47 protein-coding genes and 1 riboswitch (1 of these 48 running past the window's edge) are annotated in these 57,671 nt (G+C 56.3%); of the genes, 21 read left to right on the forward strand and 26 right to left on the reverse strand.

Features of this window, described 5'->3' with window-relative positions; genetic code table 11:
* Positions 1-204: 204 nt before the first annotated feature.
* The 5 genes from AQ981_RS14085 to aceK all read left to right on the forward strand — a co-directional run bounded on the left by AQ981_RS14085 (position 205) and on the right by aceK (position 6,681).
* On the forward strand, positions 205-609 hold the full coding sequence (locus AQ981_RS14085; protein WP_058912386.1) for a YjaA family stress response protein: 405 nt from the start codon (positions 205-207) through the stop codon (positions 607-609).
* Between the two features lie 126 nt (positions 610-735).
* Positions 736-1,665, forward strand: coding sequence for a homoserine O-acetyltransferase MetA (gene metA, locus AQ981_RS14090; protein ID WP_058912387.1), 930 nt, complete (start codon positions 736-738; stop codon positions 1,663-1,665).
* Positions 1,666-1,914: 249 nt separating this feature from the next.
* Positions 1,915-3,513 carry a malate synthase A gene (gene aceB / locus AQ981_RS14095; protein ID WP_058912388.1) on the forward strand — a complete coding sequence of 533 codons (1,599 nt, stop codon included), beginning with the start codon at positions 1,915-1,917 and terminating at the stop codon, positions 3,511-3,513.
* Positions 3,514-3,543: 30 nt separating this feature from the next.
* Positions 3,544-4,851, forward strand: coding sequence for an isocitrate lyase (aceA, locus tag AQ981_RS14100; protein ID WP_058912389.1), 1,308 nt, complete (start codon positions 3,544-3,546; stop codon positions 4,849-4,851).
* Positions 4,852-4,938: 87 nt separating this feature from the next.
* A complete protein-coding gene (gene aceK / locus AQ981_RS14105; protein WP_058912390.1) occupies positions 4,939-6,681 on the forward strand; it encodes a bifunctional isocitrate dehydrogenase kinase/phosphatase in 1,743 nt (580 codons plus the stop codon).
* A gap of 1 nt (position 6,682) precedes the next feature.
* On the opposite strand, the gene AQ981_RS14110 is transcribed toward aceK, so the two are convergent.
* From AQ981_RS14110 to iclR, 3 genes are all read right to left on the reverse strand, one after another.
* Positions 6,683-7,615 (reverse strand): phosphatidate cytidylyltransferase, encoded by a 933-nt coding sequence (locus AQ981_RS14110; protein WP_058912391.1) that lies wholly within the window; start codon positions 7,613-7,615, stop codon positions 6,683-6,685.
* Positions 7,612-8,253 carry a lysophospholipid acyltransferase family protein gene (locus AQ981_RS14115; RefSeq protein ID WP_058912392.1) on the reverse strand — a complete coding sequence of 214 codons (642 nt, stop codon included), beginning with the start codon at positions 8,251-8,253 and terminating at the stop codon, positions 7,612-7,614. The genes AQ981_RS14110 and AQ981_RS14115 overlap by 4 nt, the downstream gene beginning before the upstream one ends.
* 128 nt (positions 8,254-8,381) lie before the next feature.
* On the reverse strand, positions 8,382-9,215 hold the full coding sequence (gene iclR, locus AQ981_RS14120) for a glyoxylate bypass operon transcriptional repressor IclR (protein ID WP_058912393.1): 834 nt from the start codon (positions 9,213-9,215) through the stop codon (positions 8,382-8,384).
* A 344-nt stretch (positions 9,216-9,559) separates the two neighbouring features.
* On the opposite strand from iclR, the gene metH reads away from it, so the two are divergent.
* Positions 9,560-13,243, forward strand: coding sequence for a methionine synthase (metH, locus tag AQ981_RS14125; protein WP_058912394.1), 3,684 nt, complete (start codon positions 9,560-9,562; stop codon positions 13,241-13,243).
* Positions 13,244-13,629: 386 nt separating this feature from the next.
* The gene (locus tag AQ981_RS14130; protein WP_058912395.1) at positions 13,630-15,270 is read left to right on the forward strand and encodes a Na/Pi cotransporter family protein; all 1,641 of its coding nucleotides are present in this window, start codon (positions 13,630-13,632) and stop codon (positions 15,268-15,270) included.
* Positions 15,271-15,284: 14 nt separating this feature from the next.
* Here the strand turns inward: AQ981_RS14130 and AQ981_RS14135 are convergent, their stop codons facing one another.
* The 15 genes from AQ981_RS14135 to lysC form a co-directional block, all read right to left on the reverse strand.
* Entirely contained in the window at positions 15,285-15,983 is a 699-nt protein-coding gene (locus AQ981_RS14135; protein ID WP_058912396.1) for a helix-turn-helix transcriptional regulator, read from the reverse strand.
* 108 nt (positions 15,984-16,091) lie between these two features.
* The gene (locus tag AQ981_RS14140; protein ID WP_058912397.1) at positions 16,092-16,463 is read right to left on the reverse strand and encodes a VOC family protein; all 372 of its coding nucleotides are present in this window, start codon (positions 16,461-16,463) and stop codon (positions 16,092-16,094) included.
* Between the two features lie 123 nt (positions 16,464-16,586).
* Positions 16,587-17,399 (reverse strand): shikimate 5-dehydrogenase, encoded by an 813-nt coding sequence (locus AQ981_RS14145; RefSeq protein WP_058912398.1) that lies wholly within the window; start codon positions 17,397-17,399, stop codon positions 16,587-16,589.
* A 144-nt stretch (positions 17,400-17,543) separates the two neighbouring features.
* Entirely contained in the window at positions 17,544-18,782 is a 1,239-nt protein-coding gene (gene sorE / locus AQ981_RS14150; RefSeq protein ID WP_058912399.1) for an L-sorbose 1-phosphate reductase, read from the reverse strand.
* Between the two features lie 72 nt (positions 18,783-18,854).
* Positions 18,855-19,679: a PTS system mannose/fructose/sorbose family transporter subunit IID gene (locus AQ981_RS14155; protein WP_058912622.1), complete on the reverse strand. Its 825-nt coding sequence runs from the start codon at positions 19,677-19,679 to the stop codon at positions 18,855-18,857.
* Positions 19,680-19,690: 11 nt separating this feature from the next.
* Positions 19,691-20,488, reverse strand: coding sequence for a PTS mannose/fructose/sorbose transporter subunit IIC (locus tag AQ981_RS14160; RefSeq protein ID WP_058912400.1), 798 nt, complete (start codon positions 20,486-20,488; stop codon positions 19,691-19,693).
* A gap of 78 nt (positions 20,489-20,566) precedes the next feature.
* The gene (locus AQ981_RS14165; RefSeq protein WP_058912401.1) at positions 20,567-21,058 is read right to left on the reverse strand and encodes a PTS sugar transporter subunit IIB; all 492 of its coding nucleotides are present in this window, start codon (positions 21,056-21,058) and stop codon (positions 20,567-20,569) included.
* Complete coding sequence (locus tag AQ981_RS14170; RefSeq protein WP_058912402.1) at positions 21,058-21,474, reverse strand: mannose/fructose/sorbose PTS transporter subunit IIA; 417 nt, start codon at positions 21,472-21,474, stop codon at positions 21,058-21,060. The genes AQ981_RS14165 and AQ981_RS14170 overlap by 1 nt, the downstream gene beginning before the upstream one ends.
* A gap of 9 nt (positions 21,475-21,483) precedes the next feature.
* On the reverse strand, positions 21,484-22,290 hold the full coding sequence (locus tag AQ981_RS14175) for an SDR family oxidoreductase (protein WP_058912403.1): 807 nt from the start codon (positions 22,288-22,290) through the stop codon (positions 21,484-21,486).
* Between the two features lie 76 nt (positions 22,291-22,366).
* A complete protein-coding gene (locus tag AQ981_RS14180) occupies positions 22,367-23,314 on the reverse strand; it encodes a sugar-binding transcriptional regulator (protein WP_058912404.1) in 948 nt (315 codons plus the stop codon).
* Between the two features lie 355 nt (positions 23,315-23,669).
* On the reverse strand, positions 23,670-24,626 hold the full coding sequence (gene panS, locus AQ981_RS14185; protein ID WP_058912405.1) for a ketopantoate/pantoate/pantothenate transporter PanS: 957 nt from the start codon (positions 24,624-24,626) through the stop codon (positions 23,670-23,672).
* A gap of 112 nt (positions 24,627-24,738) precedes the next feature.
* Positions 24,739-26,112: a quorum sensing histidine kinase QseC gene (gene qseC, locus AQ981_RS14190; protein ID WP_058912406.1), complete on the reverse strand. Its 1,374-nt coding sequence runs from the start codon at positions 26,110-26,112 to the stop codon at positions 24,739-24,741.
* Positions 26,105-26,770 (reverse strand): response regulator, encoded by a 666-nt coding sequence (locus AQ981_RS14195; RefSeq protein WP_058912407.1) that lies wholly within the window; start codon positions 26,768-26,770, stop codon positions 26,105-26,107. The genes qseC and AQ981_RS14195 overlap by 8 nt, the downstream gene beginning before the upstream one ends.
* A 149-nt stretch (positions 26,771-26,919) precedes the next feature.
* Positions 26,920-29,742, reverse strand: a complete 2,823-nt coding sequence (locus tag AQ981_RS14200) for a hypothetical protein (RefSeq protein WP_058912408.1) — start codon at positions 29,740-29,742, stop codon at positions 26,920-26,922.
* A 261-nt stretch (positions 29,743-30,003) separates the two neighbouring features.
* Positions 30,004-31,353 (reverse strand): lysine-sensitive aspartokinase 3, encoded by a 1,350-nt coding sequence (gene lysC / locus AQ981_RS14205; protein WP_058912409.1) that lies wholly within the window; start codon positions 31,351-31,353, stop codon positions 30,004-30,006.
* A gap of 107 nt (positions 31,354-31,460) precedes the next feature.
* Positions 31,461-31,658, reverse strand: a riboswitch (Lysine riboswitch).
* Between the two features lie 317 nt (positions 31,659-31,975).
* Here lysC and pgi point away from each other — a divergent pair.
* Complete coding sequence (gene pgi, locus AQ981_RS14210; protein ID WP_058912410.1) at positions 31,976-33,625, forward strand: glucose-6-phosphate isomerase; 1,650 nt, start codon at positions 31,976-31,978, stop codon at positions 33,623-33,625.
* 62 nt (positions 33,626-33,687) lie between these two features.
* Here the strand turns inward: pgi and xylE are convergent, their stop codons facing one another.
* Positions 33,688-35,175 carry a D-xylose transporter XylE gene (xylE, locus tag AQ981_RS14215; RefSeq protein WP_058912411.1) on the reverse strand — a complete coding sequence of 496 codons (1,488 nt, stop codon included), beginning with the start codon at positions 35,173-35,175 and terminating at the stop codon, positions 33,688-33,690.
* A gap of 430 nt (positions 35,176-35,605) precedes the next feature.
* Here xylE and psiE point away from each other — a divergent pair, with 430 nt between their 5' ends.
* Positions 35,606-36,019, forward strand: a complete 414-nt coding sequence (gene psiE, locus AQ981_RS14220) for a phosphate-starvation-inducible protein PsiE (RefSeq protein ID WP_058912412.1) — start codon at positions 35,606-35,608, stop codon at positions 36,017-36,019.
* 50 nt (positions 36,020-36,069) lie between these two features.
* Here psiE and lysM read toward each other — a convergent pair whose 3' ends face one another.
* The 4 genes from lysM to malE form a co-directional block, all read right to left on the reverse strand.
* A complete protein-coding gene (lysM, locus tag AQ981_RS14225) occupies positions 36,070-36,522 on the reverse strand; it encodes a peptidoglycan-binding protein LysM (protein ID WP_058912413.1) in 453 nt (150 codons plus the stop codon).
* Between the two features lie 424 nt (positions 36,523-36,946).
* Positions 36,947-37,837: a maltose ABC transporter permease MalG gene (gene malG, locus AQ981_RS14230; protein ID WP_058912414.1), complete on the reverse strand. Its 891-nt coding sequence runs from the start codon at positions 37,835-37,837 to the stop codon at positions 36,947-36,949.
* Between the two features lie 127 nt (positions 37,838-37,964).
* Complete coding sequence (malF, locus tag AQ981_RS14235; protein WP_058912415.1) at positions 37,965-39,509, reverse strand: maltose ABC transporter permease MalF; 1,545 nt, start codon at positions 39,507-39,509, stop codon at positions 37,965-37,967.
* Between the two features lie 70 nt (positions 39,510-39,579).
* Positions 39,580-40,770 (reverse strand): maltose/maltodextrin ABC transporter substrate-binding protein MalE, encoded by a 1,191-nt coding sequence (gene malE, locus AQ981_RS14240; RefSeq protein ID WP_058912416.1) that lies wholly within the window; start codon positions 40,768-40,770, stop codon positions 39,580-39,582.
* A gap of 378 nt (positions 40,771-41,148) precedes the next feature.
* Between malE and malK the strand changes: the two genes are divergently transcribed.
* The 5 genes from malK (at position 41,149) to ubiA (ending at position 46,386) form a co-directional block, all read left to right on the forward strand.
* Positions 41,149-42,258 (forward strand): maltose/maltodextrin ABC transporter ATP-binding protein MalK, encoded by a 1,110-nt coding sequence (gene malK, locus AQ981_RS14245; protein WP_058912417.1) that lies wholly within the window; start codon positions 41,149-41,151, stop codon positions 42,256-42,258.
* Between the two features lie 43 nt (positions 42,259-42,301).
* On the forward strand, positions 42,302-43,588 hold the full coding sequence (locus AQ981_RS14250) for a maltoporin (RefSeq protein ID WP_058912418.1): 1,287 nt from the start codon (positions 42,302-42,304) through the stop codon (positions 43,586-43,588).
* A gap of 134 nt (positions 43,589-43,722) precedes the next feature.
* The gene (gene malM / locus AQ981_RS14255) at positions 43,723-44,664 is read left to right on the forward strand and encodes a maltose operon protein MalM (protein WP_058912419.1); all 942 of its coding nucleotides are present in this window, start codon (positions 43,723-43,725) and stop codon (positions 44,662-44,664) included.
* Between the two features lie 333 nt (positions 44,665-44,997).
* The gene (gene ubiC / locus AQ981_RS14260; protein WP_058912420.1) at positions 44,998-45,501 is read left to right on the forward strand and encodes a chorismate lyase; all 504 of its coding nucleotides are present in this window, start codon (positions 44,998-45,000) and stop codon (positions 45,499-45,501) included.
* A gap of 12 nt (positions 45,502-45,513) precedes the next feature.
* A complete protein-coding gene (gene ubiA, locus AQ981_RS14265; RefSeq protein WP_058912421.1) occupies positions 45,514-46,386 on the forward strand; it encodes a 4-hydroxybenzoate octaprenyltransferase in 873 nt (290 codons plus the stop codon).
* A gap of 144 nt (positions 46,387-46,530) precedes the next feature.
* Here ubiA and plsB read toward each other — a convergent pair whose 3' ends face one another.
* Complete coding sequence (gene plsB, locus AQ981_RS14270) at positions 46,531-48,954, reverse strand: glycerol-3-phosphate 1-O-acyltransferase PlsB (protein WP_058912422.1); 2,424 nt, start codon at positions 48,952-48,954, stop codon at positions 46,531-46,533.
* 226 nt (positions 48,955-49,180) lie between these two features.
* Here plsB and AQ981_RS14275 point away from each other — a divergent pair, with 226 nt between their 5' ends.
* The 4 genes from AQ981_RS14275 to AQ981_RS14290 all read left to right on the forward strand — a co-directional run bounded on the left by AQ981_RS14275 (position 49,181) and on the right by AQ981_RS14290 (position 52,095).
* A complete protein-coding gene (locus AQ981_RS14275) occupies positions 49,181-49,549 on the forward strand; it encodes a diacylglycerol kinase (protein ID WP_058912423.1) in 369 nt (122 codons plus the stop codon).
* A gap of 108 nt (positions 49,550-49,657) precedes the next feature.
* Complete coding sequence (gene lexA, locus AQ981_RS14280) at positions 49,658-50,266, forward strand: transcriptional repressor LexA (protein WP_058912424.1); 609 nt, start codon at positions 49,658-49,660, stop codon at positions 50,264-50,266.
* 122 nt (positions 50,267-50,388) lie between these two features.
* Positions 50,389-51,708 carry an MATE family efflux transporter DinF gene (gene dinF, locus AQ981_RS14285; RefSeq protein WP_058912425.1) on the forward strand — a complete coding sequence of 440 codons (1,320 nt, stop codon included), beginning with the start codon at positions 50,389-50,391 and terminating at the stop codon, positions 51,706-51,708.
* Between the two features lie 177 nt (positions 51,709-51,885).
* Entirely contained in the window at positions 51,886-52,095 is a 210-nt protein-coding gene (locus tag AQ981_RS14290; RefSeq protein ID WP_058912623.1) for a CsbD family protein, read from the forward strand.
* Positions 52,096-52,171: 76 nt separating this feature from the next.
* Here the strand turns inward: AQ981_RS14290 and zur are convergent, their stop codons facing one another.
* Positions 52,172-52,687 carry a zinc uptake transcriptional repressor Zur gene (gene zur, locus AQ981_RS14295; RefSeq protein WP_058912426.1) on the reverse strand — a complete coding sequence of 172 codons (516 nt, stop codon included), beginning with the start codon at positions 52,685-52,687 and terminating at the stop codon, positions 52,172-52,174.
* A 1,029-nt stretch (positions 52,688-53,716) separates the two neighbouring features.
* Here zur and dusA point away from each other — a divergent pair.
* Positions 53,717-54,754 carry a tRNA dihydrouridine(20/20a) synthase DusA gene (gene dusA / locus AQ981_RS14300; protein ID WP_058912427.1) on the forward strand — a complete coding sequence of 346 codons (1,038 nt, stop codon included), beginning with the start codon at positions 53,717-53,719 and terminating at the stop codon, positions 54,752-54,754.
* A 143-nt stretch (positions 54,755-54,897) separates the two neighbouring features.
* A complete protein-coding gene (pspG, locus tag AQ981_RS14305; protein ID WP_058912428.1) occupies positions 54,898-55,140 on the forward strand; it encodes an envelope stress response protein PspG in 243 nt (80 codons plus the stop codon).
* 216 nt (positions 55,141-55,356) lie between these two features.
* Here the strand turns inward: pspG and AQ981_RS14310 are convergent, their stop codons facing one another.
* On the reverse strand, positions 55,357-56,340 hold the full coding sequence (locus AQ981_RS14310) for a quinone oxidoreductase (RefSeq protein WP_058912429.1): 984 nt from the start codon (positions 56,338-56,340) through the stop codon (positions 55,357-55,359).
* A gap of 84 nt (positions 56,341-56,424) precedes the next feature.
* On the opposite strand from AQ981_RS14310, the gene dnaB reads away from it, so the two are divergent.
* A protein-coding gene (gene dnaB / locus AQ981_RS14315) for a replicative DNA helicase (protein ID WP_058912430.1) crosses the window boundary here: on the forward strand, positions 56,425-57,671 show its 5' portion. 166 nt of this gene lie beyond the right edge of the window; the window shows 1,247 of its 1,413 coding nt (coding positions 1-1,247); the start codon lies at positions 56,425-56,427; its stop codon lies off the right edge, out of view.

Genomic DNA, 57,671 nt, shown 5'->3' on the forward strand with positions numbered 1-57,671 from the left:
ACAGGGAGGAACTGTTCCCGGGACTCTCCCTGTCACCCCGGGTTAGACCCGTCGCTGCCCGGATATCCCGGTATGCATGGCGTTCCTGCAAGCCAAAAAACCTTCCTGTAATTTTTTTATCACCAACCGCAAGAAAAACTGTAATCTGGCACCATCAAAGGATGTTTAACCACATCAAAAATTGTCAGTCAGGGAAGAATGAGTATGGCAATGTTCTATATCCAGATTCGCAGGAACCACATCACGGTACGTGACCTCGCCACCAGGCGAGAGGTTTCTGCAACCGCAAATTTCAGTAATTCTCGCCTGTTAGTCGCCGAGTTCTTTATTGCCGAAAAAGCCATTTATGATGCCAGCGCCCCGCTACGCGACTGGCGCAATCGCCGTTGGGGGCACCGGCTGAGCTGGCTTTCAGGCCGTGCTGACGTGGTGGTTCATGCTCTGGAGATGAATGAAGGCGGTCTCTCCCAGGTGGAGGACCGTGTTTTGCAGGAGATCACCGTGGCATCATTTGGCATGGCGAGGGTTCTGGTGATTGACGACCCTGATGTCCTGACCGATCTTCAGGTAACGCAAAGAATTAAGCACAGCAAGGCATCGCGCAGTTAAGCTCCCTTTGCTTGCATGAAACATTTTCACCTTCTGCATGCAGACTCGACATCCTGAGTTAACCTGGGTATCTTCAGGTGTCTGGATGTCTAAACGTTTAAACGTATGCAGTGAGGATATAAGGTTATGCCAATTCGGGTGCCGGATGAGTTACCAGCCGTTAATTTCTTGCGTGAGGAAAATGTCTTTGTCATGACATCGACGCGCGCCAGCGTTCAGGAAATCCGTCCGCTCAAAGTGCTTATCCTGAATCTGATGCCGAAGAAGATTGAGACGGAAAATCAGTTTCTGCGTCTACTCTCCAACTCGCCGCTGCAGGTGGATATCCAGTTACTGCGGATCGATAGCCGCGAGTCGCGCAATACGCCTGCCGAGCACCTCAACAATTTCTACTGTAATTTTGAAGATATTCAGCACGATAATTTTGACGGGCTGATTGTTACCGGCGCGCCTCTCGGCCTGGTGGAATTTAACGATGTCGCTTACTGGCCGCAGATTGAATGCGTCATTGAGTGGGCGAAAGAGCACGTAACGTCGACGCTGTTTGTCTGCTGGGCGGTCCAGGCTGCGCTGAACATTTTGTACGGCATACCCAAGCAGACTCGTCAGGATAAACTCTCCGGGGTTTTTGAGCATCACCTTACCCGTCCACATGCGTTGTTGACCCGCGGCTTTGACGATGCTTTCCTGGCTCCGCATTCCCGTTATGCCGATTTTCCGGCGGCGCTGATCCGCGACTACACCGATTTGGAAATTCTGGCGGAATCGGAGGGGGGAGATGCCTACCTGTTCGCCAGCCCGGATAAACGTATCGCCTTTGTCACCGGGCACCCGGAGTATGACGCTGGTACCCTGGCGAATGAATATTTCCGCGATGCCGACGCCGGACTGAACCCGCAGATCCCGGATAACTATTTCCCGGGTAACGATCCGCAGAACACGCCGCGGGCGACCTGGCGCAGTCACGGTAATTTGCTGTTTACCAACTGGCTGAACTATTACGTCTATCAGATAACGCCTTACGATCTGAGTCATATGAACCCCACTCTCGATTAAGCGTTTCAGCATCCCATCTCAGGCACTTTCGGGTGCCTTTTTTATTTCCGAAACCACATCCTCTTTGCGGAATTCAATTAAATCATTATTAATCAATGAGATAAAAAATAATTAAATCAAAAATGGAAATTGTTTTTGATTTTTGAAAATGATCTATTAGTCTTAATTTCACTGGTCGAAAAACACGCAGCGTTTTTCACTGCCGGTTTGCGGGGCATTTTGCCGGGATCAAGTGAGAGGATCATTACAATGACACAACAGGCTATTAGCGCTGAGCTGGCATTCAGTCAGCCTTTCGGGGACCAGGAGAGGCAGGTTTTAACACCGCACGCCGTGGAGTTTTTATCCGAACTGGTGACGCGTTTTACACCGCAGCGCAATAAACTGCTGGCAGCGCGGATTGGGCAGCAGAACGCGATTGATGGCGGAGCGTTGCCGGATTTTATTATGGAAACTGCTTCCATTAGAGAAAAAGAGTGGAAGATCCGCGGTATTCCGCAAGATTTGCAGGATCGGCGGGTAGAGATTACCGGGCCGGTAGAGCGCAAAATGGTGATCAACGCATTGAACGCCAATGTGAAAGTGTTTATGGCGGACTTCGAAGATTCTCTGGCGCCCAGTTGGGAAAAAGTGATCGATGGGCAGATCAATCTGCGCGACGCCGTGAACGGCACTATCGCCTGGACCAATGAAGCCGGGAAAATTTATCAGTTAAAACCCAATCCTGCCGTACTGGTTTGCCGGGTGCGGGGTCTGCATCTGCCGGAAAAACACGTGACCTGGCGCGATGAGGCGATACCGGGCAGCCTGTTCGACTTTGCGCTGTACTTTTTCCATAACTACCAGGCGTTGCTGGCAAAGGGTAGCGGTCCGTATTTCTATCTGCCGAAAACCCAGTCATGGCAGGAGGCTGCCTGGTGGAGCGAAGTCTTCAGCTTTGCGGAAGATCGCTTCTCGCTGCCGCGCGGCACCATTAAAGCGACGCTGTTGATTGAAACACTGCCGGCGGTGTTCCAGATGGATGAAATCCTCCACGCCATGCGTGACCACATTGTCGGTCTCAACTGCGGCCGCTGGGATTACATCTTCAGTTACATCAAGACGCTGAAGAACCACCCGGATCGTGTTCTGCCGGATCGTCAGGTAGTCACCATGAACCAGCCGTTTCTCAGCGCCTATTCCCGGCTGCTGATCAAAACCTGTCACCGTCGCGGCGCCTTTGCGATGGGCGGTATGGCGGCGTTTATTCCCAGTAAAGACGAGGCGTTGAACCGCCAGGTGCTCGACAAAGTGCGGGCAGATAAGGAGCTGGAGGCGTCCAACGGCCATGACGGCACCTGGATTGCTCATCCGGGTCTCGCGGACACGGTGATGGAGGTATTTAACGCCGCCCTCGGCTCCCGGCAAAACCAACTGGATGTCAGCCGCGCCGATGACGCTCCGGTCACCGCTCAGCAGTTGCTGGAGCCTTGTCCGGGCGAGCGTAGCGAACAGGGAATGCGCGCCAATATCCGGGTCGCGGTTCAGTACATTGAAGCCTGGATTTCCGGTAATGGCTGTGTGCCGATTTACGGCCTGATGGAGGATGCCGCGACGGCGGAGATCTCCCGTACCTCCATCTGGCAATGGATTCATCACCAGAAAACCCTCAGCGACGGCAGGCCGGTGACGAAGGCGCTGTTCCGCGAGATGTTGGGGCAGGAAATGCAGGTGATTCGTCAGGAACTGGGCGAAGAGCGTTTCACTCAGGGGCGCTTTGACGACGCAGCCTGCCTGATGGAGCAGATCACCACCTCCGACGATCTGATCGACTTCTTAACGCTGCCGGGCTACCGCCTGCTGGCGTAATTCATAACATTTTAAAATGGAGCATCTGCAATGACTGGTACCCGTACTCAACAAATTCAACAACTGGAACAAGAGTGGAAACAGCCGCGCTGGGAAGGTATCAGCCGCCCGTACAGCGCGCAGGATGTGGTGAAACTGCGCGGCTCGGTCAACCCGGAATGTACCCTGGCGCAGCTCGGCGCCGCCAGAATGTGGAAACTGCTGCATGGTGAGTCGAAGAAAGGCTATGTGAACAGCCTCGGCGCGCTGACCGGCGGTCAGGCGCTGCAACAGGCGAAGGCGGGAATTGAAGCGGTGTATTTGTCCGGCTGGCAGGTGGCGGCGGACGCTAACCTGGCGTCCAGCATGTATCCGGATCAATCGCTGTACCCGGCCAACTCGGTGCCATCGGTGGTGGAGCGGATTAACAACACTTTCCGGCGCGCCGATCAGATCCAGTGGGCGGCGGGCATTGATCGTGACGATCCACGCTTTATTGATTACTTCCTGCCGATTGTCGCCGATGCGGAAGCCGGTTTTGGCGGCGTGCTTAACGCCTTTGAACTGATGAAAGCGATGATTGAAGCCGGCGCCGCGGCGGTGCACTTTGAAGACCAACTGGCCTCCGTGAAGAAGTGCGGGCATATGGGCGGTAAAGTCCTGGTGCCGACTCAGGAAGCGGTGCAGAAACTGGTGGCAGCGCGTCTGGCGGCGGATGTGATGGGGGTTCCGACTCTGCTTATCGCCCGTACTGACGCTGACGCGGCAGATCTGATCACTTCCGACTGCGATGAGTACGACCGCGAGTTTATTACCGGCGAACGCACCAGCGAAGGCTTTTTCCGTACCCACGCCGGTATTGAGCAGGCGATTAGCCGCGGACTGGCCTATGCGCCCTATGCGGATCTGGTGTGGTGTGAAACCTCGACGCCGGATCTGGAACTGGCCAGACAGTTTGCTGAAGCCATCCACGCCCGTTTCCCGGGCAAGCTGCTGGCCTACAACTGCTCGCCGTCGTTCAACTGGCAGAAGAATCTGGACGATAAAACCATCGCCAGCTTCCAGCAGCAACTGTCGGATATGGGGTACAAATTCCAGTTCATCACCCTGGCGGGTATCCACAGCATGTGGTTCAACATGTTCGACTTGGCCCACGCTTACGCCCGAGGCGAGGGGATGAAACACTATGTCGAAAAAGTGCAGCAGCCGGAATTTGTCGCCGGCAAAGAGGGTTACACCTTTGTGTCGCACCAGCAGGAAGTGGGCACCGGTTATTTCGATAACGTCACCACCATCATTCAGGGGGGCGCCTCTTCGGTAACGGCGTTGACGGGTTCGACGGAAGAAGCGCAGTTCTGAATCTGACGCTGCGTAATATAAGGGCAGATATGGCGACGTATCTGCCCTTCATTTTCGAACGGCAATTTTCCCGGATGAGGAGAGCATATGTCGCGGGGTCTGGAACTGCTTATCGCGCAAACCATTCTGCAGGGCTTTGACGCCCAGTATGGACGCTTTCTGGAGGTCACATCCGGCGCCCAGCAGCGCTTTGAACAGGCGGACTGGCACGCCGTTCAGCAGGCGATGAAACAGCGCATCCATCTGTACGATCATCATGTCGGCCTGGTCGTGGAACAGTTGCGCTGTATTACCGAAGGGAAAAGCACCGACGCGACGTTTCTGCTGCGGGTGAAACAGCACTATACCGAATTGCTGCCGGACTATCCGCGCTTTGAAATTGCCGAAAGTTTTTTTAACTCTGTCTACTGTCGTCTGTTCGACCATCGCTCGCTGACGCCCGAGCGGTTATTTATTTTCAGCTCCCAGCCGGAGCGGCGTTTCCGGTTGATTCCCCGGCCGCTGGCCAAAGATTTCTGGCCGGATAGCGGTTGGCGCGGCCTGCTTACCGCGCTACTGAGCGATCTGCCGCTGCGCCTGCCCTGGGAGGATGTGGCGCGGGATGTCGACTATATTCTGGCGCACCTCGGGGAAAATTTTACCGAATCCGCCCTGAGTCAGGCGCATCTGCAGGTGGCTAATGAGCTGTTTTATCGCAATAAAGCGGCATGGCTGGTAGGTAAACTGCGCTTTGCCGATCGTGTGGTGCCTTTCCTGTTGCCGATTCACCGTAGCGAAGAGGGGAAACTGTTTGTTGATACCTGCCTGACCGGCAGCGCGGAGGCCAGTATCGTTTTCGGGTTTGCCCGCTCTTATTTTATGGTTTATGCGCCGCTGCCGGCGGCAATGGTGGAGTGGCTGCGGGAAATTCTCCCCGGAAAAACCACCGCTGAATTGTATATGGCTATTGGTTGCCAGAAGCACGGTAAGACGGAAAGCTACCGGGAATATCTGCAGTACATTACCCATGCCGACGAACAATTTATTGAAGCGCCGGGGATTCGCGGCATGGTAATGCTGGTATTTACCATGCCGGGATTCGACCGGGTGTTTAAGGTCATTAAAGATCGCTTTGCGCCGCAAAAAGAGATGAGCGCCGCCCATGTCCGGGCGTGCTACCAGTTAGTCAAAGAGCACGATCGCGTCGGGCGAATGGCGGATACCCAGGAGTTCGAAAATTTTGTGCTGGAAAAACGCCAGATCAGTCCGGCGCTGATGGAACTGCTGTGGCAGGAGGTGCCGGAGAAACTCACCGATCTGGGCGATCGGCTGGTGATCAGTCATTTGTATATTGAACGGCGTATGGTGCCGCTCAATCTGTGGCTGGCTCAGGTGGAAGGGCAGCAGCTCAGAGACGCGGTGGAAGAGTATGGCAACGCCATTCGTCAACTGGCGGCGGCCAATATTTTCCCCGGCGACATGCTGTTTAAAAACTTTGGCGTGACGCGCCACGGACGAGTGGTGTTTTATGACTATGACGAAATTTGCTATATGACCGAGGTTAATTTCCGCGACATCCCGCCGCCGCGCTTTCCGGAAGATGAACTGAGCGCCGAGCCGTGGTACAGCGTCGCGCCCGGGGATGTGTTCCCGGAAGAATTTCGCCACTGGCTGTGCGCCGATCCGCGTATCGGACCACTGTTTGACGAAATGCATGGCGATCTGTTCCGGGCTGACTACTGGCGGTCGCTGCAGTCACGCATTCGCGAAGGGCATGTGGAGGACGTTTTTGCTTACCGGCGGCGGCAGCGCTTTTGCCAGCGCTACGCGCCGCTGCGTAAAGTGGGCTGAGTCAGCAGTAGAAATAGCGGATCACGTGGAAAAACACCGGCGAAGCGAAACACAGCGAGTCGATGCGGTCCATCATGCCGCCATGTCCTGACAGCATGGCGCCGAAGTCCTTCACCCCCCGGTCGCGTTTAATGGCGGACATACACAGGCCGCCGGCAAAGCCGAGCAGGGTGATCAACAGGGAAATGGCAAAAGCCTGCCAGGGGTTAAACGGGGTGATCCAGAAGAGTCCCATCCCCACCAGGCTGGCGCTGAGAATTCCGCCGACAAAGCCTTCCACCGTTTTGTTGGGGCTAAGTTTCGGCACAATCGCGCGTCGCCCCCACAGTTTGCCGAAGACATACTGCAGGACATCGGATATCTGCACCACAATCATTACAAACAGCACCAGCTTAAGGTTTTCGCCTTCATAGCCAGGAATTGGCAGCATCAGCAGGGCCGGAATATGGCTGACGCAATAGACTGCCAGCATCAGGCTCCACTGAATTTTGGCGCTGCGCTCCAGAAAGTGGGTGGTATCTCCGGCGATGGCGATGCGCGTTGGGATAAACAAAAACGCGTAAACCGGAATAAAAATGGTAAAGACACCATACCACTCCATGCCTACCAGCAGGTATTGCAGCGGCAGGATGATAAAGAAACACCAGAACAGCGCTTCATGATCGCCGCGTCGGGTGGGGGTCAGGGTGATGCATTCGCGGAACGCATAGAAGGACATCAGGGCGAAAAGTATTACCGAACCCGTCTGGCCGATCAGTAATGCCATAACGGAAATGGTGCACATCAACCACCAGGCGCGAATGCGGGCGTTGAGATTGGTGATGGTGTCGTTGTGGCGAAAATGGGCCAGTACGGCGCCGATGATACTGGCCACCACCAGCAGGCCGAACAGCCCGGACAGCAATATCCTGAGGTCATGATCGAGGCTTATCATGATGAGAGGTTCTCCAGCGCCGTCCTGGCGCGCAATAAAAAGTCCTTTTTCGTCTCATCCTCGTCAGGATGTGCGACGGATTCCCCAAAGGTGGCGCGGCAGATAACCGGTACCACCAGTCTTGAGCCTTTAGGCAGTACCCGATTGAGATTTTCCAGCCACACCGGGGTCAGGACGGCGGTCGGGCAGCGCTGCGCCAGGTGATACAGGCCGCTTTTGAACTCCCCCGGCGTTTCACCGTCTCCCCGGGTGCCTTCCGGGAAGAAAATCAGCGATTCGCCGCGCTCCAGCGCCCCGGCCAGCGGTTCCAGCGGATCGCGTGGCGCATCGTCCCGGGACTTTCCGTGACGTTCCACCAGTACGGCGTTAAAAATGCTGGAGGCCAGGTAACGACGCAGCGGAGTCTTTAGCCAGTAGTCGGCGGCGGCGACCGGATGGACCCGGCGGCGAATTTCCGGCGGCAGGCTGGCCCAAATCACCAGCCCGTCCAGATGGCTGCTGTGGTTGGCGTAATAGATGGTCGGCTGATGGGGGAGCGGCGGCGCCAGCCAGGTGGCGCGGATGCCGGTCAACAGGCGGCACACTGTGACCAGCAGCCACTGGATGCAGACCCGGTCGGGACGGAGATAGCGGCTCATCGCATACCTCCGCAGAAGTCACGCGAACCCGTGGTCCGCGCCAGGATATCCTTTTCCATGTGCAACGCTCGTTAAAATGACAGGTTATTGGTTACTCAACAGGCAGTATACAAAGTCTGCGCCCAAAGTTAACGCCCTCCTCCATAAGCGAGGGTGATTTCTTTGGCGGCTTTAATCACCAGCGCGCCAAGCTCGGTGACCCGATCGTCCGTGATGCGTGAAATCGGGCCGGAAATCGAGATAGCCGCAAAAGGTTCGTGGTATTCGTTATAAATGCAGGCGGCGACACAGCGCAGTCCAAGAGCGTGTTCTTCATCGTCGAATGAATAGCCGCGCTTGCGGATCTGGGCCAGGTCGTCTTTGAGATGCACCGGCGAGACCAGGGTGGCCGGGGTGTAGGCGTGCAGCCCTTTGCGGTGTAGTAATCCGCTGAGCGCCTCATCGCTGAGCCAGGCAAGAAACGCCTTGCCGGCGCCGGAAGCGTGCATCGGCAATTTACCGCCAATCGGCGCAGACATGCGCATCAACTGGGTGCACTGTACCTGGTCGATGATAATCGCCTGGTGATCGTCCTGATCGAGCACCGCCAGGTTAACGGTTTCGCCGGATTCTTCCATCAGTCTGCGCAGGATCGGGTGGACGATGGCCAGCAGGTTGCGGCTTTGCAGGAAGCTGCTACCGACCATAAAAGCATGGGCGCCGATGGTCCAGTGGCCGAGATCGCCCACCTGACGCACGAATCCCTGTTGCTGCATGGTAGTCAGTAGCCGGTGAGTGGTGGAATTGGGTAATCCGGCCTGCTGGGCCAGCTCGGTTAACGCGACGCTGCCGTGGGCTTCAGCGATGGATTCCAGTAGTTTCAGGCCGCGGGTCAGGGATTGCACCTGTCCGGTGGGCTGGGGCGCGGCGGCGGCGGCGGCGCGCGGTTTTTTCCCTCGTTTAGCGGGAATCGTGACGGCCATGGCGATTCTCCTTCTGAAAGCATGAAAAGGCGTTAATTTCCGTATTGTGGAAATGATTTTCTTTTTATTCAGTATGCACGAAACTGGCCGGAAATGCTGCTCCGATGAGTAAAATTAGAACAATTCTCGCCGACAGTTGGCGGGATAATATGGTCATTCACTGCGTCGCATATCAGCGCAGCCCGTTTGCTCAGCCATCCGGCTACCTGAAAAACTCTCAACATCAATGGTCGCCGACACGCCGGGGATGTGTGGTAGGATGAGAGGTTGCCGCTACTTATAACAATCATTCAACAATCAGCCGCAGACACAAGACGCGTCATACCGTGGATAGAGGAATCAAAGTGAGTAGTCATGTTGAAAAACTGCATCAGCAGTTAGCTGAGCGAATTCTGGTGCTGGACGGTGGTATGGGAACCATGATCCAGAGTTACCGCCTGCAGGAAGAGGATTTTCGCGGCGAGCGGTTCGCCGACTGGCCCTGCGATCTGAAAGGCAATAATGACCTGCTGGCGCTGACCCGGCCAGATATCATCGCTGCTATTCACTACGCTTACTTTGAAGCCGGCGCCGATATTATCGAAACCAATACCTTTAACTCCACCACCATCGCCATGGCGGACTACCAGATGGAGTCTTTGTCGGCGGAGATAAACTATGAGGCCGCAAAACTGGCCCGCGCCTGCGCCGATGAGTGGACGGCCAGAACACCGGATAAACCGCGCTATGTTGCCGGCGTACTGGGGCCAACCAACCGTACGGCGTCCATCTCGCCGGATGTGAACGACCCGGCTTTCCGCAACATCACTTTTGATCAACTGGTGTCCGCTTATCGTGAATCCACCAAAGCGCTGGTGGAAGGCGGAGCGGATCTGATCCTGATTGAAACCGTCTTTGATACGCTGAACGCTAAGGCGGCAGTGTTTGCGGTGAAAGAGGAGTTTGAAGCGCTGGGGGTCGAACTGCCGATTATGATCTCCGGTACCATCACCGATGCTTCCGGGCGCACGCTTTCCGGCCAGACCACTGAAGCGTTTTATAACTCACTGCGTCATGCAGAAGCGCTGACCTTCGGCCTGAACTGTGCGCTGGGGCCGGATGAACTGCGTCAGTATGTGCAGGAGCTGTCGCGCATTGCTGAATGCTATGTGACCGCGCACCCCAATGCGGGATTGCCGAACGCCTTCGGGGAGTACGATCTGGACGCTGATGCGATGGCCGCGCAGATCCGCGAATGGGCGCAATCCGGCTTTCTGAATATTGTCGGCGGCTGTTGCGGCACCACCCCGGCGCACATTGCCGCCATGAGCCAGGCCGTAGAGGGGCTGGCGCCGCGCCGCCTGCCGAAACTGCCCGTTGCCTGCCGGCTTTCCGGTCTGGAGCCGTTGAACATCGGCGATGACAGCCTGTTTGTGAATGTTGGCGAACGCACCAACGTTACCGGTTCGGCGAAATTCAAACGGCTGATTAAAGAAGAAAAATATAGCGAGGCGCTGGATGTCGCCCGTCAGCAGGTAGAAAACGGTGCTCAGATTATTGATATCAACATGGACGAGGGGATGCTGGACGCCGAAGCGGCGATGGTGCGTTTCCTGAATCTTATTGCCGGTGAGCCGGATATCGCCCGCGTCCCTATCATGATCGACTCCTCGAAGTGGGAGGTTATTGAAAAAGGGCTGAAGTGCATCCAGGGGAAAGGAATTGTTAACTCCATCTCCATGAAAGAAGGGATTGAGACCTTTATTCAGCATGCAAAGCGGGTACGTCGCTACGGCGCCGCGGTAGTGGTGATGGCCTTTGATGAGGATGGCCAGGCGGACACCCGGGAGCGAAAAATCGCCATCTGCCGGCGGGCGTACCGGGTACTCACTGAAGAGGTCGGTTTCCCGCCGGAAGATATTATCTTCGACCCGAATATTTTTGCCGTGGCGACCGGTATTGAAGAGCACAATAACTATGCGCTGGATTTTATCGGCGCCTGTGAGGACATTAAGCGCGAGCTGCCCCACGCCCTGATTTCCGGCGGGGTTTCCAATGTCTCTTTCTCCTTCCGTGGTAATGACCCGGTGCGTGAGGCGATCCACGCGGTGTTTCTCTACTACGCCATTCGCAATGGTATGGATATGGGCATTGTTAACGCCGGGCAACTGGCGATTTATGATGACCTGCCCGGCGAGTTACGCGATGCGGTAGAGGATGTGATCCTCAACCGCCGCGATGATGGCACCGAGCGTCTGCTGGCGCTGGCGGAAAAATATCGCGGCAAAAAGAGCGATGACGCCGGGGATACGCAACTGGCGGAATGGCGCGGCTGGGATGTGAAAAAACGCCTCGAATATTCGCTGGTGAAAGGCATTACCGAGTTTATCGAACAGGACACCGAGGAGGCGCGTCAGCAGGCCGATCGGCCGATCGAGGTGATCGAAGGGCCGCTGATGGACGGTATGAACGTGGTCGGCGACCTGTTCGGGGAAGGTAAAATGTTCCTGCCCCAGGTGGTGAAGTCCGCGCGCGTGATGAAACAGGCGGTGGCTTACCTGGAGCCGTATATTGAAGCCAGCAAGCAACAGGGTTCCAGTAATGGCAAAATGGTGATTGCGACTGTAAAAGGCGATGTTCACGATATTGGTAAAAATATCGTCGGCGTGGTACTGCAGTGTAATAACTATGAAATCATCGATCTTGGCGTCATGGTGCCGGCGGAGAAAATCCTCAAAACCGCCCGGGAAGTGAATGCCGATATTATTGGCCTGTCCGGGCTGATCACGCCGTCGCTGGACGAGATGGTCAACGTCGCTAAAGAGATGGAGCGCCAGGGCTTTACGCTACCGCTGCTGATTGGCGGCGCGACCACCTCCAAAGCCCATACGGCGGTGAAAATCGAGCCGAATTACAGCGGCCCGACGGTATATGTCGCGAACGCTTCGCGTACCGTCGGGGTAGTCGCTGCGCTGTTGTCCGACACGCAGCGCGATGAGTTTGTCGCCCGTACTCGCCGCGAATACGAAACGGTGCGCACCCAGCACGGGCGCAAAAAGCCGCGTACGCCGCCGGTCACCCTGGAAGCGGCGCGGGAAAACGACTTTGCTTTTGACTGGGCGAGCTATACGCCGCCCGTTGCCCATCGCCTGGGGGTACAGGAGGTGACGGCGAGTATTGAAACTCTGCGTAATTACATCGACTGGACGCCGTTTTTTATGACCTGGTCGCTGGCCGGGAAATACCCGCGCATTCTTGAAGATGACGTGGTGGGCGAAGAGGCGCAGCGCCTGTTTGCCGATGCCAACGCAATGCTCGATACGCTGAGCGCGGAAAAAACGCTGACGCCGCGCGGGGTTGTGGGGCTGTTCCCGGCTAACCGTAACGGCGATGACGTGGAGATCTACCGGGATGAATCCCGTACCCACCTGCAGGCCGTCAGCCACCATTTGCGCCAGCAAACGGAGAAAACCGGGTTCGCCAACTACTGTCTGGCGGATTTTGTGGCGCCGAAAAGCAGCGGTAAAGAGGACTATATCGGGGCCTTTGCGGTCACCGGCGGGCTGGAAGAAGATGCGCTGGCGCAGGCGTTTGAAGCACAGCACGATGATTACAATAAAATTATGGTCAAAGCGCTTGCCGACCGGCTGGCGGAAGCCTTTGCGGAATACCTGCACGAGCGGGTACGTAAGGTGTACTGGGGCTATGCGCCGGGGGAAAATCTGAGCAACGAAGAACTGATTCGCGAAAACTACCAGGGGATCAGACCGGCGCCGGGTTACCCTGCCTGTCCGGAGCATACCGAAAAAACCGTTATCTGGGGGTTGCTGGATGTTGAAGCGCGTATTGGTATGAAGCTCACTGAATCCTGCGCGATGTGGCCGGGAGCGTCGGTAGCAGGCTGGTACTTCAGCCATCCTGACAGCAAATACTTCGCCGTGGCGCAGATCCAGCGCGACCAGGTAGAGGATTATGCGCGGCGTAAAGGGATGTCGGTAGCGGAGGTGGAACGCTGGCTGGCGCCTAATCTGGGGTATGACGCCGACTGATTCGGGGGTGCCTTTAACTGGTTATAGCGTGACAGAAACAGGTAGGGTGTTTTCCGCCTGTTTCTGTTTTTCTGGCGCATTTTTCAGGTCAACACCACTCCCGCCGTCATCAAACTGTCATCTTTCGTTACAACATTGATTTCCCGAAACCGCCGGTGCGGCGTTTTATTACATTTAACCCCTTATACTTAACGTCCGGGATCTTTCCTGCCGCGTTGGCGGCCCGGTAAGTCCGGATATGAAATCCCAGGGGAAATCAAAAAGTGATGCACTGCCGCGATCGGGAGGCGCAGGAATTACAGGATTGTGAATCTCCGGGCACAGGGCGTGCCGGTGCCGTCGACGCAGAGCGCGTCCGACGGGCGGTGTGTCGATAAGGAGAGTCCGTGCTGACATTATTACATCTGCTTTCCGCCGTGGCGCTACTGGTATGGGGCACCCATATTGTCCGAACCGGCGTCATGCGCGTCTTCGGCGCCCGCTTGCGCAGTGTACTGAGCCGTAGCGTTGAAAAGAAACCCTTTGCCTTCTGTGCGGGTATCGGCGTTACGGCGCTGGTCCAGAGCAGTAATGCGACAACTATGCTGGTGACTTCGTTTGTCGCCCAGGATCTGGTGGCGCTCACGCCGGCGCTGGTGATTGTTCTGGGCGCCGATGTCGGTACCGCGCTGATGGCGCGCGTGCTGACGTTCGATCTCTCCTGGCTGTCGCCGCTGTTGATCTTCATTGGCGTGATTTTTTTCCTTGGCCGGAAACAGAGCCGGGCGGGGCAACTGGGCAGGGTAGCCATCGGTCTCGGGCTGATTCTCCAGGCTCTGGAGCTGATCGTACAGGCGGTGACGCCGATCACCCAGGCTTCCGGGGTAAAGGTCATCTTCGCCTCCCTGACCGGGGATATCATGCTGGATGCGCTGATTGGCGCCGTGTTTGCAATCATCAGCTATTCCAGCCTGGCTGCGGTGCTGCTGACCGCTACCCTGAACGCAACCGGGGTGATTTCCTTCGATGTGGCCCTGTGTCTGGTGATCGGCGCCAATCTGGGTTCCGGCCTGCTGGCGATGCTCAATAATAGCGCGGCCAACGCTGCCGCCCGTCGGGTGGCGCTGGGCAGCCTGTTGTTTAAGCTGGTGGGCTGTTTACTGGTATTGCCTTTTGTCCATTTTCTGGCGCAAAACCTGCACAAACTGCCGCTGCCGGAATCTGAACTGGTTATCTATTTTCATGTCTTTTACAACCTGATTCGCTGCCTGGTGATGGTGCCTTTTGCCGGGCCGATGGCGCGCTTTTGCCAGAGAATTATTCACGACCCGCCGGAGCTGGACGATCGTATCAGGCCGAAATACCTCGATTCCAGCGCGCTGGATACCCCGGCGCTGGGGCTGGCGAATGCCGCCCGGGAAACGCTGCGCATGGGCGATGCGGTAGAGCAGATGCTGGAAGGATGGCATAAGGTAATGTCAGGCGAACCGCGGATGGAAAAAACGCTGCGCAGGCTGGCCGATGATGTCAATGTGCTCTACACCGCTATTAAGCTTTATCTGGCCCGGCTGCCGAAAGAGGATCTGGCGGAGGCGGAGTCCCACCGCTGGGCGGAGATCATTGAAACTGCGCTGAACCTGGAGCAGGCTGCCGATATTATTGAGCGTATGGGCAGCGAGGTGGCGGATAAATCGCTGGCTGCCCGGCTGGCGTTCTCTTCCCAGGGGAAGGAAGAGCTGCAGAACCTGCAAAAACAGCTACAGCTTAACCTTAAGCTGGGGTTGTCGGTGTTCTTCTCCGGGGATGTGGATAGCGCCCGACGTTTGCGGCGCAATAAGCACCGTTTTCGGATCATGAACCGGCGCTATGCGCATGCCCACGTCGATCGTCTGCACCAGCAAAATGTTCAGAGTATGGAGACCAGCTCGCTGCACCTGGGATTGCTGGGGGATATGCGACGGCTGAACTCCCTGTTCTGCGCAGTAGCCTATAGCGTACTGGAGCAGCCGGACGATGATGATGTCAGAGAAGAGTATGGCGCCCAGTGATGGCCTGCGGCGCGCTACAACAGAATGTCGGACTCAGCGATCCCTTCGCTCTCGCGCCACTGTTTCAGTAGTTGCTGGCGGCGGCGCGGATAGCGAATATTAAGCGCTGTCAGGTCGCTGATGCGATCGGTGCGGAAGTGGCGGATCGCTGCGCGCTTCTCGCACCAGGCGATCAGCACATGCAACTGATCAAAATATCCCAGCGCGAACGGCCAGACGATGCGCTGCGAACGGCGGCTTCTGGCATCCTGATAGGCTATCGCCAGTTTAGTTTCTCCGCGGATGGCGGCGCGTAGCGGCGCCAACAAAGGTGAGGTATTTTGCGCCGCCGATGGGCCGATCAGCAGATGGGTGGATTCCAGGGTCAGGCGCAGATCGTCGGGAATTAGCGCGGATATTTTCGCCAGCGCGTCCCGGGCCGCTGCGCCTAACGCCTCATCGCCGTGCCTGTTGACCCAGCGGATACCCAGCACCAGCGCTTCTATCTCCTGGGGCGTAAACATCAGCGGCGGCAGGGTGAACCCGGGCTTCAGTACGTATCCCAGCCCGGCTTCGCCCTCTATGGCGGCCCCCTGGCTCTGCAACGTGGCGATATCCCGGTACAGAGTACGTACGCTAATCCCCAGCTCGCTGGCAAGGCTTGCCGCCGTCACCGGGTAGCGATGACGGCGCAGAAGATGCAGCAGGTCGAGGAGCCGACGGGCGCGGGACATGGTAAGTTCTCCGTCTGTCTGGAGGGCGCGAAGCGCCGACTCACTATCTTTACCGACAAATACCGGCGCTGGCGAGCGGTAAATTATCTCCCGACGCAACGCGACGGATTACGCTTCTCCCGGGCTGACGACCCGCAGGCGATGTCCATCGGGATCGATGGCGACAAAGCTGTAGCCGAAGTCGAGGCGAGTGGGTTTCTGAATCATCGTCAGACCGCGCGCTCCCCATGCGGTATAGCGCTCCTCGACATCAGCGTGATTGCTGACGGTGAACAGCAATTCGCCGCCGCCAGCGGGCGCTTGCGGTAGCGGCTCAGCGGTAAAGCGCGACCACAGGCCGAGCATCATGCCGTTTTTCAGCGCAAACATAACAAACGTCGGTGAGGTTTCCACTGGTTCTGCCGCCAGTAATTCACGATAGAACGCGGCGCTGGCCAGCGGGTTACGGACATAGAGAATTACGGTATTGGGCATCGTCATCGCAGTTTCCTTTTCAGGGGGTAAATGGCTGTATAACGATAGTGCCGGCAGGGAGTGACAGTTTCTGTCAGTAGAGCGCGAGGGAGTAAAAAGCGCCGGCCTGTACAGCCGACGCTGTAGTTTTTAGCCTGCCCGGGCGAAAGCGGCGGCTTCGGCCACCAGGTCTTGTGAAGGGCGTACGCCGGTATAAAGCGCAAACTGTTCCACCGCCTGCAGGGCGATAACCTCGGCGCCGCTAATGATTTTCTTACCTTTAGCACCGGCCATACGGATGAGTGGCGTCTCCGGTGGCAGGGCGACGACGTCGAACACGACGTTAGCCTCGTCGATAGTCGCTTCGCTGAAGGCAAGCTGTTCGCTTTCCGCGCCGCCGGCCATTCCCAGCGGAGTGACATTGACCAGAATCGCAGCGCGGCTATCGCCGGCGTCCGCCTGCCATCGGAACCCGTACTGCTGCGCCAGGCGCGGACCGGTTTCCGGGTTGCGGGCTATCAGCGTGAGATGTTTAAAGCCGGCGTCCCGAAAGGCGGCAACCACCGCTTTGCCCATCCCGCCGCTGCCGCGTAGCAGTACATCCTGCTGTGGGTCGAGGGCGTTGCTTTCGATCAGGCTGCGTACGGCGATATAGTCGGTGTTCAAACCGGTAAGCTTGCCGTTATCGTTGACAATGGTGTTGACCGACTCAATCACCGCCGCGGAAGGTTCCAGCGCGTCGAGAAACGGGATGCAGCGCTCTTTGAACGGCATGGAGACAGCGCAGCCGCGAATACCCAGCGCCCGGACCCCTTTCACCGCCGCTTCGATATCGCTGGTGGTGAAGGCTTTATAAATAAAGTTCAGCCCCAGTTTCTGGTACAGATAGTTGTGAAAGCGGGTGCCGAAGTTGCCCGGCCGTCCGGCCAGCGACATACAGAGCTGAGTGTCGCGATTAATCATAAGCCGTATCCTCTGATAGCTGGCGGCATTGCGGAAAATGCCGCGGTTAACGGGTAAAACCAGTGAAGGTTATTTTCCGGTTTATGTTCAGATAGTCCAGGTGAGTTTTGTGCCTGGACGATGGTTTGTCACCGGACTGGTTACTTAAATATTGTCTGCGCTATCCAGCAGGTAGCGTTCCGCCTCCGCGGACCAGAGTCCCTGATGGCGCGCCAGTATCTCTGCCAGCGCGGTATCCGCGGCGCCGCCGGCAATCGCCTCCAGCGAGGTCAGTGGCAACGACTTACCGGTATACACCAGTTTCTTACCTCCGCCGATCTCCGGCAGCGCCAGCGTGGCCTCCGCCGCCGCGTTCAGGCCCAGAATATGCGTGACCACTTTGGCGGCCTGCACTTTCTTCTCTTCAATCAGCCGTACCGCAGCGCGCATATCGTCGGTATTGCCCCCGGAAGTACCAACATAGTGGGTGAAAGCGTAGTGGAGATCGTAAAAATTCACGGCGGCGCAGAAATCCTTATTCTGCGGCCCGGCAAAGAAATTCAGGCAGCCGTCCGGGGCCAGCAGGGAAGAGGCCATCGCAACCAGTTCCTCACCGGGGACAAACACAAAAATATCATCATAACCCTTACCTCCGCTCAGCGCCCGCAGGGTATCGGCGGATGCCTCCTGCTCGCGGGCATTCAGATAGTGGATCTGTGTCTGATCGCTGGACGGATAGTGTTTCCGGGCGTAGGCCAGCTTAGCGCGGTTGTTATCGGTGACCACCAGCAGAGCCGGATTTACCGGACCATGCAGAGCATAGTCGATTGCCAGTAGTCCCATTGGGCCGGTACCGCCCAGGATCAGGGTGCGTCCACGGGGACGAATCCCCATCACGTGGTTATAGGTGCCCTCCTGAAGATGATAGTTGGCGTTAAACGCGCCGATGACGCAGGAGAGCGGCTCCACCAGAGACCCCTCAAAATAAGTGTCTCCCTGATAGGCCAGCAGGCAATCCTGTTCCATGACTTCCGCCGGGATCAGCACATGGGTGGCTTCTCCCCCGACCCATGGAAAGGAGTAGCCGGGGCAGTCCGGGCGGTCCGGCAATTGCAGGTTGGCCTGAATAACATAGCGCTGGCCGGGGTGAAATTTATGCTGCCATTTTTTACCGACCGCCAGAATATCGCCGCAAAACTCATGGCCGATGATGACAGGACGGGTCGCCACATCGTCGGGGACTTTTTTGTGATCCGCTCCCTGATTGGCCTCTTTCCAGGAGGAGAGGCACAGGCTGTCGGTCACGACGCTGGCCAGTATCTCGTCATCTCCCATTTCCGGTAACTCAAATGTCTCCAGGCGCAGGTCGCGTTTGCCGTACAGGCGTAAAGCTGTGGTTTGCATTATCCACCTCGTCCCCGGTTTACCCGGGGTTTACAGGTTAAACGTATCCCGGCGGGTAACCGGGGTGAAAAATCAGGAAAGGAAGCCCAGCCAACTGCCGACAATCCCCAGCCCGAATAGCGCGAAGATTAGCCATACCGGGTTAATCTTGCGGCTGAGCAGACGCACCATCAGTAGTGTGAGACCCAGTGCCAGCAGGCCCGGGCAAAGCTGATCGAGGATGTTTTGCACCGTCATCGTGACGGTCTGGCCATCCGGGCCCGGCGTTTGCGACACCACTAGCGGCACATTGATGGTGGTCCATTTAGTGACCAGGACCCCCATAACAAACAGCCCGAGGATCGATGCGCCTTCGGTCAGTTTCTGTAGCAGGTTGCCGCCCATGTCGCTGACGATATTGACTCCCTTGCGAAAGCCGTACTGCAGGCCATACCACTTCAGCGCCAGGCGAATGGCGTTGAACAGCACGAAAAACAGTACCGGGCCCAGCAGATTGCCGCTCAGGGCCAGCGAAGCGCCCAGCGCGGCGGTGATCGGACGCAGAGTTCCCCAGACCAGCGGATCGCCGACCCCGGCCAGCGGGCCCATCAGGCCGACTTTGATACCATTGATGGCGCCGTCGTCGATATCCGCGCCGTTGGCCCGGGCCTCCTCCATCGCGGCGGTGACGCCCAGTACCGGTCCGCATACCGCCGGGGTGGTGTTGAAGAACACCAGGTGACGTTTCAGGGCGGCGACCTGGTCCTCTTTGAGCGGGTACAGACGCTTAATGGCCGGGATCATGTCGTAGCAGAAGCCAAGACCGTGAATGCGTTCAAAGTTAAAGGAAGCCTGCTGTAGATTGGAGCGCACGAACATGCTGAACAGGTCGGCGCGAGTGAGTTTTTTCTGTTCCATAGTGAGCTCCATTAATCTTCCAGTTGATCGAAGGCGGCGGACTGTGGCGCCGCGGCAGGGGATTCGGCTTTACGCCATTGAGGATTCAACTGGATATACAGCAGGGCGGCAATTACGCCGACACCGCCGAAGGCCAGCAGGCTGAAATTGAGATAACCACCGGCCAGGAAGCCGAGGAAAAAGAATGGCATCAGGTACTTTACGCCCATCATACGCAGTACCATGGCGTAGCCGACCACCACGATAAAACCACCGGCGATTTGCAGGCCGTGGGTTACCACATCGGGGATGGCGTTGAGCATCTCGCTGACCATATCGGCGCTAACGAACAGCGAGACAATCAGCACCGGTATGGATACCCGCAGCGCCTGTACCGCCAGCGCGGAGACGTGCAGTAGATCGATGGTGCTGAACCGGGCCTGCTCCGCGGCTTTATCGGCGGCATGCTGAAAAGCGACGGTGATGGTGCGGGCGAAAACCGTCAATACCTGACCGGCGGCGGCGACTGGCAGGGCGATGGCGATACCGGTGGCAATACTTTGCTGGCCGACCACCACCAGAATGGTGGAAATAATACTGGCCAGCGCCGAATCCGGGGACTGGGCGGCGCCGACATTCATCCAGCCGAGGGCGATCAGTTCCAGCGTGCCGCCGAGCATGATGCCGGTGGTTAAATCGCCGAGGATAAGCCCGGTCACCGTGCAGGCAATGAGTGGACGATGGGTCTGGAATTCATCCAGCACGCTGCCCATTCCGGCGATACAGGAAAAAATAAATATAGCGATAATCTGTAGGGTACTTATTTCCATAATACGACCTCTGTGAGTTTTCTCAGGGTGTACAGCGCCCTGCCGGTAACGACATATTTGTTTTGCGGTGTTTTATTATCAGGCTTCAGACATTGCGGCGACTTTATCGAGAATATTGACTGACGGATCGGTAGCAACAACCCGTAAATCCAGTTTTACGCCCAGATGCTGTAATTCCTGAAATGCCTGAATATCATGATTATCCAGCGATACGGCTTTGGTTAATTGTTTTTTTCCAGGTCGCCACGCCATACCGCCAATATTCAATGTTTCAATAACTACCCCCTGACGGATCATGGCTAATACATCCTGAGGGTTGGTGAAAAGATAAAAAACTTTTTCCTGTTGATATTGCGGGTTGTGATAAACAGCGATAGCTTTTTCAATATTGACTACGTTCACTTTCATACCGGGCGGAGCCGCCTGGCGTAACAGGGTACGGCGTACTTCATCGTTAAAAACATCATCGTTACAGATGATAATCCGTTGGGCGTTGGCCACTTTAGACCAGACGGTGGTGACCTGGCCGTGAATAAGCCGGTCGTCAATACGGGCAAGGGTAATAATCATCAGAAATCCTCTTCTTCTGCCAGTTGGGGGGATGGTTGCCATACCGCACAACATTGCTGACTCACCTCCGATAAGTGGGCGCACAGCGCGGGAGCTTCCAGCGTTTGCTGGTTATCGACCAGTTCCAGCGCCAGCGGCAGAGAAAGACCGCTGATCACCTGCAGGCGCGGGTTAGTCATTGCCAGAGCGACGGCGGCGTTCCACGGGCTGCCGAATTGCATATCGACGGCGATAAGCCACTCGCCGTCCGGGACGTCGGCCATAATGGCGGTTAATTTGTCCGCAATATCGCAGGCGTCTTCGCCGGGCTGGAAAGTCACCGCGCTGACCCACGGCGTGGCGCCATAAACCATATTGACGGAGTCAAGCATGGCGCGGGCCAGGTGACCGTGAGCGCAAAAAATAGCTGATACCATAATGCCCCCTTAGCCGCGAGTTTTACCGCCGGCAATATTGGTAGTGACGCCGGTGATGTAGCTGGCGCGGTCGGAAAGCAGGTAGCAAATAAAGTCTGCGACTTCCCCCAGCCGACCGGCCCGGCCAATAGGAATGGCATTTTTGGTATAGCCGGCGCGTAATTGCTCGACGCTAATATTGCGCGTCCAGGCCAGCGCCTCTTCATATTCCGGGGTACGCAGGCCGGTTTTTTCAAGGATCCCCGGCGCGACGCCCACCACGCGAATACCGTGTTTGCCCAGCTCTTTAGACCAGGAACGGGTAAAGCTGTTGAGCGCCGCTTTGGTGGCGGCATAGCAACTCTGGCCTTCGGAGCCCTCCAGCCCGCTTTCTGATGAGACGTTGACGATAACGCCGTCGCGCTGGCTGAGCATCAGGCGCGCCACGGCCTGAGACATAAACACCACCCCTTTCTGGTTGATATTGACCATTTTTTCAAAAGCGGCTTCATTCAGCTCATAACGTCCGAACTGCTCTTTTTCATCCACCAGCAGGCGCGGAAAATTCACCCCGGCGTTATTTACCAGACCGTCGATGCGGCCATACTGTTCGGTAATATGACTAATAACCTCCTGGACTTCAGCAAGGCGGGAAATATCGCAGGGCCAGTAGCGGTAATTTTCCTGACGACTGAAATCCCGATCGCCTGGGTGAATATCCACCATTTGTACTACGGCGCCCTGGCGTAATAACTCTTCGACAATCGCCAGACCTATACCGGAGGCGCCGCCAGTGACAATAATGACTTTGTTTTCCAGATTTAACCAGTTTTGCATTTCAGACTCCTGTAAATAAAAACCAAGCGATACCCGACGCAGGAAATAACCTGCGCATAATCCAATGACGTTTAAATTACTTCACCAGCATTTCTGCGGTTTGGCGATTGGTTACCAGACAGTTAATATATTTGCCACGTAGCGCGCCGAGAATGCCGGAATATTTTTCTGCGCCAAAAGCGACGCCAATAGCATAGCGAGCCTGTTGTAAACGATGTAATTCAATAGCCAGCGTTTTTTCCGTCATTTTGGTGCTGAGCGCGTCGCCATTCAGGGTATAAAAGCGCGAGCAAATATCCCCCGCCACCTGGCGTGAATTCAGATCGTCGGTCTCCTCGCTACCGTAAAAAGCGTGCCAGTTCGCGCCGTCGCGAATCGCCGGTGAACCAATGCCGACCAGCGCAATATCCAGATTCTCCCAATAAGATGAGATGGTCTGGTAGTGCCGGGACTGCATAATACCGTTGCGGATCAGGCTGTTTTCCAGCAGCCCGGGAAAATCCGCCATATGGGATTCCGCTTTTAACTTTGCCGCTGCGCTATAGGTGAGGGTATTGACGTGGTAACGGCTTTCCAGCTTCCCGGATGGCCCGCCAATCATCGGGACACAAATCGCCGGGCGCCCATGATTTGACTGCGGAAGATGTTCCACCAGCGCGCTGACGGCGCGTCCCCAGGAAAAACCGATAATGTCTCCAGCTTCGATCAGCCTATCCAGCAGCAGGGCGCCTTGTTTCCCCATCGCCGCCAGCTGTTGGCTCTCGTCGTGTGAATCGCTGTACGCCACCACGGCCTCTTTTAGCCCGAACTGCAGCTTCAGGCGCTGTTCCAGCCACAGGTTTTCGTTGTAATCATAATTGATGGCGATCGTCACGATCCCCTGCTCGCGGCCACGCTTCAGCAGGCGGCTGATGGTCGTGCGATAGATCCCCAGTTCACGGGCGATTTGCGCCTGGGTCATATCCTGTTCGTAATAGAGTTGAGCGATTTTAACGATCAGGCGGATATCGTCACTGTTGTCCATCGCATTCCTCCCGGGATTTGCACATTTGTGCAAGTGGCTGATATGTGCTCGTGATCTGATATAACCATTTCGTTTATCCGGGGCAAAGAAATTTTGTGATATTTGGAGGGTGCATTGACAGTAGATCTGTTGCACAAATGATGCGCTGACAGGAGATGAACTGCACAGATGTGCTGATGGAGATAATGCCCTGAACGACGGACAGTTTTTCACATCCGTTTTTGCCGGTGGCGAGTCGCTCTTTTGTGAACAAAGGGTGGGGCTGATCACAAAATGCATCGGGCGGTGGTTGCACGGATGTGCTGGCGGGTCCTGAAGAAACCGGCCAGCGCCGGTTTCTTTATGGTTGAGAAGCTTAGCGGCGCGTTTCCTGTGACTGCGCTACGGGGTTGTTTACATCGCCGGCAATCGGTTTCCCGGACCAGTAGCCCGCCAGCAGGGAACCGGACAGGTTGTGCCAGACCGAGAACAGGGCGCCGGGCAGCGCCGCCAGCGGCGAGAAGTAAATTTTACCCAGCGCGGCGGCAAGACCGGAGTTCTGCATGCCGACCTCAATGGCCAGCGTGCGGCAGGTGGATTCGTCAAAGCCGCACAGGCGCCCGCCCCAGTAGCCGCCCAACAGGCCAATGGTGTTATGCAGGATCACCGCCACAATCACCACCATCCCTACCGAGGCGATGTGGCTGGCGCTGCCCGCGACCACGGCGCTGATAATCGCCAGAATACAGGCCATGGAAAATGCCGGCAGATAAGGCTCTACCGCTTTCACCAGTCTCGGGAACAGATGGTGGATCACCAGACCCAGACCGATGGGAATCACTACGATTTGCAGGATACTCATCAGCATCCCCATGATATCGACCTCAATACGCGCATCCACGTACAGACGAGTCAACAGCGGTGTGGCGAATACCCCAACCAGGGTGGAAACCGCCGAGATGGTGACCGACAGGGCAACGTCTCCCTTTGCCAGATAGATCATCACATTGGAGGCGGTGCCGCTGGCCACGCTGCCTACCAGCACCATACCGGCGGAAAGATCTGGCGGCATCTTAAAAATGATCGCCAGCAGCCAGGCGGCAAACGGCATGATTAGATAGTGGAGCAGGATACCTGCCGCCACCGGCGCCGGTCGGGAAAGTACCCGTTTAAAGTCATCAATCTTCAGGTGGACGCCCATGCCAAACATAATCAACATCAATAATGTGCTGACCCACGGGCCGATAGCGACAAAGTTGCCTGGCGTGTAATAGGCGATGACGGACAGCAGCAGCGCCCAGAGTGGGAACAGCCGGGTTAAGGTGGCGAGCATAGGGATTTCCTTGCAATGTCAGGTTGTTTTGTTGTGTTGTGTTTTTAATATGCCGGGCTCCCCCGGCATAAGATTTCAGTATAAAGATTTTTGTCGCCCGGCAAACCGGAGATTATTGCCCGGCGAAGCCGACGACCACCTGGAATCCGCCTTCCGGGCGGTTCTGCCAGCAAATCTGAAAATCGTGCAGACGGGCGATACGTTTCACGATAGACAGCCCCAGCCCGCTGCCATTCTCGGTCGCGCCCGGTGGCCGGAAGAAGCGTTCGCCGAGGCGTGTCAGATGACTGGGCATCACGCCGGGTCCGTTGTCAGTAACCAGGATGCGACTGTGCTGCAGGGTGACCGTAACGGCACCGCCCTGCTGGGTATAGCGCAGGGCATTATTGACCAGATTGCCGAGCAGCATTTTCAGCAGCACCGGATTACCTTTGACGACTTCCGGCAGGTCATCCTCCTGCAGGGTCAGCGTAATGGCTTTCTGATCGGCGGTCGGCGTTGCTTCTTCCACCACTTCTGCCGCCAGCCTGCGCCAGTCGATATGGTTGAGTTCGCTCATCAACGAGCTATTGCCATCCAGCCGGGACAGCGCCAGTAGCTGATCCACCAGCCGGGAAGTGCGATCGATGCCGGTTATCAGGTTGTTCAGGGCATTACGCCGCGTTTTACCGTTTTCTTCCGCCAGTAGCGCTACTTCGCTCTGGATGCGCAGCGCGGTCAGCGGACTGCGCAGTTCATGGGCGGCGTCGGCGGTGAACTGGCGCTCGCGCTCCAGCATACTGCTGACCCGCACAAACAGCGCGTTCAGCGCCGTGACCATCGGTCTGGCTTCCGGCGGCACGCTTTCCGGCGCCAGCGGGGTGCTGTCATCGGGGGTGCGCTGGGCCAGTTCGTCGGCGGTATGCTTCAGCGGGAACAGCTCGCGGCGGACAATCCAGGCGGTGAGTAGCATCATCAGCGGCAGCCCGAACAGCCACGGCCACAACTGACCGAAGACAATCTCGTTAACCAGATCGGAGCGGTAATCTTTTTCCTGGCCGACGGCGATGGTGAAACGTTTGTCCGGCGTGGTGATGTAGAGGATGCGCCACATCTCATCGTCATCCCCTTCCAGCGGTTTATCCAGAAAGCCGGTTTGCGCGCTGTAACCGAACTCGTGGCCGTGGTCGTTATCGCTGAGCAGCAGCGCGCCACGCTCATCAAAAATAGCGAATCCCAGCGCATCGTCGTCCAGCCGGCCACTGTCGCCCATCCCCACCAGATGGCGGGTTTTAGGCAGCGGGCCAAAGGCGGCGTCTTCCGCAGTTAATTCGCTCAGGTTGGCGGTGGCGAGGCGTTTGGCGAACAGCATTTGCTGCGTATCGAAGACCTCATCGATGGCATGGCGGGTTTGCCACCACGCCAGGCTGCTGGCGGCTCCCCATACCAGCAGTGCTATCAACAGAATATACAGCAGCAGGCGGGTACGCAGGCTGAGATCATTCATCGTCGGCTCCCAGGTAATAGCCCAGTCCGCGTTCGGTGCGGATAAAATCATTGCCGAGCTTGCGCCGCAGGTGGTGGATATGCACTTCAACGGCGTTGCTGCCGAGGTCGTTATCCCAGTTGTAGAGCTTCTCTTCCAGCGCGGCGCGCGACATGATGCGATGTTTATTGAGCAACAACTGCTCCAGCAGCGCCTGTTCCTTGACGGTCAGTATCACCGGTTCGCCGTGGCTGGTTACGCTACGGGTATCAGTATCAAAGGCGACGTGACGATGAGAGAGTCGGGTGGTGTAATGGGCGTGGCGGCGGCGGATTAGGGCGTTGAGGCGGGCAACCAGTTCAGCCAGGGCGAAGGGCTTGCCCATATAATCATCGGCGCCGGCGTTCAGCCCCTCCAGGCGCTGATGCAGAGCATCTCTGGCGGTAAGAATGAGCACCGGTTCGCTACGCTGCTGCTGGCGCCACCAGCTCAGGATATCCATACCGTCGACGCCGGGGAGGCCGAGGTCGAGCACGACGGCGTCGAAGGGCGCCATCATTAGCGCCTGCCGGCCCTGTTCGCCCTGGGTAAACCAGTCTACCGAAAAGCCGCACTGTTCCAGGCCATTCTTAATGCCGTCGCCAATCAGCAGGTCATCTTCCAGCAGCAGTATTCTCATTGGTTTCCATCCGTTGTCACTCACTGCCCTCTGGTTCGCCCTGATGACTGACAAAGCCCAAAAACCGGGTTTTTGAGCTTTGTGATTAACCGGGCGGACAGCGGGCATCCGTCCTGCGGCCCCCCAGGGCCGTTGCATGAAGCAGAGCCTCAGAACTGATAATTGAATTTCACCAGCAGTCCTTTATCCTGCTGATTATCTTCCTGCCAGTGATAGGCATTGAGTCCCAGCGCGCTGTTGCCGTGCACCCAGTGCACGCCGACCTGGGCGTTACTGGTGATGCCATTCCCCTGTTGGCTGCGGTTCTTAAAGCGCACTCCCGGGTGGCTTGCCAGGCGGGCATAGCCGCTTTGCTCCCGGTAATGCAGGTTTGGGCCGCCCTCCAGCGTCGCATTCAGCATCAGGCCGCGGTCATCACGCCAGGAGAAGCGCACGCCAGCCAGCGCGTCAACGGCGGTTTTCTCCCGAGCGTCGAGGTGCAAATTCCACTCGCCGGCCCGGCGCTCCTGCAGCGCATCGGCATGATGCAGGCGCAGACTTAACCCGGCATACGGCTCCAGGCTGATGCCTTTGCTCAGGGCCAGCGTTTTACCCAGCGTCGAGTCGAAACGCAGTTCCTGCTGCTTGCTGGAAGCATTTGCCTGACGGCTAATACCGTCATAACGGATATTGCGCGTGGTATCAAGTTGATGAATGGTTGCATCTAACTGATTTTTCCACTGCCAGTCGCCGATCAGCTGCTGGTGATGTAAACCAAAGAACTGGCTGTAACCGCCGGTAACGCCGTCGGCGCTCTGGTTATGGCTGCCATTGATACGCGCCAGACCATAGCGCAGCGTGAACTGATGATCGCCCCAGGTAAAGTCCTGGGTCAGCGCCGCCATGTCATAACGCCCGTTCTCCCCCAGCTCAGCCTGAGGATTGTGGCGATCGACAATGTTGAAACCCAGCCCGTCGGGTGATTTCAGCGCATTGTCCGCCATGCGATCAAAACGGCTACTCAGGGTTCGGGCCTGTTTCAGCGCCAGCCCGATATCGCGGCCTGAGATCTGCGAAATCGCGTGGTTCAGGCCGCTGACGGACGCCTGATTAAGGCTGCTGTATAAGGCGCTTGTCTGGTAAGCGTCTTCCAGCGCCCGGGCAGCCTGCTGTAAAGCGGCATCATTTACCAGTGCGTCGTAACGGTTTTTGGTCATCACCACGTCGATATTGCCTGTGGTGTTCTCCACCCCCTGAGCCGTCCACACGATGCTGGTTGACTGGATATTCTCCGCGCCGCTCAGATTGTCGCCGACAACCACATCGTTAAAACGTACCGTGGTGGCGCTGGTCTGGTCTGCGAAGGCGGTATCGACCTGTACCGTTTGCAGATTCAGGTTCTGGCCGTACAGCGTGCCCGCCTGGCTGGCGCTCAGGGTGCCGATGGTGTAATTGCTGAGCGCATACTGCTGAGTGGCGTCACTGCCGTTAACGTAAATTTTTCCCCGGTTAACGATGGTGTCGCTGGCGGTGGCGGTAAACGGTGTAGCGCCGCTGGCATTGACGTGGATGATTCCCTGACTGTCGTTGATCAGCGTGCTATTACCCGCGCCGCGCAGCGCTGTCAGCGTTCCGCTGGCGATACCGCCATCGGCGCTCAGGGTGATGGTACCCTGGTTAATGGCGCTGGCGCCGTAAGCGGCGCTGAGTGCGCTGCCGCTGTTATTCACCACAATGCTGCCGGTATTGACCAGCGATGCGCCATAGCCGCTGGCGACCATGCCGGCGCCGCCGGCGGAGACGTTCAGGCTACCGCGGTTGGTGGCCGTCAGGCTACCGGTGGCTCTCTCGCTTTCGATGCGGATCCCGGTCGCCCCATTGCCGCTGATGGTCATGGCGCCGTTCTGCAGGACACTGCCGCCCAGACTGGCTTCGGCATCAATACCGGTTGCGTTGGCGCCAACGACAAAGTTGTTGCTGTTCTGGGTTACCTGGAGAGCGTTACCGTCGATATCGAAGGCGCTGGCAATCACGTCGTCGTCCCGCCAGGTGCCGCTCAGGGAGGAGACATTCACCGTGGCGCTGTCGCCGATGGTCAGTTGCGCCTGCTGGCCGCTAACCGCCACACCGGTACTGTCCCAGCCAGAAACGGTGAGCGAACCGAGCACAGAGACGCTGGCATTAGCGCCTTCGATATCAATGGCGTCGGCCCCGTTGGTTGCGCTGGTGCGGCTGGTGTTGGTCAGCGTGACGGTGCTGTTGGCGCCATTAAGCTCCAGCACGCTGGCGTCATCGCCGCTGGCGGTCAGGGTACCGGCGAAGTTAACTGTCGCCTGATTGCCGGTGACATACAGCGCGGTGGCGTCGTTTTGCGCGCTGGTGGTGATGCTCGCCTGTTGCGTAACGGTGATGCCCTGGCCTGTTGCCCTGGCTGTATATTGATTATTACCGCTCACCGTGCTGTTGAGATCCGCCGTCAGAGTACCGTTCGCCTGGCTAAAGGCGAAGGCAGAGACGCCGCCGCTGGTATTACGGTGAGCGCTGAAGCTGTCGCTGGCAGTCCCGGAATTGCCGTTACTGTTTCCCTGATCGGTATTTCCGTTATTGTTGTTGCCGTTGTTACTGTTATTTCCGCTGTTGTTATTATTCCAGCGGTCGATAATTGACTGCGGCGTACCCGATGGCCAGGCGCCATAGCGCAGGTAATATTCGATATAGTCATCGTCGTCGTCGAAATCGTCATCGTCGTCGTCGTCGTCGTCATCGCCGCCGCCAGCGGCAATCGCGATACCGGCGGCCGCCAGAGCGGTACCGCCGCCCACCCACCACCACAGCGAGCTACTTTCTGAATCCGTCAGGCAGTTGGCGGGAAGTTTTGCACGTTCGGCGGCGGATAGCTTTTGTACGTCAGCCGGGCAACTGGCGGCCTGGCTGGTAACGGATGTGGCGCCCAGAGTAAGCGAAATAAAGCAGGATAGAATTTTCTTATTCATGCCGTTCCTTAATATTTTTGTCCTTAAAAAAACCGGGCGCTACAGCAAAAGGGCCTGGATCAGGGCGGATTTGATTCCGCCAGACTTAAGGGACGCTTAACGTGGCGTTAATTCATTTACCTGGGGGAATAAATCAGATAATTCACGGTATGCGAATGTTCGCGATGGCGGGTGCGCGGATGAGTTTATCCGCTATGTCAGGCTGGGCAGGCGGTAATGGTATAACGACGCCTCCCGTCAGGGAGGCGTCTGACACAGGGGTTATTCAAACAGATTGTTGTGCAGTTTCTGGACCACTTGCTCGGCATCGTCGCCGGGCACCAGGAAGCACAGGTTGTGGCTGGACGCGCCGTAGCAAATCATGCGGATATTAAACGGCTCCAGTACCCCGAACACCTCTTTCCCCACACCGCAGGCGCGGGACAAATCGTTGCCGATCAACGCCACCAGCGCCAGATTTTCTTCTACTTCCACCCGGCATAGCGACGAGAGTTCAGTGAGCAGCGCCGAGGTCAGCAGGGTATCGCCGGTCGACGTTGAACCGGTAGTGTCCAGCGTCAGGGCCACGCTCACTTCCGAGGTGGTAATCAGGTCCACGGAGATATTATGGCGCGCCAGAATGCTGAACACTTCGGCCAGGAACCCCCGGGAGTGCAGCATATTCAGACTATGCAGAGTGAGCAGCGTCTGGCGGCGACGTAACGCCAGGGCGCGGAATAGCGGCGGATTACGGGTCTGGTTGCACACCAGAGTACCGCCGGCTTGCGGCTCTTTACTGGAACCGACGAACACCGGAATATCGCTGCGTACCGCGGGCAGCAGGGTCGCCGGGTGGAGGATTTTCGCGCCGAAAGTGGCCATTTCCGCCGCCTCTTCAAAGGCGATTTCATCGATCCGCTTGGCGGCAGGCGCCACGCGCGGATCGGTGGTGTAGATACCCGGTACATCGGTCCAGATATCCACCCGGCTGGCGTGCAGAGCTTCGCCGAGCAGCGCCGCAGTATAGTCGCTGCCGCCGCGGCCCAGGGTGGTGGTGCGGCCTTTCGCTTCACTGCCGATGAACCCCTGAGTGATCACCAGCGCCTCTGCGAGTCGCGGCGCCAGTTGCTGACTGGCTAACTCCGCCAGCGCGGCGACATCTGGTTCGGCGCGCCCAAAACGATCGTTGGTGCGCATCACTTTACGCACGTCGAACCACTGGGCCTCAACGCCGCGTTCGCGCAGAATTTCGACAAACAGCAGGGTGGACATTAACTCACCGTGGCTGACCAGTTCATCAGTCAGGGCGGTGGAGGTGGCCAGGGAAGCGGCTTCCGCCAGAGTGGTGATATTGTCGAGCAGGCGATCGATCTCTTCACGCATCACTTCGGGACTGGTCAGCCGATCGACAATGGCGTACTGGATCTGGCGAATGGCGTCGAGTCTGGCGCCGCGCTCTGCGGCTTCCAGCCCTTCGGCCAGCGCCACCAACAGGTTCGTCACGCCGGCGGAGGCGGAAAGTACCACCAGGCGAACGTTGGCATCAGAAAGAACAACATCGGCGCTGCGGTTCATGGCGTCGAAATCCGCGACGCTGGTACCGCCAAATTTGGCAACAACGGTGTGTGTCATAAAAACCTCTTGTCAGGGAGCCATACACTAATGGCGCTAATTTTTTTCAGCCCTGGAACAAGGGAAGAGCGGTAAACGGGTAGACGTAGAGCGGGAACCACTGCCGTACACCCAGAAGCGCTCCACCTTGCGAAACGCCCGACTGCCGAACGCTTCTGGTGACAACCCAGGGGATTCAGCCCCTGCAGTCGACAGTTTTTCTCCGCCAGGCAAGAAAAACTACCTCGGCGTCGCTCCCCCTCTTGTGCCGTCTGCGGACTGGCTCCTCAGACACATTACCTGGACGACGCGCCTCTTCTGGCTTGCGCACAAGTGCGCAAGTGACGTACCAGAGATAATGGGTTCCGCGCCGCTTGTCAACACCTGGATTTTTCCATCGCCGGGTGCAGCGCCGTTGGGGAGTGGATTTCCAGCGCCGGACGAGGCGATTATTACCCGGCGCCAGGGGGGGAAACTTTCTCTTCCGCGCCGGGGAATCCATACTTGATGCGCGACGCCCGCGCGCCGACGCGGGTCGCCCGGAAAAGAACTGGCGGAGAATTGACACAAAAGTCCTCACAATTCAGATTCAAAGCGCTACAATCGACCGCAGTCACATTTTTCAATTCACATGAGTATTGCTATGAAAAATATCAATCCTACCCAGACTGCCGCCTGGCAGGCCCTTGAGCAGCATTACGCCGCCATGAAAGACGTGAAGATCGCCGATCTGTTTGCTCAGGATGCCGATCGTTTCAGTAAGTTTTCCGCCACCTTCGGCGATCTGATGCTGGTGGACTACTCCAAAAACCGCATTACCGCCGAGACCCTGGAAAAATTGCAGGCGCTGGCGAAAGAGACCGATCTGGCCGGGGCGATTAAGTCGATGTTCTCCGGTGAGAAAATTAACCGTACTGAAGATCGCGCGGTATTGCATGTGGCGCTGCGTAACCGCAGCAATACGCCGATTGTGGTTGACGGCAAAGATGTGATGCCGGAAGTCAACGCGGTGCTGGAAAAGATGAAAGCTTTCTCAGAGGCGATCATCGGCGGTAGCTGGAAAGGCTATACCGGCAAAGCCATTACCGACGTGGTGAACATCGGTATCGGCGGTTCCGACCTCGGCCCGTACATGGTGACCGAGGCGCTGCGCCCTTACAAAAACCATCTCAACATGCATTTTGTTTCCAACGTCGACGGCACTCATATTGCGGAAGTGCTGAAGAATGTGAACCCGGAAACCACGCTGTTCCTGGTGGCCTCCAAAACGTTCACCACCCAGGAAACCATGACCAACGCCCACAGCGCCCGCGACTGGTTCCTGAAAACCGCCGGCGATGAACAACACGTGGCGAAGCACTTTGCGGCGCTTTCCACTAACGCGAAAGCGGTTGGCGAGTTTGGTATTGATACCGCCAATATGTTCGAATTCTGGGACTGGGTAGGCGGTCGCTACTCGCTGTGGTCGGCGATTGGTCTGTCGATCATTCTGTCGGTGGGCTTTGACAACTTTGTCGAACTGCTGTCCGGCGCTCACGCCATGGACCAGCACTTCTCCACGGCTGCGCCGGAGCAAAACCTGCCGGTGCTGCTGGCGCTGATCGGTATCTGGTACAACAATTTCTTCGGCGCGGAAACTGAAGCTATTCTGCCGTACGACCAGTATATGCACCGTTTTGCCGCCTATTTCCAGCAGGGCAATATGGAGTCCAACGGCAAGTATGTCGATCGTAACGGCCAGGCTGTCAGCTATCAGACGGGGCCGATCATCTGGGGCGAGCCGGGGACAAATGGTCAGCACGCCTTCTATCAGTTGATTCACCAGGGGACTAAGCTGGTGCCGTGTGACTTTATCGCCCCGGCGATTACTCATAACCCGCTGTCCGATCACCATCCGAAACTGTTGAGCAACTTCTTTGCCCAGACCGAGGCGCTGGCGTTCGGCAAATCCCGTGAAGTTGTGGAACAAGAGTTCCGTGACCAGGGTAAAGACCCGGCGCAACTGGAGCACGTGGTGCCGTTTAAGGTATTTGAAGGCAACCGCCCGACTAACTCCATCCTGCTGCGGGAAATCACTCCCTACAGCCTGGGGGCGCTGATTGCTCTGTATGAGCATAAAATCTTCACCCAGGGGGCGATTCTGAATATCTTCACCTTCGACCAGTGGGGCGTGGAGCTGGGCAAACAGCTGGCCAACCGTATCCTGCCGGAGCTGAAAGAGGATAAGGCGGTAGACAGCCACGACAGTTCGACTAACGGCCTGATCAATCGCTATAAAGCCTGGCGCGGTTAAGTTAATGGTGTAGTTGAAAAATGCCGGCGTCATTGCCGGCATTTTTAATGGTCGGTGAGCCGTCAGTTCCCGGGCATGACCGAGGGTTTATCGGCTGCTTCGCGCGGCGCTGATTCCCATAAACTCTCCAGCTCCTCCAGCGTCTTCCCTTTGGTCTCCGGAACAAACTTCCACATAAACAACGCCGCCAGCACGCCCATACAGCCATAAATCCAGTAGGAGAAGCCGTTATGGAAATGGGCGACCAGCCATGAGTTTTTGTCCATCATCGGGAATGTCCAGGAGACGAAGTAGTTAGCCAGCCACTGGGCGGCCACAGCGATAGCCAGCGCCTTGCCGCGAATCGCATTGGGAAAGATTTCCGCCAGCAGCACCCAGCATACCGGTCCCCAGGACATGGCGAAGGCGGCGACATAAAACAACATGGCGATCAGCGCGATAACGCCGGAACTCTGGGTATAGAAGGCGGTGCCGAGGCTGAACATACCGATAGCCATGCCCAGCGCGCCGATGATCTGCAGCGGTTTACGGCCGAATTTATCCACAGTCATGATAGCGAGCACCGTGAAGCTCAGGTTAATCACCCCGACAATAATGGTTTGCAGCAGCGCGACATCGGTACTGGCGCCGAGGGTTTTAAACACTTCCGGCGCATAGTAGAGCACCACATTGATGCCGACGAATTGCTGGAATACGGAAAGCATCACGCCAATCACGATGACGCCAGCGCCGAACATCAGCAGCCGTCCACCGGTTCTGCGGCCATGTTCCAGGGATTGCGCGATGTCCTGCATCGCGATTCTGGCCTGCTCTGCTCCCATAATATTGCTGAGGATCCCCTGCGCCTTTTTTTGCTGGCCGCGGGCCATCAGCCAGCGTGGGCTTTCCGGAACTGTAAACAATAACCCTAAAAATAACAGCGCCGGGATACATTCCGAGGCGAACATATAACGCCAGCCATTGATATGTAGCCAGGTGGCATCGCCGGATTTAGCAATGAAATAATTCACGCAGTAAACTAAAAGCTGCCCGAATATAATTGCGAACTGGTTGAAGGAGACCAGCTTGCCGCGGATTTCCGCGGGGGCGATTTCGGCGATATACATTGGCGAGAGCATCGATGCCAGCCCAACGCCAACGCCGCCAATAATCCGGTAAATAACAAATTCCGGGACGTAGCCGGCGAGATAAACCGGTACCGTATTATCCGGATTAATTGACGTAAACCCCAGTTCCGGCCAGGCAGAGCCGACGCCGGAAATAAAAAACAGCAGTGCCGCGATTTTCAGCGAATCCCGGCGCCCAAAGCGGTTACTGCAGTAACCGCCGATAGCCCCGCCGATGATGCAGCCTATCAGAGCGCTGGCGACGCAGAAACCCAGCAGTGAGTTGGCAGCGGCTTCACTTAATTGCTGCGGGGCGACAAAGACAGTATTCAGCGAATCCACCGTCCCGGAAATAACCGCAGTATCGTAACCGAATAACAGCCCTCCTAATGTGGCAACTAACGTAATCGTAAAAATATACGTGGAATTATACTGACTCTTCATTATCAGACCTGCCTTTTCAGTTCAGGAACCTGTTGTATCGTCCCCTTATTTTTTTACTCAGGGACGACGTTGTTATCACTTATGGTTTCTGATGGTCGGGCGGTGGGGGAGGGATGACAATTGCCATTTTTTACAATGTAATTATGTTTTGTCTTTTCTGTGATCGTGGCGGGATTTATATACGCAGTCTTATTATGGTAAAACTGAATGAGTTAACCAAAAATAAGTGATGTAGCCCACAAAAAACAATTATCAGAAGCGAATTCTTAAATAACGTAATAGTGATTTGCGCGCGCGGAGAGATCGCTGGACATGGTTCAGAAATATTCTATAACCGATGATATCCGCGTATCTGGTGACAGAATAAGTAGATCGCGATCACGGTTTTAACGTATAACAGGGCGAAGTTAATCAAAAACGAGGTGTTGTTATGAGCGTGCAGAATCGCCGCTGGGCGGACCTGATCGCCGCATTTTTACAGGCAGTACTTAACCTGGCGCTATTGAGCCTGGGGATTATCCTGATAATCTTCCTGGGGAAGGAGACGCTACATCTGGCGGATGTGTTAATCACCAGCGGCATCCAGGCCAGTAAATATGAACTGGTGGAAGGGTTGCTGGTGTACTTCCTGTATTTCGAATTTATTGCTCTGATACTGAAGTACTTTCAGTCCGGTTACCACTTTCCGCTACGCTATTTTGTCTATATCGGGATCACCGCGATTGTACGGCTGATTATTGTCGATAATGCTTCGCCGGTGGATGTGCTGCTCTATTCCGGGGCTATTTTACTGCTGGTCATCACGCTGTGGCTGTGTAACAGCCAGCGCCTGAAGCGTGAATAAGCGACGACGTCAGAAACACCCTAAAGGCTTTGCGCCTTTAGGGTCGTGACTTAATCCCGGGGGATGATCAGCGTCTGGCCCGGGTAGATTTTATCCGGGTGGGACAGCATTGGTTTGTTGGCTTCGAAAATCTTCATGTAGGCGTTGGCATTGCCGTACTGCGCTTTGGCAATCGCGCTGAGGGTATCGCCGGATTTCACCGTGTAATAATCACTGGCATTGGCTGTGTTATTGGTGACGCTGATGTTGTCTTCCACATCGCTGATCCCTGCCACGTTACCCACGGCAACCAGTAACTTTTCCTTCTCTTCCTGGCTTAAGCCTTCTCCTGTTACCGTAGCCTTGCCGTCTGCCGCGATATCAATATTGACACGATCGGCGCCGGGCAGACCCAGTTTCGTCACATGCTCTTTTAACTTTTCGCTCATGTCGGTGCTGCTTTTGCCGCTCACGGCATCCCACAGTTTTTCACCGGCCTCTTTCACAAAGTTGAATAAACCCACAGTCACCTCCTGTTGTCCTGGACAATGGATACAGAGGCGGGTGATCCGCCCCCGTTTGCGCGCACCAGGCTAAGCGCCGCCGGGGCTATCTTCAATCGGAAATCTCCTGGGGGAGATAAAATCGGATATCACCAGGGCGCGACGCACTGATTTTGCGCCGGAACAGTGTTAACCATAGCAGATGGCGCCCGGAATGGTTTTCATCCCGGGCTCAGGTAAAAAAAGGGCGACCCGCAGGTCGCCTAAAACAGTCACAAGTTGGGTTAATTCAAGTTGAGGGTTTTGCAGTGGCATCTCCCCTTCAGACTCAGGCAGAAAGATTCTGACAGCATCCTGAAACATCAGGGCAGTAAAACTTCTTTCTTCCCGCCAGGCGTCATCCCGGCGGAAAATTCCAGGGAGTGGGGGACATTCCCCCACGTATTTAGCCTTTCACACCGCCCGCGGTCAGGCCGCTGACCAGCCAGCGCTGAGCGAGCAGGAACACGACGGTAATCGGTATTGCCGAAAGTACGGCGGCGGCGGCGAAGTCGCCCCACAGATAGTTCTGCGGGTTGAGATATTGTTGCATCCCTACCGCCAGGGTATAGCTGTTGACGTCACGCAGCAGTAGAGAGGCCACCGGTACTTCGGTGATAGCGGCGATAAACGACAGGATAAATACCACCGCCAGAATCGGTACCGACAGCGGCAGCAGTACCAGACGGAAGGCCTGCCACGGCGTAGCGCCATCCAGCGCGGCAGCTTCTTCCAGCGAACCGTCGATGGTTTCAAAATAGCCTTTAATGGTCCAGACGTGCAGCGCAATGCCGCCCAGGTAAGCGAAAATCACCCCGCCATGGGTGTTCAGGCCGATAAACGGAATGTACTGCCCGAGGCGATCGAACAGGGCATACAGCGCCACCAGTGAAAGGACCGCCGGGAACATCTGGAAAATCAGCATCCCTTTAAGCAGCGTCGCTTTCCCCGGGAAGCGCATGCGGGCGAAAGCGTAAGCGCAGGTCGTGGAAAGCGTCACAATACCGATAGCGGTGATCCCGGCGATTTTCACCGAGTTCCACAGCCACAGCAGCACCGGGAAGGGGGGCGGCGTGACGCGGCCATCAGCGTGTTCCACGCTGAAGCCTAACGCCAGCCGCCAGTGCTCCCAGGAGATTTGGTCCGGGATCAGGCTTCCGGTTGCGAAGTTCCCGGCGCGCAGCGAGATGGCGATAACCATCAGCAGCGGGAACATAATGGCTGCGATAAAAATCAGCAGGCCTAAGTGCGTCAGCAGGAGGCGCAGTTTTTGAGATTTGGGTTGAACCATGGCCATATTTTCTTGACTCCTTAATGCTGCTCCAGGCTGTTGCGCCCGTCACCATCACCCGGGGCGACGCTGTGCATCCCGCGTTCGTCCCGGTTCGCGCCGCCGGCATATCAGCGGCGGCGGATGTTATCGATTAATCGAACTTCATACGCGTTGCTTTCAGGTTAACAATCGCCAGCGCCCCAACCAGCAGGAAGATCAGCGTGGCGATAGCCGCCGCCAGACCGAAGTCCTGGCCGCCGCCGCCTTCGAAGGCGATGCGGTAGGTATAGCTGACCAGCAGGTCGGTATAGCCGGCCGGCGTGGTGGTGCCGAGGCGGTCCGGGCCGCCGTTGGTCAACAACTGAATCAACACGAAGTTATTAAAGTTAAAGGCGAAACTGGCAATCATCAGCGGCGTCAGCGGCTTAATCAGCAGCGGCAACGTGATGCGGAAGAAGTTCTGGAACGGGCCGGCGCCGTCCATTGCCGAAGCTTCGTACAGGTCATCAGGAATCGCTTTCAGCAGCCCCATGCACAGAATCATCATGTACGGGTAGCCCAGCCAGGTATTGACGATGATAATCATCGCTCTGGCGGTGGTCGGGTCGCTGAACCAGGCCGGTTTGATGCCGAACAGCGCGCTGAGCATCATGTTGATTTCACCGAAACTCTGGTTGAATAACCCTTTGAAAATCAGAATCGAGATAAATGACGGTACGGCGTAGGGCAGAATCAGCAATACCCGGTAGACAGCTTTGCCCTTCAGGGATTCCCACTGCACCAGACAGGCCAGTACCATGCCGACCGCCACGGTCAGAATAACGGTCAGTACCGAGAACACCACGGTCCAGACAAAGATGGCCAGGAAAGGTTTCTGGATACCGTCATCGGTGAAGACGCGGGTGAAGTTTTCCCAGCCGATGGTGACGGTATAGCCCGGGCTGAGCTGTTCGCTTCCCCAGCTTCCGTCGGCATTGATGGCCTGGTAGAAGCCCGCCGCATCGTTCGGGCGATAGCGGGTATCGGTCTGATTGTTGGTCAGGGTCTGGTCATCCGCCAGCGTATACAGCGGACGGGTGCCGGAAAACTGACGCAGGGAGCTCATCACCAGTTGGCTGCCGTCGGGCATTTCAGCGGTAATTTGGGTCAGCGCCTGGCGGTTCTGAGTGATGACGCGCAGATTGGCGCGCTCGCCGTCCGGCAGAGCGGCGGCTTCGGTCAGTTTCAGATGCTGCTCGCCGCTAAAGGCGAACGGCTCAGAAATATAGTTTTTACTGCTTGCGCCATCGGTCAGCGCCAGTTGCCACTTATCACCGTCCGGATAGAGGGCGAAATTATACGCGCTGCCGGCCTGATACTGGCGATCCATCAATACCTGCTGGGCGCGCTCGAAGGTGAGCTGGTTGGTGCTGCTGTAGTTGGTAAAGGCGATAGCGATAGTGCACACCAGCGGGAAGAGTACGAATAGCCCCATCCCCGCCAGACCCGGGTAGACGTAGCGCCAGGCGTAGGCGCGGCGGTTAGCGAAAATATACAGGCCAGCAGAGCTTAAAATCAGCGTCATGATGGCAAACAGGTACTCCCCCTGGGCGTACATCAAAACGACAAGATAACCAACCAGCAGGCCTAACAGCGCAATGACCGACCATTTCAGCGCTTCGCTCTGCCACCAGTGGCTCTTTTTAATCACATCCATGGGGTTATTCCTCTACAGCGGTGACTAAACCTCTCCCCCTCGGGATACGGAGGGGGAGGGTACGCAACAATTACTTGGTGATACGGCCCTGAGCGTCTTTCAGCGCCTCATCCACGGTCTGGCGACCGCTTACTGCGTTGATAACAGCGGTACGGACCGCGTACCAGAAGGCGGACATCTGTGGGATGTTCGGCATGATTTCGCCTTTCTGGGCGTTAGCCATGGTAGCGGCGATGCGCGGATCTTTTTCCAGCTCTTCCTGGTAAGTTTTCAGCGCTACGGCGCCCAGCGGTTTGTCCTTGTTCACTTCCGCCAGACCTTCGTTAGTCATCAGGTAGTTTTCCAGGAACTCTTTCGCCAGCTCTTTGTTCGGACTGGCGGCGTTGATACCGGCGCTCAGTACCCCAACGAACGGTTTAGAGGCCTTGCCTTTGAAGGTTGGCAGCAGGGCGACACCGTAGTTCACCTTGCTCTTATCGATATTCGACCACGACCACGGGCCGTTGATGGTCATGGCGGTTTCGCCTTTGTTGAACGCCGCTTCAGCGATGGAGTAATCGGTGTCAGCGTTCATGTGTTTGTTTTTCACCAAATCGACCAGGAAGCCAAGGCCGGCTTTGGCGCCTGCGCTATCCACGCCAACATCTTTCACATCGTATTTGCCGTCGGCGAGTTTAAAGGCGTATCCGCCATCAGCGGCGATCAGCGGCCAGGTGAAGTACGGTTCCTGCAGGTTGAACATCAGCGCGCTCTTACCTTTCGCCTTCAGCTCTTTATCCAGCGCCGGGATCTCTTCCCAGGTTTTCGGCGGTTCCGCGACCAGGTCTTTGTTGTAAATCAGCGACAGCGCTTCTACTGCGATCGGATAAGCGATGAGTTTGCCGTTGTAGCGCACCGCATCCCAGGTGAACGGGTAGACTTTGTCCTGGAAGGCTTTATCCGGCGTGATTTCCGCCAGCAGGCCGGACTGCGCGTAACCACCAAAACGGTCGTGGGCCCAGAAAATGATGTCCGGACCATCGCCGGTGGCGGCAACCTGCGGGAATTTCTCTTCCAGCTTGTCCGGGTGCTCTACGCTAACTTTGATGCCGGTGTCTTTTTCGAACTTTTTACCCACCTCTGCGAGGCCGTTATAGCCTTTATCGCCGTTGATCCAGATAACCAGTTTGCCTTCTTCAATTTTGGCAAGCGCGGAAGCGGAGAACATCATTGTTGTCAGAGCAGACAGCGCAAGGATACGAGCGCCGGTTTTCATATTCATAAGTCCCATCCTTTTGGTTGGTGGTTATGCACGTGGATACAGTGAATGGCTTTTCAATCAGCAGTCTGCGTTTATGACAAGCGCTTCTCATCCTCCCTTACCCTACGCCCCACCCCCTTCGAGTGTGATCGCGGTAACAATACTGGCCGTTCTGTGGCACGGCGCACAAAAAACAGCAGCAGTTTTTGGCTACAGGATCACGAAAATCCCGTCAGGTTGCCGTAATCGGTTGCAGACCCTCCCCTCTCATCCTCCCGTCTCCTCCCCCACGAAAAAGCGAGGGGGTGGAGGATTTACACCCTGTCGCGATCCTTCATAGTCAGACACATCTTGTTGCACCTGCCGTCTGGCGGGCAGTCGTAGTGAAGGGAGAAAGGCATGTCGAGCGTAAAGCTGCAGAATGTAACGAAAGCCTGGGGCGACGTCGTAGTGTCCAGAAATATCAATCTGGATATTGAAGCCGGGGAGTTCGTGGTATTTGTTGGACCGTCAGGCTGCGGTAAATCGACGCTGTTGCGCATGATTGCAGGACTGGAAACGATCACCAGCGGTGATTTGTTTATCGGCGATAAGCGCATGAATGACATTCCCCCCGCCGAGCGTGGCGTCGGGATGGTCTTCCAGTCTTATGCGCTGTATCCACACCTCAATGTCGCGGAGAACATGTCTTTCGGTCTGAAACTGGCCGGCGCAAAAAAAGAGGTGATTAACCACCGGGTGACCCAGGTCGCCGAAGTACTCCAGCTGGCGCATCTACTGGAGCGGCGTCCGAAAGCGCTCTCCGGCGGCCAGCGTCAGCGTGTGGCGATTGGCCGTACACTGGTGGCGGAGCCGGATGTGTTCCTGCTTGACGAACCTCTTTCCAACCTCGATGCCGCGCTGCGCGTCCAGATGCGTATTGAAATCTCCCGCCTCCATAAGCGCCTGAAACGCACCATGATTTACGTCACCCACGATCAGGTTGAAGCGATGACCCTCGCTGACAAGATTGTGGTGCTGGACGCCGGTCGTATTGCCCAGGTCGGCAAGCCGCTTGAGCTGTACCACTACCCGGCAGACCGCTTCGTCGCCGGATTTATCGGTTCGCCGAAAATGAATTTCCTGCCGGTGAAAGTCACCGCGACGGCTATCGATCAGGTGCAGGTGGAACTGCCTAACCGCCAGCAGGTCTGGCTGCCGGTGGACAGCGCCAATGTGCAGGTGGGATCGAATATGTCTCTGGGGATTCGCCCGGAGCATCTGCTGCCCAGCGACATTGCTGATGTCACCCTGGAGGGGGAAGTACAGGTAGTGGAGCAACTTGGTCACGAAACACAAATCCATATCCAAATTCCGGCGTTACGTCAAAACCTGGTGTATCGCCAGAACGACGTGGTGCTGGTTAAAGAGGGTGCCACATTCGCCATCGGCCTGCCGCCGGAGCGTTGCCATCTGTTCCGTGAAGATGGCACCGCCTGTCGTCGGCAGCATAAAGAGCCCGGCGTTTAAGCATTCCATAAAATAAAGAAAAGCAATGATCTCAGGAGATAGAATGATGATTACTCTGCGCAAACTCCCGGTGGCGGTCGCTGTCGCAGCAGGCATTATGTCTGCTCAGGCACTGGCAGTAGATTTCCACGGCTACGCTCGTTCCGGTATTGGCTGGACCGGTAGTGGCGGTGAACAGCAATGCTTCCAGGCAACGGGGGCTCAAAGTAAATACCGTCTCGGTAACGAATGTGAAACTTACGCAGAATTAAAACTGGGCCAGGAAGTGTGGAAAGAGGGCGACAAGAGCTTCTACTTCGACACCAACGTGGCTTACTCCATTGCACAACAGAATGACTGGGAAGCTACCAACCCGGCATTCCGTGAAGTCAACGTGCAGGGTAAAAACCTGATCGACTGGCTGCCAGGTTCCACCATTTGGGCCGGTAAGCGCTTCTATCAGCGTCATGATGTACACATGATCGACTTCTACTACTGGGATATCTCTGGTCCTGGCGCCGGTATTGAAAATATCGATCTGGGCTTCGGTAAGCTCTCTGTAGCGGCAACCCGTTCTTCTGAATCTGGCGGTTCGTCTGCGTTTGCCGATCGCGACCCGGTCACTGGCGACAGAACTTATAACAATGAAGTTCCGAACGATGTTTTCGATGTTCGTTTAGCGGGTCTGGAAACCAACCCGGGCGGTACTCTTGAGCTGGGCGTGGACTACGGCCATACCAACATTCCTGACGACTACTATCTGCGTCCGGGCGCCACTAAAGATGGCTGGATGTTCACCGCTGAACACACCCAGAGCATGCTGAAAGGCTATAACAAATTTGTACTGCAGTACGCCACCGATGCGATGACATCAAATGGCAAAGGCCAGGCGCAGGGCGGCAGCATTGATAACGATGGTAAAATGTGGCGCGTGCTGGACCACGGCGCTATCTCTCTGGGCGACCGTTGGGACCTGATGTACGTGGCGATGTACCAGGATATCAACCTCGATAACAACAACGGCAGCAAGTGGTGGACCGTGGGCGTACGTCCGATGTTCAAATGGACGCCGATCATGAGCACCCTGCTGGAAGTGGGTTACGACAACGTCAAATCCCAGCGCGTGGATAAAACTAACGACCAGTACAAAATCACCCTGGCGCAACAGTGGCAGGCTGGCGACAGCATCTGGTCGCGTCCGGCAATTCGTCTGTTCGCAACCTATGCGAAGTGGGATGAAAAATGGGGCTATGACAATGGCGTCGCTTATCGCGATACCAGCGCAACCACCTTCAGCCGCGGCGACAATGATGAGTGGAGCTTCGGCGCCCAGATGGAAATCTGGTGGTAATAGCGCTGACGCTACGTCACCGGAGAGGGGGAAACCCCTCTCCGATTCCGTTTAACCTGTAACCGCGTTTTACATTCCGGTGATGCGCGCTTTTGCCTGGCCAGCGTTCACCGTACTCCATCGAGGTCATAACAATGAAAATGAAGAAAAGTCTCGTCGCGCTTTGCCTGAGCGCAGGGTTACTGACTGGCGTACCGGGCATCGTCCTGGCTGACGTCAACGTTGTACCGCAGGATACCTCGGCGGCGCCGGCGATTCCGGCTTCCGCGCTCCAGCAACTGCAGTGGACGCCGGTGGCGCAGTCCAAAACGCAAACCACCTCACTGGCGACTACAGGCCAGCGCCTGAACGCCGGGGATATCGCAGGCCCGGTGGCCGCCTACAGCGTTCCGGCCAATATCGGTGAACTGACCATTACCCTGAGCAGCGAAGCGAAGAAAAACGAAGTTTTCGCGCCTAACGTACTGGTTCTTGATCAGAACCTGACGCCGTCCGCCTTTTTTCCCAGCAGCTACTTTACTTATCAGCAACCCGGTGTGATGTCCGCCGATCGCCTGGAAGGGACGCTGAAGCTGACTCCGGCGCTGGGACAGCAGAAAATTTACCTGTTGGTGTTTACCACCAATAAAGATCTGCAAAACACCACCACGATGATCGATCCGGCCAAAGCCTATGCCAAAGGGGCCGGTAACGCGATTCCTGATATCCCGGATCCCATTGCCCGCCACAGCACCGATGGCACGCTGAAACTGAAGGTCAGCACCAATTCCGCCTCCAGCGTGCTGGTTGGCCCGCTGTTTGGTTCCTCTGGTCCAGGTCCGGTCACGGTCGGCAATACCGCCGCGCCGGCGACCGCCTATGCGGCGCCCGCTGCTGCGACTGCTCCGGCAGTGTCGCCCGCCGCGAAGAGCGAACCGATGCTGAATGACACGGAAAGTTACTTCAATCAGGCGATTAAACAGGCCGTCGCGCAGGGCGATATTGATAAGGCTTTGAAACTGCTGAATGAAGCCGAGCGTCTGGGGTCTACCTCCGCCCGTTCAACTTTTATCAGCAGTGTAAAAGGCAAGGGGTAATCATCTCCCCGCATTGCTGATGCTTGTAAGTCCTGGTGCGCTTCGGCGCACCCTTTTTTACTGTTCTGATGTCGGGCAGTATCCTGATTTTTTTGCTGTAATGCGCCACACCGTATAGTAGATGCGGTATCCTGCTGGTACTGCGTTGCGATAAGATAGCGCAACGCTGGCTCATGCTTATCAGCCGATTATGACGTGGATCGATGAAGCCGCTTTATCCCTGAAATCTGTTGCACTTTTGTTGCCTTTTTGATCGTTTAAATACGTATTGCTCGCCACGATGTACCCATTCTGCGTTACAATGCCGCCAGGTATTCTTCCGGAGAAGCGTTAATGTCTCACGCTGCGCTGGCGCAGTTGCGCGCACTGCAATATTTTGCGCAAATTCCCTCCACCCTGGAGGCATCGCTGCTTGACTGGCTAATGCTGGAAGATTCGATGACAAAGCGCTTTGAGCAGTACTGCCAGCGGGTTAGTGTAGAAATCTGTTTTGAGGATTTTGTCGGTCCTGACGCGATGTCGAAGGACGAAGCGTCATTACTGCCGGCGGAATCGCAGTACTGGCTGCGCGAGATCCTGCTGTGCGGCGACGGTGTTCCCTGGCTGGCTGGCCGAACGCTGGTTCCGGCGTCTACCCTTAACGGGCCGGAGCTGGCGCTGCGTCAACTGGGGACGACGCCGCTGGGGCGCTATCTGTTTACGTCATCAACGCTAACAAGAGATTTTATTCAGACAGGACAAAGCGATGGGCAGTGGGGGCGCCGTTCCCGGCTGCGGCTTTCCGGAAAACCGCTATTACTGACCGAGTTATTCCTGCCCGCTTCGCCTGTGTATTAAGAGGAAGTCAAAATGGAGTGGAGTCTGAAGCAGGATAAGCTACTGGCTTATCATCGGCTGATGCGCACTGATAAACCGATCGGCGCGCTGTTGCTGCTCTGGCCGACGCTGTGGGCGCTGTGGGTGGCGACGCCGGGCGTACCGCCGCTTCCGGTGCTGTTGGTGTTTGTTGCCGGCGTCTGGCTGATGCGGGCGGCGGGCTGTGTGGTAAACGACTATGCCGATCGTAAATTTGATGGCCACGTTAAGCGTACGGCAAACCGTCCGATGCCCAGCGGCGCAGTGACAGAGCGGGAAGCGCGCACACTGTTTGTGGTGCTGGTTCTGCTTTCCTTCCTGCTGGTGTTAACCCTCAATCGGATGACGATTTTGCTTTCGGTGGCCGCACTGGCGCTGGCGTGGGTGTATCCGTTTATGAAACGCTATACCCACTTGCCGCAGGTGGTCCTGGGGGCGGCTTTCGGCTGGTCGATTCCGATGGCCTGGGCGGCGGTCAGTGAATCTGTTCCTCTGACCTGCTGGTTGATGTTTCTTGCCAATATCTGCTGGGCGGTAGCCTACGATACTCAGTATGCGATGGTGGACCGGGATGATGATCTTAAAATCGGGATTAAGTCGACGGCGATATTATTTGGCCGCTATGACAAGCTGATCATTGGTCTGCTGCAAATTGCCGTGATGATCCTGATGGCGCTGATCGGTTGGCTGAATGGGCTGGGCGGGGCGTTTTACTGGTCTATTTTGCTGGCCGGCGGGCTGTTCGCGCATCAACAGAAACTAATTGCCGGACGCGAACGCGAGCCATGCTTCCGCGCTTTTATGAATAACAACTACGTCGGACTGGTGCTGTTCCTTGGTCTGGTAGTGAGCTACCTGCATCTCTGAGGTCAGTCTGCATTGCCGGGTGGACGACAACGCTTCCTCATCCGGGTAAACAAAACCCCGAGCGCCGGATCTGCGGCTCTCGGGGTTTATTTTTGCGGTATTGGTAAAACCCGCCGGCAGGTTGCCCGGCAGGCGAATTTACCGTTATGTCGTACCGGTAGCGGCGCTTTCCACGGTGAGACGTACGTCGGAAGTCAGCAGATCCGCAAGCAACTGATACACCTTCATGGTCTCTTCCGGCTCAGCATCACCGGTGTCGCTGATGTAGCCTTCATCGCGCAGGGTCAGCACCAGCGACGCAAAGACCGCTTTATCAAAGAACTCCGGCGCGTTGATGCCGTGCAGCACTGAAAGACGCTGCGCTACTGTGCGACTCTCTTTTTCCAGCGTACCGCGGTTGATGGCCGGGTTGGCGCTGAGGATCCAGAAGGTGATAGCGTAGCGCTGGATAGTCTCCCGGGCGCCGGCGGCCAACAGCTGTAGCGTTCGCGACTGGGCGGGATTGACCCGGAACTGGTTATCCTGTTCCAGGATCAACTGCTGGCTCAGTAGTTCTTCAAGCAACCGGTCGACCACGCCTGCCAGCTCGGTTTTCTCCCAGCGCAGGAATAGCTCGGTTTTCAGCATTGGGTAGATCACTTCCACCTGGCGTAGCAGTTCATCACGGGTGATACGCCGGTGCTGGGCGACGATGAGCGCCAGCAGCGACGGCAGAATCAGCATATGCATGATGTTGTTGCGATAGTAGGTCATCAACACCGCCTGCTCGCGGGGCAGAATGATGATATCGCCAATGGTATCTTTTTCGACCTCGAACTTATTCATCTGCAGCGCATGATCGATAAGGTCGCTTGCCGTGGCGGCAGGCGCCGTGGCGTCGCCGGAATAGGGCACCTTACGCATCAGGCTCAGGTAGCATTCCAGTTGCTGGGTGAGCTGTTCGCGGGTCAGAGAGCGCTGGCGCGATGCCAGCAGCGCCGTACAGCACAGGTTCATGGCGTTGGCCGCCCCGGCTTTGTTGATCCGCACCATCAGTTCGGAGGCGATATTGTTGACTGTCGGCGTCAGCCAGGCAGGGCGTACGGCTTCGATCGGATCGATAGACTCGCGCCATTCCGGCACCCGGTGGTTCAGCCAGGATGTGAGCGGCAGCGGCTCACCGAAGTTAACATAGCCCTGGCCGAGATTACGTAATTTGCTCAGGCCGCGCACCATCTGAGAGAGATTCTCTTTTTCTTTGTTGGCGCCGCGCAACTCTTTGGCGTAGGTGCCGACTTCCATCACATGCTCATAGCCGATATAGATGGGCACCAGCGTGATAGGCCGCGTACCGCCGCGCAACATCGCCTGGATTGTCATCGACAGCGTACCGGTTTTCGGGTCCAGCAAACGGCCGGTGCGTGAGCGACCGCCCTCGACAAAATATTCCACCGAGTAGCCGCGGGTGAACAGTTCGCCAAGGTATTCGCGGAACACCGTGGAATACAGTTTGTTGCCTTTAAAGGTGCGGCGAATAAAGAATGCCCCCAGGCGGCGGAAAATCGGCCCCGCCGGCCAGAAGTTGAGGTTAATACCGGCGGCGATATGCGGCGGTACCAGCCCCTGGTGGTACAGAACGTAAGAGAGCAGCAGATAGTCCATATGGCTGCGGTGGCAGGGCACATAGACCAGTTCGTGGCCCTCATGGGCCAGCTTGCGGATGCGCTCGGCGTTATGGACGTTAATGCCCTGATACAGCCGGTTCCAGGTAAAGCCCAGGACCCGATCGGTAATACGAATAGCTTCATAGGAGAAGTTGGCGGCAATCTCTTCCATCAGGGAGATGGCGTTTTGCTGGGCCTTCTCGTGGGAAATCTTTTTGCTGCGCGCTTCGTCTTCCACCGCCCGGGCGATAGCTTTGGAAGCCAGTAATTTCTGGAACAGCTCGTGGCGTACCGGCAGACGCGGCCCTACGGCGGCCAGACGCAGACGGGCAAAGTGCATACGCGCCACTCGCGCCAGCTTCTGGGCGATGCGCTTATCGGTGCCGTGTTCGGTGGCCATCCAGCGCAGCGAGACCGGCGGGGAAAAACGGACAAAACTATCGCGGCCCAGCCAGGAGACGGCGAAAAATTTCTGAATACCGTTCAGCAGACGCAACGGCGGATGGGCCTCGCCCTTTTCCCGCCCCGGCGAGCGGCCGAACATCACCGAAACCGGCACCATCTGCACATCCAGTTGCGGGTTAGCGCGGTGCAGGTCGAGATAGTCATGGAAGACTTTGATCGATTCTTCTTTTGGCGTGTAGTAGGTAAAGACACGCGGCCCGCCGTGGATAAAGACATAGCGTGGTAACAGAGTACCGTCGATCTCCAGGGGTTCCAGCGGGTCGGGAAGTTCATTGGCCAGACACTGGGCGCGCAGAGTCAACAGATCCGCCTTCGAGTTGTAGGGCAGAACGTACATAATCGGGCGCGAAGTGTCCAGGCCAAGCTCTGCGCAGGGATCCGTCGGGATCGACTTGCTGCGAACCAGTACCTTTAACGGTAAATTAAGTAATTTGTAGTAAATGCTCGGCCAGCCTGACATAGATGATGTAAAGCCTCTGGGTTAATCATGCAAATGCGTCGCAAGGATAACAGAAAATGCGCGGCATTTCTGTGATTCACGCGCGCCCGGGCCCGCACGCCGCTAACCGGCGCTGTATCAGGCCGTGGGTGCAGAGATTGCGCCGATGATGCAAGTCAGCAGCGCCTGGGTATAATCAGTGCACAACTCATACATTGATGCGCGTTTTTATAAAAGGTTTCCTGCAATGGCAAATAGTACCTCCGGGCTTACTCGTATCATCAAAGCGGCTGGTTACTCCTGGAAAGGCATCCGCGCCGCCTGGGTGAATGAAGCGGCGTTTCGCCAGGAGGGCGTGGCGGCGGTACTGGCCATTATTATCGCCTGCTGGCTGGATGTGGATGCCATCACTCGGGTATTGCTGATCGGTTCAGTGGTGCTGGTGATGATCGTGGAAATTCTTAATAGCGCCCTTGAAGCGATCGTCGACCGTATCGGTACCGACTACCATGAACTTTCCGGCCGGGCGAAGGATATGGGCTCCGCCGCGGTGCTGATGGCGATTATTCTCGCTGTTTTCACCTGGGTCACGCTGCTTTGGTTACATTTGCGATAGGTCTTCCATAGTCGGTTAAGTCCCTGGTTTTTTGTTTAATTGTGGTTCCAAAATCGCCAGAGGCTGTATATACTCACAGCATAACTGTATATACACCCAGGGGGCGGAATGAAAGCATTAACAACCAGGCAGCAGGAGGTGTTTGATCTCATCCGGGATCATATAAGCCAGACCGGTATGCCGCCGACGCGCGCTGAAATTGCTCAGCGTCTTGGTTTCCGTTCGCCTAATGCGGCTGAAGAGCATCTGAAAGCGCTGGCCCGCAAAGGGGTGATTGAGATTGTCTCTGGCGCCTCGCGCGGCATTCGTTTACTACACGAAGAAGAAGCAGGCCTGCCGCTGGTCGGTCGGGTGGCGGCCGGGGAGCCCCTGCTGGCGCAGCAGCATATCGAAGGCCATTATCAGGTCGATCCTTCTCTGTTTAAGCCCGGCGCGGATTTTTTGCTGCGGGTTAGCGGCATGTCGATGAAAGACATCGGTATTCTGGACGGCGACTTGCTGGCGGTACACAAAACCCAGGAGGCCAGAAACGGCCAGGTGATTGTGGCGCGCATTGATGACGAAGTCACCGTGAAGCGCCTTAAAAAAGTGGGCAATGTTGTTCATTTGTTGCCGGAGAATAACGAGTTCGAGCCGATTGTCGTGGACCTGCGCGAACGCAGTTTTTCTATCGAAGGCCTGGCCGTTGGTGTGATTCGTAACGGCGACTGGCTGTAAGCGCCGGGCATCTGTGATGCCTGATGCTGACTCTGACTCTGACTCAGTTTCCACAACCATGGCCACCTTGAAGGCCATGGTTTTTCATTTCTGTCTCTTGCTTTAACTGTCGTGGATCGCTAATGCAAGGCTTCCCTGCAACCGACCGGGCGCTGTGGCGTCTGGCGTTACCAATGATTTTCTCAAACATTACGGTTCCGCTGCTTGGGCTGGTGGATACTGCAGTGATTGGGCATCTGGATAGTCCTGTCTATCTGGGGGGCGTCGCCATTGGCGCAATGGCCACCAGTTTTCTGTTTATGCTGCTGCTGTTCCTGCGGATGAGCACTACCGGCTTAACGGCTCAGGCTTACGGCGCCAGGGACGATCGCGCGCTGGCCAGGGCGCTTGTTCAGCCGCTAATACTGGCGCTGGCGGCGGGTGTCGCCATTGTGCTGCTGCGCGCGCCGTTGATTGACCTGGCGCTGCATATTGTCGGGGGTAATGAGGATGTTCTGTATCAGGCGCGGCGTTTTCTGGAAATCCGCTGGCTGAGCGCGCCGGCATCGCTGGCTAATCTGGTACTGCTGGGATGGCTGCTGGGCGTCCAGTATGCCCGGGCGCCGGTAATCTTGCTGGTGGTGGGCAATGTGCTCAACATTGTGCTCGATCTGTGGCTGGTCGTGGGGCTGCAGATGAATGTGCGCGGGGCGGCGCTGGCGACGCTGGGGGCGGAATATGTCACTTTTATCATTGGGTTGCTAATGGTCAGGCATGTGCTGAATCTCCGCGCTATCCCGCTGGCGGCGCTGCGTGGGGCATGGCGTGGGAATCTTCGCCGTCTGCTGGCCCTGAACCGCGATATTATGTTGCGCTCCCTGCTACTGCAGCTTTGTTTTGCCGGCATCACTATTTGCGGCGCCCGTCTCGGCGGCGATGTGGTGGCAGTGAATGCCGTGTTGATGACATTACTCACCTTTACGGCCTATGCGCTGGACGGTTTTGCCTACGCAGTGGAGGCGCATTCCGGGCAAGCTTATGGCGCCAGAGACGGTAGTCAGATGGTTGGGGTCTGGAGAGCGGCCTGTCGCCAGTCCTTTATCGTGGCGCTGGCTTTTGCGCTGGTTTATGCCATGGCCGGGAAGGAGATTGTTGCCCTGCTGACATCGCTGCCGGAGCTACGGGAAATGGCCGGGCACTTTTTGTGGTGGCAGGTTCTGCTGCCCGTGGTGGGTGTCTGGTGTTATCTGCTGGACGGTATGTTTATCGGCGCGACGCGCGGCGCGGAAATGCGTAATAGCATGGCGGTCGCAGCGATAGGATTTGGCGTGACGCTGTTAAGCGTGCCGTGGCTGGGGAACCACGGTTTATGGCTGGCGCTGGCGGTTTTTCTGGCTCTGCGCGGGCTGGCGCTTGGCTGGATCTGGCGGCGCCACTGGCGTAATGGCAGCTGGTTTGCCTGATGTATTTGCACCTGCCGTCAGGCGGGTGATGGTCGCGTATGGTTAAAGATTCTGATAAATCCTCTGGTTCCCATATTGCCATCTATAATTAGAATCGTGTTCAGTTGAAAGTTATGGTAATTACGGACTCCGGCGAGTTTATGGAGTATGGTTATAACCAATGATGAGGACCTGATGATGAATAAAGACCAGGTAGGCGGCAACTGGAAACAGCTGAAAGGCAAAGTGAAAGAGCAGTGGGGGAAACTCACTGATGATGACGTTACCGTGATCGAAGGGAAACGCGATCAGTTGGTCGGTAAAATCCAGGAACGCTATGGATACGCGAAAGACCAGGCAGAGAAAGAGGTCAGTGACTGGGAACGTCATAATGATTACCGCTGGTAGCCAGGCACAGCCTGATATGTGCCAACGCTTAACCCTCTGAGGCTACCCGGGTACAGGGATGTACCTTCCCTCCTTGCTATTTCCCGCGTTTTTTCACCATCACACTGTGGTCATGGCTGCAATTTTCCGGATGCTCACAGGACTCGACCTCACCACAAGGGGCGCACAGTCCATGAGCTTCAATAACATTATGGTGTAGGGTGAACCCCATCCCGGACGCCAGGTGATGCATGATCTCTTCCACGCCTTGCGCACACTCCTCTTTGACCGCGCCGCAGCGATCGCAGATAAACAGCGCTGAAGTATGGGTTGGTTGATCAAAGTGATGGCAGACCACGTAACTATTGGTCGATTCCACTTTGTGTACAAAACCCTGCTCCAGTAGAAAATCCAGCGCCCGGTAGACGGTCGGGGGCTTTGCCTGAGGTTCTGTGGCACGCAGCAGGTCGAGCAGATCGTAGGCGCTGATAGCGCCTTCCTGTAACGTCATCAGACGCAGGACTTCCTGACGCTGCGGCGTCATCCGCACGTTGCGCTGCTGGCACAGCTTTTCAGCGCGCGCTAACACGTTTTGTGATGTCATGGTTTCCATCAGCGTCCTCATTCAGTACAGAGTGGTATCCTGATACTTTATCACGAACCGCGTTAAACGCCGACAATACCCTGTGGCCTGTATCAATGGTCAGGCGCGCCGGTAGCGCCGGCAAGCGGGAAAGGTCGGATCCAGGCAAAGCAGTACCTGTCCGGCAATATGGGCTCTGCCATTAGATAAACCACCAATTCAGGTAGTTTATCAGGTGATTCTTAACTGACGTGATATATTAAGCGGCTATTTGTTTGCCTCACTTTGTGGCTGATTGATAAACGTGAGTGTTAATGAACAGTGCGCTGCGGATATTTTATTCTGCGTAATATCTTGCTTGTTAGCTACCTATAAGGATATTGGGCCATGGAAACCATTGGCATGATAGTCGGGGCCGCGATAGTTATCGGCATTTATATGGTTATTAAAAAGAAGAAAGAGAAAAAGTAGTAAAGCATCACCTTATGGTGCCGTCTTTAGTCCGGGCAAAGGTCACAGGGGATACGTCCATCCCGGGATGTGGTTTTGAGGTTCACAATCCGGGGGCGCTGAGGCGGCGCTATTTTTATTTATAATTCATATCGGGTAAGTCATTAATCCTGCGGGCGTTCAGTCTTTATTTGAACTTATCCCGGGGATTTATTGAAGAATACTCACCAGCGTGACGGCTCGCGAAACTTCCAGGAATCAACTAACTGGCATTTATATGTGTGTCGATGCCGGGATTGGAGGAAAGTCTCCGGTCCTGGGAAAGCTTTTAGCGGGATGTGGCTTTTTCCCGAGCGCGGCTAATCTACGGGGTGACGCTTTTGCCGGAAACTTCCGTAACAATATTGAGAGCGCAGTGAATTTCAGGGGAGAGCCGCGGGCTTATTGCTCTGGTTGCAGAGGGGCTAGCCCGACCCGGCGCAATAGCTTAGATAGTCGTCAACCGCATCGACGCTCTATGCTATAGTGGCCGCTGTTGTTTTACTCTCTTACGCAGGCTTCTGGAATCAGGGCTCTGCCAGATGCACCAATACGCCAGAAAATTTTGACATGCACCAGAACCCGGAATCACCATACCTATCGCAAAATCGCGCTGTCGCCGATGTCCCGGCCGCTTTTCCCGCGTACCGCTTTTCCATTGCCCCAATGCTCGACTGGACGGACAGACACTGTCGCTATTTTTTGCGCCAGCTCTCTCAGCACACGCTGTTGTACACCGAGATGGTGACTAGCGGAGCGATTATTCACGGCAAAGGGGATTACCTGGCCTACAGCGAAGAAGAACATCCGCTGGCGTTACAGCTTGGCGGCAGCGATCCGGCTCAACTGGCGCATTGTGCGAAGCTGGCGCAGGCGCGTGGCTATGATGAAATCAATCTCAACGTCGGTTGCCCATCCGATCGGGTGCAGAATGGCCGGTTTGGCGCCTGCCTGATGGGAGAGGCGCAACTGGTAGCTGACTGTGTAAAAGCCATGCGCGATGCGGTTACAGTGCCTGTCACGGTAAAAACCCGCATCGGTATTGACGATCGCGACAGCTACGATTTTTTGTGCGATTTCATCGGCACGGTTTCTGGTTCCGGCGAGTGTGAGACATTTATTATTCATGCCCGTAAAGCGTGGCTCTCCGGCCTTAGCCCGAAAGAAAACCGCGAAATTCCGCCGCTGGACTATCCGCGGGTGTATCAGCTCAAGCGTGATTTTCCGCATCTGACGATGGCGATTAACGGCGGGATAAAATCGCTGGAAGAAGCAAAAGCGCACCTGGCGCATATGGATGGCGTGATGGTCGGGCGCGAAGCCTATCAGAATCCGGGTATGCTGGCCGCAGTGGATCGCGAGATTTTTGGCGCAGATGTCGCGGATGCCGATCCGATAGCCGTGGTGCGGGCAATGTATCCCTACATTGAACGGGAGCTCAGCAAGGGAACCTGGCTGGGTCATATGACCCGCCATATGCTGGGGCTGTTTCAGGGGATTCCCGGTGCGCGCCAGTGGCGGCGCTACCTGAGCGAAAATGCTCATAAAGCCGGGGCTGATATTCGGGTTCTCGAGCAGGCGCTTTCGCTGGTAGCGGATCGGCGGTAACAACTTCACCACTTTCTGGTTAATTTCACTATGCCCCGCAAGCGATTTCGGGGCATTTGTCATATTAAACAGTATTTTATTGTTTTGGCACGATTCTTGAATTGTGTTTGCATAGTTATTGCTATCGGTTTCGGGAGACGGCCATGTTTGAATTACTGTTTGTAGTGGGGTTTTTTGTCATGCTGATGGTCACCGGCGTGTCGCTGCTGGGGATTCTGGCGGCGCTGGTGGTTGCCACTATTTTCATGTTTGCCGGCGGGCTGCTGGCGCTGATGTTTAAAATGCTTCCCTGGCTGCTGTTGGCTGTGGCAGTGGTATGGGTTATCCGGGCAATCAATAAACCGGATGTGACACGCTATAAAAGAAAGACCCGTCGATTTAACTAAGTGATTGAGGCACCGATCACAACCCGGTAACTTTCCCCGGAGAGGTCATATTCATTACTTATTAAATCTGTCACTATGCGCGGGTTGTATCTCGAATTCATCGCAGCTGTACCCTACATACAGCGCGAACTATAAAAAGAAAGGGCTTCCTGCGGGAAGCCCTAATTCTTTGTGTTTAAAGCGTTAGTTCAGGCAGGGTACTGCAATACATCCGCATTATGGAATTAACAGGCTGGAGCCCTGGGTGGCGCGACTTTCCAGCACCTGATGGGCGCGTATAGCGTCAGTCAGCGGGAATTTCTGTTGTTCCGGCACCTCGATTTTGATAACGCCGCTGGCAATCAGCGAAAACAGCTCATTGCTGGCATCAATCAGTTCCGCGTGGTTGGTAATATATCCCTGCAGAGAGGGGCGGGTGACGTATAGCGATCCTTTCTGATTGAGGATCCCCAGATTCACGCCAGTTACGGCGCCGGAAGCATTGCCGAAGCTGACCATCAACCCGCGGCGCTGCAGGCAGTCCAGTGAGGCTTCCCAGGTATCTTTCCCGACGGAATCGTAAACCACGGAGACTTTTTTACCGTTGGTCAGTTCACGTACCCGGGCGGCGATATCCTCTTTCCGGTAGTTGATCGTTTGCCAGGCGCCGGCCTGCAGGGCCCGCTGCGCTTTTTCGTCGGAGCCTGCGGTCCCAATCAGTTTCGCGCCCAGCGCTTTGGCCCACTGGCAGGCGATCAGACCGACGCCCCCCGCCGCGGCATGAAACAGAAAGATCTCGTCCGGCTTGATCTCATAGGTTTTCCGCAGCAGGTAAAACACCGTCAGCCCTTTTAAAAAAGAGGCGGCGGCCTGCTCAAAAGTGATGGCGTCCGGCAGCAGAGCGACTTTTTCTTGTGCAACATTGTGTACGGAGCTATAGGCTCCGAGCGCGGCCTGGGCATAGACCACCCGATCGCCGGGCTTTACATAAGTGACGTCCTTACCCACTTTGCTGACTATCCCGGCCGCCTCGGTTCCCAGTCCGCTGGGCAGCGCCGGCGGCGGATACAGGCCGCTGCGGATGTAAGTATCAATAAAGTTGATACCTATCGCTTTATTCTCTACCTGAACTTCATTCCCGGCGGGATCGGCGGGGGTAAATTCTATCGTTTTAAGAACGTTCGGGCCGCCGTGCTGGTGAAATTCAATGCGGGTTGCCATGCTACCTCCGGTGTCATATCGTTTGGCTGAAACTAATGTGATAACCTTCTCATCCATTCACTGATTTTGGTAACTCCACTCACTATGGCAGGAAATAAACCCTTCAACAAACCTGGCGAACAGCGGGAGCGGGACCCGGAAGTCGCCGGGCTGAAAGTGCCGCCCCACTCGCTGGAAGCGGAACAGTCGGTGTTGGGCGGTTTAATGCTGGACAACGAACGCTGGGACGATGTGGCCGAGCGCGTGGTGGCCGAGGACTTTTATACCCGTCCGCACCGGGTCATCTTTACCGAGATGCACCGCCTGCAGGAGACCGGTAGCCCGATCGATCTGATTACCCTTTCCGAATCCCTTGAACGCCAGGGACAACTGGACAGCGTCGGCGGTTTCGCCTATCTGGCCGAGTTATCGAAAAATACGCCCAGCGCGGCGAACATTAGCGCATATGCGGATATTGTGCGTGAACGAGCAGTAGTGCGCGAAATGATCTCCGTGGCGCACGAGATAGCCGACGCCGGGTTTGATCCCCAGGGGCGCACCAGTGAGGATCTGCTGGATCTGGCGGAATCCAGAGTATTCCAGATTGCCGAAAACCGGGCCAACAAGGATGAAGGTCCCAAAAGCATCGATCAGATTCTTGAAGCTACCGTTTCGCGGATCGAAACGCTGTACCAGCAGCCCCATGACGGGGTTACCGGGGTGGATACTGGCTATCAGGATCTCAATAAAAAAACCGCCGGTCTGCAGCGTTCGGATTTGATAATCGTAGCGGCGCGTCCTTCGATGGGGAAAACCACCTTCGCGATGAACCTGTGCGAAAACGCCGCCATGCTACAGGATAAGCCGGTGCTGATTTTCAGTCTTGAGATGCCGGCGGAACAGATCATGATGCGTATGCTGGCGTCGCTCTCCCGGGTAGATCAAACCCGGATCCGTACCGGGCAACTGGATGATGAAGACTGGGCGCGTATTTCCGGTACCATGGGGATCTTGCTTGAGAAGCGCAATATGTATATTGACGACTCCTCAGGGTTGACGCCGACGGAGGTGCGCTCCCGGGCGCGGCGTATCTTTCGCGAACACGGCGGGATAAGCCTGATCATGGTGGACTACCTGCAGTTGATGCGCGTACCGTCGCTGTCTGACAACCGTACTCTGGAAATTGCTGAAATCTCCCGCTCCCTGAAGGCGCTGGCGAAAGAGTTGCAGGTGCCGGTGGTGGCGCTGTCGCAGCTTAACCGCTCGCTGGAACAGCGTGCCGACAAACGCCCGGTGAACTCGGATCTGCGTGAGTCAGGCTCCATCGAACAGGATGCTGACCTGATCATGTT

This window comes from Entomohabitans teleogrylli, assembly GCF_001484765.1.
Taxonomy (GTDB): domain Bacteria; phylum Pseudomonadota; class Gammaproteobacteria; order Enterobacterales; family Enterobacteriaceae; genus Entomohabitans; species Entomohabitans teleogrylli.

Coding starts and splice junctions, on each gene's coding strand:
- AQ981_RS14250 (WP_058912418.1), top strand. CDS start 42,302: ATGATGATTACTCTGCGCAAACTCCCGGTGGCGGTCGCTGTCGCAGCA.
- AQ981_RS14140 (WP_058912397.1), bottom strand. CDS start 16,463: ATGACGATGCCCAATACCGTAATTCTCTATGTCCGTAACCCGCTGGCC.
- AQ981_RS14145 (WP_058912398.1), bottom strand. CDS start 17,399: ATGATTAATCGCGACACTCAGCTCTGTATGTCGCTGGCCGGACGGCCG.
- AQ981_RS14290 (WP_058912623.1), top strand. CDS start 51,886: ATGAATAAAGACCAGGTAGGCGGCAACTGGAAACAGCTGAAAGGCAAA.
- malK (WP_058912417.1), top strand. CDS start 41,149: ATGTCGAGCGTAAAGCTGCAGAATGTAACGAAAGCCTGGGGCGACGTC.
- AQ981_RS14110 (WP_058912391.1), bottom strand. CDS start 7,615: ATGATAAGCCTCGATCATGACCTCAGGATATTGCTGTCCGGGCTGTTC.
- aceK (WP_058912390.1), top strand. CDS start 4,939: ATGTCGCGGGGTCTGGAACTGCTTATCGCGCAAACCATTCTGCAGGGC.
- AQ981_RS14180 (WP_058912404.1), bottom strand. CDS start 23,314: ATGGACAACAGTGACGATATCCGCCTGATCGTTAAAATCGCTCAACTC.
- AQ981_RS14135 (WP_058912396.1), bottom strand. CDS start 15,983: ATGTCCCGCGCCCGTCGGCTCCTCGACCTGCTGCATCTTCTGCGCCGT.
- plsB (WP_058912422.1), bottom strand. CDS start 48,954: ATGTCAGGCTGGCCGAGCATTTACTACAAATTACTTAATTTACCGTTA.
- xylE (WP_058912411.1), bottom strand. CDS start 35,175: ATGAAGAGTCAGTATAATTCCACGTATATTTTTACGATTACGTTAGTT.
- AQ981_RS14310 (WP_058912429.1), bottom strand. CDS start 56,340: ATGGCAACCCGCATTGAATTTCACCAGCACGGCGGCCCGAACGTTCTT.
- malF (WP_058912415.1), bottom strand. CDS start 39,509: ATGGATGTGATTAAAAAGAGCCACTGGTGGCAGAGCGAAGCGCTGAAA.
- AQ981_RS14170 (WP_058912402.1), bottom strand. CDS start 21,474: ATGGTATCAGCTATTTTTTGCGCTCACGGTCACCTGGCCCGCGCCATG.
- pspG (WP_058912428.1), top strand. CDS start 54,898: ATGTTTGAATTACTGTTTGTAGTGGGGTTTTTTGTCATGCTGATGGTC.
- aceB (WP_058912388.1), top strand. CDS start 1,915: ATGACACAACAGGCTATTAGCGCTGAGCTGGCATTCAGTCAGCCTTTC.
- AQ981_RS14160 (WP_058912400.1), bottom strand. CDS start 20,488: ATGGAAATAAGTACCCTACAGATTATCGCTATATTTATTTTTTCCTGT.
- dusA (WP_058912427.1), top strand. CDS start 53,717: ATGCACCAGAACCCGGAATCACCATACCTATCGCAAAATCGCGCTGTC.
- AQ981_RS14195 (WP_058912407.1), bottom strand. CDS start 26,770: ATGAGAATACTGCTGCTGGAAGATGACCTGCTGATTGGCGACGGCATT.
- pgi (WP_058912410.1), top strand. CDS start 31,976: ATGAAAAATATCAATCCTACCCAGACTGCCGCCTGGCAGGCCCTTGAG.
- iclR (WP_058912393.1), bottom strand. CDS start 9,215: ATGGCCGTCACGATTCCCGCTAAACGAGGGAAAAAACCGCGCGCCGCC.
- lexA (WP_058912424.1), top strand. CDS start 49,658: ATGAAAGCATTAACAACCAGGCAGCAGGAGGTGTTTGATCTCATCCGG.
- malM (WP_058912419.1), top strand. CDS start 43,723: ATGAAAATGAAGAAAAGTCTCGTCGCGCTTTGCCTGAGCGCAGGGTTA.
- sorE (WP_058912399.1), bottom strand. CDS start 18,782: ATGCAAACCACAGCTTTACGCCTGTACGGCAAACGCGACCTGCGCCTG.
- AQ981_RS14115 (WP_058912392.1), bottom strand. CDS start 8,253: ATGAGCCGCTATCTCCGTCCCGACCGGGTCTGCATCCAGTGGCTGCTG.
- AQ981_RS14155 (WP_058912622.1), bottom strand. CDS start 19,679: ATGGAACAGAAAAAACTCACTCGCGCCGACCTGTTCAGCATGTTCGTG.
- lysC (WP_058912409.1), bottom strand. CDS start 31,353: ATGACACACACCGTTGTTGCCAAATTTGGCGGTACCAGCGTCGCGGAT.
- dinF (WP_058912425.1), top strand. CDS start 50,389: ATGCAAGGCTTCCCTGCAACCGACCGGGCGCTGTGGCGTCTGGCGTTA.
- metA (WP_058912387.1), top strand. CDS start 736: ATGCCAATTCGGGTGCCGGATGAGTTACCAGCCGTTAATTTCTTGCGT.
- ubiA (WP_058912421.1), top strand. CDS start 45,514: ATGGAGTGGAGTCTGAAGCAGGATAAGCTACTGGCTTATCATCGGCTG.
- AQ981_RS14200 (WP_058912408.1), bottom strand. CDS start 29,742: ATGAATAAGAAAATTCTATCCTGCTTTATTTCGCTTACTCTGGGCGCC.
- panS (WP_058912405.1), bottom strand. CDS start 24,626: ATGCTCGCCACCTTAACCCGGCTGTTCCCACTCTGGGCGCTGCTGCTG.
- AQ981_RS14165 (WP_058912401.1), bottom strand. CDS start 21,058: ATGATTATTACCCTTGCCCGTATTGACGACCGGCTTATTCACGGCCAG.
- AQ981_RS14085 (WP_058912386.1), top strand. CDS start 205: ATGGCAATGTTCTATATCCAGATTCGCAGGAACCACATCACGGTACGT.
- aceA (WP_058912389.1), top strand. CDS start 3,544: ATGACTGGTACCCGTACTCAACAAATTCAACAACTGGAACAAGAGTGG.
- malE (WP_058912416.1), bottom strand. CDS start 40,770: ATGAATATGAAAACCGGCGCTCGTATCCTTGCGCTGTCTGCTCTGACA.
- AQ981_RS14175 (WP_058912403.1), bottom strand. CDS start 22,290: ATGCAAAACTGGTTAAATCTGGAAAACAAAGTCATTATTGTCACTGGC.
- zur (WP_058912426.1), bottom strand. CDS start 52,687: ATGGAAACCATGACATCACAAAACGTGTTAGCGCGCGCTGAAAAGCTG.
- ubiC (WP_058912420.1), top strand. CDS start 44,998: ATGTCTCACGCTGCGCTGGCGCAGTTGCGCGCACTGCAATATTTTGCG.
- AQ981_RS14275 (WP_058912423.1), top strand. CDS start 49,181: ATGGCAAATAGTACCTCCGGGCTTACTCGTATCATCAAAGCGGCTGGT.
- malG (WP_058912414.1), bottom strand. CDS start 37,837: ATGGCCATGGTTCAACCCAAATCTCAAAAACTGCGCCTCCTGCTGACG.
- psiE (WP_058912412.1), top strand. CDS start 35,606: ATGAGCGTGCAGAATCGCCGCTGGGCGGACCTGATCGCCGCATTTTTA.
- qseC (WP_058912406.1), bottom strand. CDS start 26,112: ATGAATGATCTCAGCCTGCGTACCCGCCTGCTGCTGTATATTCTGTTG.